This window comes from Mesorhizobium denitrificans (genome assembly GCF_003403035.1).
Taxonomy (GTDB): domain Bacteria; phylum Pseudomonadota; class Alphaproteobacteria; order Rhizobiales; family Rhizobiaceae; genus Mesorhizobium_G; species Mesorhizobium_G denitrificans.
The window spans coordinates 55,230-102,945 of sequence record NZ_QURN01000016.1; the positions used below are offsets into that span (position 1 = coordinate 55,230).

51 protein-coding genes (1 of these 51 running past the window's edge) are annotated in these 47,716 nt (G+C 58.7%); 32 read left to right on the forward strand and 19 right to left on the reverse strand.

The features are described from left to right. The 5 genes in view from purB to DY251_RS18125 are tightly spaced (at most 52 nt apart) and all read right to left on the reverse strand, a layout consistent with a single transcriptional unit that may run on beyond the window. On the reverse strand, positions 1 to 911 hold the 5' portion of the coding sequence (gene purB / locus DY251_RS18105; protein WP_116625315.1) for an adenylosuccinate lyase. 397 nt of this gene lie to the left of the window's left edge; the window shows 911 of its 1,308 coding nt (coding positions 1–911); it begins with the start codon at positions 909 to 911; its stop codon lies off the left edge, out of view. Between the two features lie 52 nt (positions 912 to 963). Next, positions 964 to 1,443, reverse strand: a complete 480-nt coding sequence (locus DY251_RS18110) for a hypothetical protein (RefSeq protein WP_245416026.1) — start codon at positions 1,441 to 1,443, stop codon at positions 964 to 966. Beyond that, entirely contained in the window at positions 1,444 to 2,157 is a 714-nt protein-coding gene (locus DY251_RS18115) for a DUF2259 domain-containing protein (protein ID WP_116625316.1), read from the reverse strand. After that, positions 2,154 to 3,155 carry a P1 family peptidase gene (locus DY251_RS18120; protein ID WP_116625317.1) on the reverse strand — a complete coding sequence of 334 codons (1,002 nt, stop codon included), beginning with the start codon at positions 3,153 to 3,155 and terminating at the stop codon, positions 2,154 to 2,156. The genes DY251_RS18115 and DY251_RS18120 overlap by 4 nt, the downstream gene beginning before the upstream one ends. Next, on the reverse strand, positions 3,152 to 4,174 hold the full coding sequence (locus tag DY251_RS18125) for a branched-chain amino acid ABC transporter substrate-binding protein (protein ID WP_170971407.1): 1,023 nt from the start codon (positions 4,172 to 4,174) through the stop codon (positions 3,152 to 3,154). The genes DY251_RS18120 and DY251_RS18125 overlap by 4 nt, the downstream gene beginning before the upstream one ends. Before the next feature lie 159 nt (positions 4,175 to 4,333). Here DY251_RS18125 and DY251_RS18130 point away from each other — a divergent pair, with 159 nt between their 5' ends. The 7 genes from DY251_RS18130 to DY251_RS18160 all read left to right on the forward strand — a co-directional run bounded on the left by DY251_RS18130 (position 4,334) and on the right by DY251_RS18160 (position 10,675). Further along, positions 4,334 to 4,828: a flavin reductase gene (locus DY251_RS18130; RefSeq protein ID WP_116625319.1), complete on the forward strand. Its 495-nt coding sequence runs from the start codon at positions 4,334 to 4,336 to the stop codon at positions 4,826 to 4,828. A 24-nt stretch (positions 4,829 to 4,852) separates the two neighbouring features. Then, the gene (locus DY251_RS18135; RefSeq protein WP_116625320.1) at positions 4,853 to 5,797 is read left to right on the forward strand and encodes an AAA family ATPase; all 945 of its coding nucleotides are present in this window, start codon (positions 4,853 to 4,855) and stop codon (positions 5,795 to 5,797) included. Beyond that, entirely contained in the window at positions 5,798 to 7,042 is a 1,245-nt protein-coding gene (locus DY251_RS18140) for a vWA domain-containing protein (protein WP_116625321.1), read from the forward strand. Between the two features lie 24 nt (positions 7,043 to 7,066). Beyond that, positions 7,067 to 7,405: an XdhC family protein gene (locus DY251_RS18145; protein WP_116625322.1), complete on the forward strand. Its 339-nt coding sequence runs from the start codon at positions 7,067 to 7,069 to the stop codon at positions 7,403 to 7,405. Between the two features lie 72 nt (positions 7,406 to 7,477). Further along, the gene (locus DY251_RS18150) at positions 7,478 to 8,185 is read left to right on the forward strand and encodes an XdhC family protein (RefSeq protein WP_116625323.1); all 708 of its coding nucleotides are present in this window, start codon (positions 7,478 to 7,480) and stop codon (positions 8,183 to 8,185) included. Then, a complete protein-coding gene (locus DY251_RS18155; protein ID WP_116625324.1) occupies positions 8,182 to 9,786 on the forward strand; it encodes an NTP transferase domain-containing protein in 1,605 nt (534 codons plus the stop codon). Before DY251_RS18150 ends, DY251_RS18155 begins: the two co-directional genes overlap by 4 nt. A 31-nt stretch (positions 9,787 to 9,817) precedes the next feature. Beyond that, complete coding sequence (locus DY251_RS18160) at positions 9,818 to 10,675, forward strand: alpha/beta hydrolase family protein (RefSeq protein WP_116625372.1); 858 nt, start codon at positions 9,818 to 9,820, stop codon at positions 10,673 to 10,675. Here the strand turns inward: DY251_RS18160 and DY251_RS18165 are convergent. The 3 genes from DY251_RS18165 to DY251_RS18175 all read right to left on the reverse strand — a co-directional run bounded on the left by DY251_RS18165 (position 10,672) and on the right by DY251_RS18175 (position 12,441). Then, positions 10,672 to 11,715 carry a DUF1176 domain-containing protein gene (locus DY251_RS18165; RefSeq protein WP_116625325.1) on the reverse strand — a complete coding sequence of 348 codons (1,044 nt, stop codon included), beginning with the start codon at positions 11,713 to 11,715 and terminating at the stop codon, positions 10,672 to 10,674. The two genes, DY251_RS18160 and DY251_RS18165, sit on opposite strands and share 4 nt — an antisense overlap. A 99-nt stretch (positions 11,716 to 11,814) precedes the next feature. Next, entirely contained in the window at positions 11,815 to 12,201 is a 387-nt protein-coding gene (locus DY251_RS18170) for a hypothetical protein (RefSeq protein WP_116625326.1), read from the reverse strand. A gap of 9 nt (positions 12,202 to 12,210) precedes the next feature. Further along, positions 12,211 to 12,441, reverse strand: a complete 231-nt coding sequence (locus tag DY251_RS18175) for a DUF1289 domain-containing protein (RefSeq protein ID WP_245416027.1) — start codon at positions 12,439 to 12,441, stop codon at positions 12,211 to 12,213. Positions 12,442 to 12,538: 97 nt separating this feature from the next. On the opposite strand from DY251_RS18175, the gene DY251_RS18180 reads away from it, so the two are divergent. Then, the gene (locus DY251_RS18180; RefSeq protein WP_116625327.1) at positions 12,539 to 13,504 is read left to right on the forward strand and encodes a nicotinate-nucleotide--dimethylbenzimidazole phosphoribosyltransferase; all 966 of its coding nucleotides are present in this window, start codon (positions 12,539 to 12,541) and stop codon (positions 13,502 to 13,504) included. Here the strand turns inward: DY251_RS18180 and DY251_RS18185 are convergent. After that, entirely contained in the window at positions 13,501 to 15,021 is a 1,521-nt protein-coding gene (locus DY251_RS18185; protein ID WP_116625328.1) for a sensor histidine kinase, read from the reverse strand. The two genes, DY251_RS18180 and DY251_RS18185, sit on opposite strands and share 4 nt — an antisense overlap. A 76-nt stretch (positions 15,022 to 15,097) precedes the next feature. On the opposite strand from DY251_RS18185, the gene DY251_RS18190 reads away from it, so the two are divergent. The 4 genes from DY251_RS18190 (at position 15,098) to DY251_RS18205 (ending at position 17,564) form a co-directional block, all read left to right on the forward strand. After that, on the forward strand, positions 15,098 to 15,730 hold the full coding sequence (locus DY251_RS18190) for a thermonuclease family protein (RefSeq protein WP_116625329.1): 633 nt from the start codon (positions 15,098 to 15,100) through the stop codon (positions 15,728 to 15,730). Between the two features lie 43 nt (positions 15,731 to 15,773). Then, positions 15,774 to 16,385 carry a glutathione S-transferase gene (locus tag DY251_RS18195; RefSeq protein WP_116625330.1) on the forward strand — a complete coding sequence of 204 codons (612 nt, stop codon included), beginning with the start codon at positions 15,774 to 15,776 and terminating at the stop codon, positions 16,383 to 16,385. Further along, positions 16,382 to 17,005: a uracil-DNA glycosylase family protein gene (locus DY251_RS18200; protein ID WP_116625331.1), complete on the forward strand. Its 624-nt coding sequence runs from the start codon at positions 16,382 to 16,384 to the stop codon at positions 17,003 to 17,005. The genes DY251_RS18195 and DY251_RS18200 overlap by 4 nt, the downstream gene beginning before the upstream one ends. A 67-nt stretch (positions 17,006 to 17,072) precedes the next feature. Then, complete coding sequence (locus DY251_RS18205) at positions 17,073 to 17,564, forward strand: Lrp/AsnC family transcriptional regulator (RefSeq protein ID WP_116625332.1); 492 nt, start codon at positions 17,073 to 17,075, stop codon at positions 17,562 to 17,564. A gap of 90 nt (positions 17,565 to 17,654) precedes the next feature. On the opposite strand, the gene DY251_RS18210 is transcribed toward DY251_RS18205, so the two are convergent. Together DY251_RS18210 and DY251_RS18215 are read right to left on the reverse strand one after the other, a co-directional pair. Further along, positions 17,655 to 18,539, reverse strand: a complete 885-nt coding sequence (locus DY251_RS18210; RefSeq protein WP_281004482.1) for an NAD(P)-dependent oxidoreductase — start codon at positions 18,537 to 18,539, stop codon at positions 17,655 to 17,657. Between the two features lie 98 nt (positions 18,540 to 18,637). Then, positions 18,638 to 18,892: a GlsB/YeaQ/YmgE family stress response membrane protein gene (locus DY251_RS18215; protein ID WP_116625334.1), complete on the reverse strand. Its 255-nt coding sequence runs from the start codon at positions 18,890 to 18,892 to the stop codon at positions 18,638 to 18,640. Positions 18,893 to 19,043: 151 nt separating this feature from the next. On the opposite strand from DY251_RS18215, the gene DY251_RS18220 reads away from it, so the two are divergent. The 4 genes from DY251_RS18220 (at position 19,044) to eno (ending at position 22,733) form a co-directional block, all read left to right on the forward strand. Next, positions 19,044 to 19,541 carry a YidB family protein gene (locus DY251_RS18220; RefSeq protein ID WP_116625335.1) on the forward strand — a complete coding sequence of 166 codons (498 nt, stop codon included), beginning with the start codon at positions 19,044 to 19,046 and terminating at the stop codon, positions 19,539 to 19,541. 69 nt (positions 19,542 to 19,610) lie between these two features. Then, positions 19,611 to 20,504 carry a VOC family protein gene (locus tag DY251_RS18225; RefSeq protein WP_137113841.1) on the forward strand — a complete coding sequence of 298 codons (894 nt, stop codon included), beginning with the start codon at positions 19,611 to 19,613 and terminating at the stop codon, positions 20,502 to 20,504. Then, a complete protein-coding gene (gene kdsA / locus DY251_RS18230; protein WP_116625337.1) occupies positions 20,501 to 21,334 on the forward strand; it encodes a 3-deoxy-8-phosphooctulonate synthase in 834 nt (277 codons plus the stop codon). Before DY251_RS18225 ends, kdsA begins: the two co-directional genes overlap by 4 nt. A gap of 124 nt (positions 21,335 to 21,458) precedes the next feature. Further along, positions 21,459 to 22,733, forward strand: coding sequence for a phosphopyruvate hydratase (eno, locus tag DY251_RS18235; RefSeq protein ID WP_116625374.1), 1,275 nt, complete (start codon positions 21,459 to 21,461; stop codon positions 22,731 to 22,733). A gap of 37 nt (positions 22,734 to 22,770) precedes the next feature. On the opposite strand, the gene DY251_RS18240 is transcribed toward eno, so the two are convergent. Beyond that, positions 22,771 to 23,706: a hypothetical protein gene (locus DY251_RS18240; RefSeq protein ID WP_137113842.1), complete on the reverse strand. Its 936-nt coding sequence runs from the start codon at positions 23,704 to 23,706 to the stop codon at positions 22,771 to 22,773. Between the two features lie 192 nt (positions 23,707 to 23,898). Between DY251_RS18240 and DY251_RS18245 the strand changes: the two genes are divergently transcribed. The 9 genes from DY251_RS18245 (at position 23,899) to DY251_RS18285 (ending at position 32,082) form a co-directional block, all read left to right on the forward strand. Further along, positions 23,899 to 24,210 carry an FtsB family cell division protein gene (locus DY251_RS18245; protein ID WP_116625375.1) on the forward strand — a complete coding sequence of 104 codons (312 nt, stop codon included), beginning with the start codon at positions 23,899 to 23,901 and terminating at the stop codon, positions 24,208 to 24,210. 175 nt (positions 24,211 to 24,385) lie between these two features. Continuing rightward, the gene (pdhA, locus tag DY251_RS18250) at positions 24,386 to 25,426 is read left to right on the forward strand and encodes a pyruvate dehydrogenase (acetyl-transferring) E1 component subunit alpha (protein ID WP_116625339.1); all 1,041 of its coding nucleotides are present in this window, start codon (positions 24,386 to 24,388) and stop codon (positions 25,424 to 25,426) included. 12 nt (positions 25,427 to 25,438) lie between these two features. Then, the gene (locus DY251_RS18255) at positions 25,439 to 26,821 is read left to right on the forward strand and encodes a pyruvate dehydrogenase complex E1 component subunit beta (protein WP_116625340.1); all 1,383 of its coding nucleotides are present in this window, start codon (positions 25,439 to 25,441) and stop codon (positions 26,819 to 26,821) included. Positions 26,822 to 26,839: 18 nt separating this feature from the next. Next, the gene (locus DY251_RS18260) at positions 26,840 to 28,189 is read left to right on the forward strand and encodes a pyruvate dehydrogenase complex dihydrolipoamide acetyltransferase (protein ID WP_116625341.1); all 1,350 of its coding nucleotides are present in this window, start codon (positions 26,840 to 26,842) and stop codon (positions 28,187 to 28,189) included. 13 nt (positions 28,190 to 28,202) lie between these two features. Beyond that, on the forward strand, positions 28,203 to 28,841 hold the full coding sequence (locus tag DY251_RS18265) for an SGNH/GDSL hydrolase family protein (RefSeq protein WP_116625342.1): 639 nt from the start codon (positions 28,203 to 28,205) through the stop codon (positions 28,839 to 28,841). A gap of 11 nt (positions 28,842 to 28,852) precedes the next feature. Then, on the forward strand, positions 28,853 to 30,298 hold the full coding sequence (gene lpdA, locus DY251_RS18270; protein ID WP_116625343.1) for a dihydrolipoyl dehydrogenase: 1,446 nt from the start codon (positions 28,853 to 28,855) through the stop codon (positions 30,296 to 30,298). A gap of 76 nt (positions 30,299 to 30,374) precedes the next feature. Then, positions 30,375 to 30,653, forward strand: coding sequence for a GlsB/YeaQ/YmgE family stress response membrane protein (locus DY251_RS18275; protein ID WP_116625344.1), 279 nt, complete (start codon positions 30,375 to 30,377; stop codon positions 30,651 to 30,653). A 2-nt stretch (positions 30,654 to 30,655) separates the two neighbouring features. Then, complete coding sequence (gene lipA / locus DY251_RS18280; protein ID WP_116625345.1) at positions 30,656 to 31,630, forward strand: lipoyl synthase; 975 nt, start codon at positions 30,656 to 30,658, stop codon at positions 31,628 to 31,630. Beyond that, positions 31,630 to 32,082, forward strand: a complete 453-nt coding sequence (locus DY251_RS18285; protein WP_116625346.1) for a type II toxin-antitoxin system RatA family toxin — start codon at positions 31,630 to 31,632, stop codon at positions 32,080 to 32,082. The genes lipA and DY251_RS18285 overlap by 1 nt, the downstream gene beginning before the upstream one ends. Before the next feature lie 8 nt (positions 32,083 to 32,090). Here the strand turns inward: DY251_RS18285 and DY251_RS18290 are convergent, their stop codons facing one another. Further along, entirely contained in the window at positions 32,091 to 32,594 is a 504-nt protein-coding gene (locus tag DY251_RS18290; protein ID WP_116625347.1) for a CinA family protein, read from the reverse strand. Next, on the reverse strand, positions 32,591 to 33,796 hold the full coding sequence (locus DY251_RS18295; RefSeq protein ID WP_116625376.1) for a bifunctional 2-C-methyl-D-erythritol 4-phosphate cytidylyltransferase/2-C-methyl-D-erythritol 2,4-cyclodiphosphate synthase: 1,206 nt from the start codon (positions 33,794 to 33,796) through the stop codon (positions 32,591 to 32,593). The genes DY251_RS18290 and DY251_RS18295 overlap by 4 nt, the downstream gene beginning before the upstream one ends. Before the next feature lie 93 nt (positions 33,797 to 33,889). Here DY251_RS18295 and dusB point away from each other — a divergent pair, with 93 nt between their 5' ends. From dusB to ntrC, 3 genes are read left to right on the forward strand one after another with little or no spacing between them, the layout of a single operon-like run. Beyond that, a complete protein-coding gene (dusB, locus tag DY251_RS18300; protein ID WP_116625348.1) occupies positions 33,890 to 34,942 on the forward strand; it encodes a tRNA dihydrouridine synthase DusB in 1,053 nt (350 codons plus the stop codon). Further along, on the forward strand, positions 34,939 to 36,069 hold the full coding sequence (locus DY251_RS18305) for a two-component system sensor histidine kinase NtrB (RefSeq protein WP_116625349.1): 1,131 nt from the start codon (positions 34,939 to 34,941) through the stop codon (positions 36,067 to 36,069). The genes dusB and DY251_RS18305 overlap by 4 nt, the downstream gene beginning before the upstream one ends. Then, the gene (gene ntrC, locus DY251_RS18310; protein ID WP_116625350.1) at positions 36,066 to 37,520 is read left to right on the forward strand and encodes a nitrogen regulation protein NR(I); all 1,455 of its coding nucleotides are present in this window, start codon (positions 36,066 to 36,068) and stop codon (positions 37,518 to 37,520) included. The genes DY251_RS18305 and ntrC overlap by 4 nt, the downstream gene beginning before the upstream one ends. A gap of 151 nt (positions 37,521 to 37,671) precedes the next feature. Here ntrC and DY251_RS18315 read toward each other — a convergent pair whose 3' ends face one another. From DY251_RS18315 to DY251_RS18335, 5 genes are all read right to left on the reverse strand, one after another. Beyond that, positions 37,672 to 39,522 (reverse strand): monovalent cation:proton antiporter-2 (CPA2) family protein, encoded by a 1,851-nt coding sequence (locus DY251_RS18315; RefSeq protein ID WP_116625351.1) that lies wholly within the window; start codon positions 39,520 to 39,522, stop codon positions 37,672 to 37,674. 86 nt (positions 39,523 to 39,608) lie between these two features. Beyond that, positions 39,609 to 40,166, reverse strand: a complete 558-nt coding sequence (locus tag DY251_RS18320) for a hypothetical protein (protein WP_116625352.1) — start codon at positions 40,164 to 40,166, stop codon at positions 39,609 to 39,611. Positions 40,167 to 40,259: 93 nt separating this feature from the next. Further along, the gene (locus DY251_RS18325) at positions 40,260 to 41,306 is read right to left on the reverse strand and encodes a YcjF family protein (protein ID WP_116625353.1); all 1,047 of its coding nucleotides are present in this window, start codon (positions 41,304 to 41,306) and stop codon (positions 40,260 to 40,262) included. After that, on the reverse strand, positions 41,303 to 42,766 hold the full coding sequence (locus tag DY251_RS18330) for a YcjX family GTP-binding protein (protein WP_116625354.1): 1,464 nt from the start codon (positions 42,764 to 42,766) through the stop codon (positions 41,303 to 41,305). The genes DY251_RS18325 and DY251_RS18330 overlap by 4 nt, the downstream gene beginning before the upstream one ends. Before the next feature lie 64 nt (positions 42,767 to 42,830). Continuing rightward, complete coding sequence (locus DY251_RS18335; RefSeq protein WP_116625377.1) at positions 42,831 to 43,331, reverse strand: SixA phosphatase family protein; 501 nt, start codon at positions 43,329 to 43,331, stop codon at positions 42,831 to 42,833. Positions 43,332 to 43,548: 217 nt separating this feature from the next. Between DY251_RS18335 and dksA the strand changes: the two genes are divergently transcribed. The 4 genes from dksA to DY251_RS18355 all read left to right on the forward strand — a co-directional run bounded on the left by dksA (position 43,549) and on the right by DY251_RS18355 (position 47,269). Further along, positions 43,549 to 43,965 carry an RNA polymerase-binding protein DksA gene (gene dksA / locus DY251_RS18340; RefSeq protein WP_116625355.1) on the forward strand — a complete coding sequence of 139 codons (417 nt, stop codon included), beginning with the start codon at positions 43,549 to 43,551 and terminating at the stop codon, positions 43,963 to 43,965. A gap of 122 nt (positions 43,966 to 44,087) precedes the next feature. Continuing rightward, positions 44,088 to 45,551 carry a DegQ family serine endoprotease gene (locus DY251_RS18345; RefSeq protein WP_116625356.1) on the forward strand — a complete coding sequence of 488 codons (1,464 nt, stop codon included), beginning with the start codon at positions 44,088 to 44,090 and terminating at the stop codon, positions 45,549 to 45,551. A 3-nt stretch (positions 45,552 to 45,554) separates the two neighbouring features. After that, a complete protein-coding gene (locus DY251_RS18350) occupies positions 45,555 to 46,868 on the forward strand; it encodes a replication-associated recombination protein A (protein WP_116625357.1) in 1,314 nt (437 codons plus the stop codon). A gap of 11 nt (positions 46,869 to 46,879) precedes the next feature. After that, positions 46,880 to 47,269 carry a GFA family protein gene (locus DY251_RS18355; protein ID WP_116625358.1) on the forward strand — a complete coding sequence of 130 codons (390 nt, stop codon included), beginning with the start codon at positions 46,880 to 46,882 and terminating at the stop codon, positions 47,267 to 47,269. Positions 47,270 to 47,716: the final 447 nt, after the last annotated feature.

Genomic DNA, 47,716 nt, shown 5'->3' on the forward strand with positions numbered 1-47,716 from the left:
CGCTCATGCCACAGCGCGACATTCTCCATCGCGGGCATGGCGAAGGCGCGAACCATGCGCGCAAGGCCGGTCAGATTTTCGGTCAGAACGGGGTTGCGCTTATGCGGCATCGCGGATGAACCCTTCTGGCCCGGCGAGAAATATTCCTCCGCTTCCAGCACTTCAGTGCGCTGCAAGTGGCGAACTTCAATCGCCAGCCGCTCAATCGAAGAAGCAATCACGCCAAGCGTCACAAAGAACATGGCGTGGCGATCGCGCGGAATAACCTGCGTCGAAACCGGCTCCGGCTTGAGGCCAAGCTTTTCCGCAACATATTCCTCAACATAAGGGTCGATATTTGCAAACGTGCCAATAGCGCCGGAAATCGCGCAGGTCGCGATTTCCTCGCGCGCCCGCACCAGCCGTTCCCGGCAGCGCTCGAATTCGGCGTAGGCGTAGGCCAGTTTCACACCGAAGGTCGTTGGCTCGGCATGAATGCCGTGGCTGCGGCCAATCGTGACCGTGTCCTTGTGCTCCATGGCGCGCTTTTTCAGCGCCGCCAGCAACGCGTCCAGATCAGCTAGCAGTATATCCGACGCGCGCGCGAGTTGAACGCTGAGACACGTGTCCAGCACGTCCGACGAGGTCATGCCCTGGTGAATGAAGCGCGCATCTGGTCCAACAAATTCCGCGAGATGCGTGAGGAACGCGATCACGTCGTGCTTCGTCTCGCGCTCGATTTCGTCAATGCGCTCGACATTGAACTTCGCCGCGCCGCCTTTTTCCCAAATGGTGCGCGCCGCCTCTTTCGGGATAACGCCCAGCTCCGCCAGCGCATCGCAAGCGTAAGCCTCGATCTCGAACCAGATGCGGAAACGCGTTTCCGGCGACCAGATGGCAACCATGTCAGGCCGGGAATAACGGGGGATCATACGAACCTCACTTTGTCGAACGCGCGCGGTCTAACAGAGCAAGGCCAGAGGCTCAATGCGGTAAGCGCACAAACCAGACCGCGACAGCGAACAATGCACAGAAGCCCAGCGGAAAAAACAGCCGCATACCGAGCGCGGCAAACTGATAAAGTGCCGCCGCTGCTGTCACCAACAATTCCTTGAACCAGATTTTGGTGAAAGCCGGCTCGTGCCATTCGGAATAATAGTCGCGATAATCCAGCACGTAGAGCAGGGCGGTCATCGCCACCGTTGCCAGCGCAAATCCGAGCAAAGCCGCCGCAAAGCGCGCCTCCAGCCTGCTCTGTCTTGCAAGGTACTGCGCCAGATAGAAACCTATCGGAAACGCCAGCAACCCGCCCACGCCGAACATCGCGATGATGCGGGTGTAATGGCCTTGCGTTTCCCAGCCGCGCAGCAATGGCGCCGTGTAGGCGCTGGCCGCCATCACGAGCGCCCACACAGGCGCACCTGCGAACGCAATCCGCAGGCGTTGGATCGCAGTGGCATTCACTTACAGCTTTCCAGTCACCGCGATCCAGCGATGGTCCGGTCCCTCGAAACCCACTCGCTCAACAGCGATCAGCACCGCAAACACCGCCGCGCCGTCTTTCGGGTAGTAGGTCTGCACCGCGCCCAGTCGATAGCCAATCGGGCATCCTCGGCTTTCGGGCAGTGATTTGTCGTTGACCAGCACTTTTGAGGCGCCGAGCTTGTTCGGATCCAGTTTGAGAAGCTGAAATCCCTTGAGTTTTTCCGCCCCGAGGCAGTTCTGCGCAGCGGGAAAATCAATCTCCTCAAGACGTATGGCAGCTTGATCGTCTATCGGCGGAAACACCGGACGGGGCAGGAACACGAATTGATGTGGATCGGCAGATAGCTCGGTTATGGCATTGGCCGCTGCCGTAAAGCCGCGGTCCAGCATTGCGTCATCGGCAATTTTTGCGCCCTGTTCGGCTGCCTGCGCGCGGGCTTTGTCTGTCGTCGCGCTTTCATCATCGAGCCGCACCCGCACCGGACTGCCGGGCAAAAACTTGTCGGTCGCCGTGTCGATGTAGAAGCGGTTGGCATACGGAAAACCGGAGCCGTCCTGCACACCATATTCCTCGAACGCGAAGACCTTGCCGTCATTGCTGAATCCCAAAATTTCCAGAGACGCGGCATCGCCCGCCATCGCGGACGAAACCCCCAATGTCCCAAAAAGCAGCGCAAGCAACATTTTCTTCATGGCAGCGCGCTCCAGCAGGGGAAAAGATCACCGGGCGACGGCTCGGCCGCATAAACGCCGCGCGCGATTGCACGCGTCATCACGGCTGCTGCGGTCGCGTAAAAGTCGATAACGCTTTCCGGCTGCAATTCCTTGCCGGATGCGCCCGTCGCAAGCCCGAACACCAGATCGCCGTCAAAAGGCGTGTGGCTCGGCCAAATCGCCCGCGCAAAGCCATCATGGGCCGAAATCGCCAGCCGTTTCGCGCTCGCCTTGGTCAGCACGGCATCGGTCGCGATCACCGCAATCGTCGTGTTCTTCAGCGGCTTTTCATCGCGAAATTTCAGGCGAATTGCGGTCGCGTCGTTCGGCATAGGGTGCGGCATACCCAGCCCACCAAACTCGTCGTCAATTTCGAAAGGTGCGGCCCAGAAATGCCGTGTCTTGCCGATATTCGCGCTGCCCACGGCATTGACCGCCGCCAGCGCGCCGATGGTTATGCCATTGTCCATCACGCAGGACGCTGACCCCAGCCCACCTTTCAGACCGACGGTCAGCGCGCCGGCTCCAGCACCGGATGTGCCTAGCAAAAATTTGCGGCCAGCGCTTTTAACCGCCTCATATCCCATTTCGCGATAGGGCGCGAACCGGCCCCAATTCTTGTCGCCACCGTTCAGCAGATCGAACAGAATTGCTGTCGGCACGATGGGGATACGCATATCGCCAACCGCGAAGCCCACGCCCGCCTCACGCAGCGCCGCCTGCGCCCCGCTTGCTGCATCCAGCCCAAAGGCCGAGCCACCCGAAAGAACGATTGCGTCGATATTCTCGACGGTATTATGCGGCTCCAGCAGATCCGTTTCACGCGTTCCCGGCGCTCCGCCGAGCACCTGCACCGAGGCCACCGTCGGCACGTCGCAAATCACAACGCTCACGCCTGATTTGAGCTTCGCGTCCTCGGAATTGCCGACACGAATGCCCTGCACATCGGTGATGAGGTTGAGCGGTCCTACTTTCATGGCTTCTGCTCCACCAGCACGAAGCGCGTTCCATCAAAGCGATAGAGCGCATAGAGCGAGCGCGTCAAATCGCCTTTCGCGTCAAACGCGACCTCGCCGAGAACAGTCTGAAACTTCGTTGAAGCCAGCGCATCCTTAACCTTGTCCGTTCCGGCTCTTATCGCATCAGCGGCCACCTGCATCGCCGCATAGGCTGGCAGCACGTAGCCCTCGGGCACGATCTGCCGCGCATTGAATTCAGCCACGACAGAATTGTCCGCTACCTCGCTCCAGTCGGGCAGGCCGATCATCAGCGTTCCGGCTTCAAGCGGCACATCGCCAGTATCCGTACGCAACACCTCGCCACCTGCAAACACCATATCTGCGCCGACAGACTTGGCATCGCGCGCCATAATCGCGACGTCGCGCAGATTGCCACCCACGAAAACGCGTGTCGCGCCTGCCTTGCGTAACCGTCCCACGAGCGCAATCTGGTTGTCCAGATCAGGGCGATAGGTATCCGTGAAAACCGGCTTCAAACCCTCAACCTGACTTGCCGCCCGAAAGACTTCCGCCAAGTCGCGCCCGTAAATCGTGCCGTCATCAACCACAGCGAAAGGTTCATCGCGCCACAAGCGCGGCAGCAAACGCGCCACCGCGTCGCCTTCCGCATCCGCGCGCGGCGCAAGCCGATAGATCGGCCAGCCGGTCTTGTCCCGCTTGTCGGTCAGGCTGTCCAGCCGCACGCCCACCGTAATCACCGGAATATCAGCATCTTTCAGCAAGGGCAGGGCGGCCTCCAGCGAATCCGCGCACAGAAAGCCAACGAGGATCGTCGCCTTGCGTGCTATCGCTTCGCGCGCCGCCGCCGTGCCGCCTTCCGCCGTACACTGGTCGTCCAGCACGAACCCGGCAACGCCCGCCTTGTCGGCAGCTTGCAACGCCCCGGCCTGCACCTGCGCGCCCAGTATCGCCGCGGCACCGGAGAGCGGAGCCACAACCCCGACAGAGGGCTGCTGCGCCGACACTGTATGGCACATCAACAATAAGGAAATGAGGGCGAGTGGCACACGCAACTGATACGATCCCGATTTGCCGACACTCGTAACTTCCGCCGCGCCTAACCGCAACAAGCGCCAAATAAAATCTCGTTGCATGGTTTGCTTGCTGGATAGGAATCAGCCCCATATATATCCATCATGCTGAAGCCAAATGAAATCGGGCCGCAGGCCTATCGGGATGCGATGGCGCGCTTTGCTGGCGCGGTTCATGTCATCACCACAGATGGCGTCGCGGGCAGGCGTGGCACTACGATCATCGCGACATGTTCCGTGTCGGACAGCCCGCCGATGGTGTTGGCCTGCCTCAACCGCGAGAACCCCAACAACGAGCTTTTCATAAAAAACGGCAATTTTGCCCTGAACACGCTCGCCGCGAAGCATGAGCCGATGGCAGTTGCCTTTTCCGGGGTCACTGGCGCATCGCAGGCCGAGCGTTTCGCGCTTGGCGCATGGGATACCATCGAAACCGGCGCGCCGACTCTCATCGATGCGGTTGCCGTGTTTGATTGCGAGATTGTCGACACCAAGGACATGGCCACCCATCGTGTGCTTTTTGGCAGGGTGACAGGTCTTCGCATCGGCGATAGCGTTCGTCCGCTCCTTTATTTCGAGCGCGGCTATCATGTGCTCTGAACGCTGCGAAGTCAGGCAAATCGAATGACGATCACCCCACGTTCAACCCCCGCCAGGCCAGCCCCAACGAGCATTGATGAAACGCTCGAAATGCTTACGAGCGCGGATTATGTCGCAGACCGCTCGCTGGCCACGGTGCTGTTTCTTTCGCTCAAGATGAAGCGCCCGCTCTTCCTCGAAGGCGAGGCCGGTGTTGGAAAAACGGAAATCGCCAAGGTTCTGGCGTCGGCGCTCGGTCGCAGGCTCATCCGGCTTCAATGCTATGAGGGGCTCGACGTTTCCTCAGCCGTTTATGAGTGGAACTATGCCGCGCAGATGATCGAAATCCGCATGGAAGAAGCAGCTGGAGCAGTTGACCGTAAGGATATGGAAAAGAATGTCTTTTCCGAAAAATATCTGATCCGCCGCCCGGTTCTGGATGCGCTCACCGGCACGGCTGGCGCTGCTCCCGTTTTCCTGATCGACGAGCTGGATCGTACCGACGAGGCGTTTGAGGCTTTCCTGCTGGAGATCCTCTCCGATTATCAGGTGACGGTGCCGGAGCTCGGAACTATCAAGGCGGAAGAGCCGCCCATCGTTATCATCACCACCAACCGCACGCGCGAAATCCACGACGCGCTCAAGCGCCGCTGCCTGTATCATTGGGTCGATTACCCTGATGCTCAGCATGAGTTGGAAATCGTTCGCCGCAAGGTGCCGAACGCCAATCGCAGGCTCTCTGCAGAGGTTGTTGCCTTCATCCAGAAGCTGCGCGAAATCGAGTTGTTCAAGGTTCCGGGCGTTGCCGAAACCATCGATTGGGCTGGCGCGCTCACGGAACTCGACAAAGTCGCGCTGGACCCCGAAACCGTCTCCGACACAATCGGCGTTCTGCTCAAATATCAGGATGATATTGCCCGCATCGAGCAGGGCGAAGGCCGCCGCATACTCAAGGAAGTGAAGGCGGAGCTTTCGGCAGCGGCGGAATAGATGGTTTCCGCGCTCCCCGAATCCACCAAGACCGATGGCCGCATAGCCGATAACATCGTCTATTTCGCGCGAACGCTGCGTAAGGCCGGAATGCGCGTTGGCCCTGCGTCGGTAAAGGACGCGATAGAGGCAGTGCTAACGGCAGGCATTGGCAGCCGCGATGACTTTTACTGGGTTCTGCATTCCGTGTTGGTCAAGCGGCATGAAGACCATCCGGTTTTTGACGAAGCCTTCCGGCTATATTGGAAGTCACGGGAATTGATCGAAAAGATGCTGGCGATGTTTTCTCCCGTCGCGCCAGACATGCGCGAACGGGAAAAGCCGCGTGCTGCCGAAAACCGTGTCAGTCAAGCGATGTTTGAGGGTCACGCGAAGCGCCAACCACCGCAGGAAGTCCCTGAAATCGAGGTCGATGCGCGGTTCACGACTTCCGGCAATGAGGTGCTGCGCACCAAGGATTTTGCGCAAATGACAGCCAGCGAAATTGGCGATGCAAAGCGCGCAATCGCAGCGCTGGAATTGCCTTTCGACACCGTTCGAACGCGCCGCTTTCGGGCTGACGCTTCGGGCCGCATGATTGATCGCCGCGCCATGATGCGCGCCGCCGCGCGCACCGGCGGCAAGCTGGTGCTTCCGAAATTCCGTTCGCCGCGCGAGGTGCACCCACCGCTGGTCGTGCTGGCGGATATTTCCGGCTCCATGAGCCAGTACACGCGCATTTTTCTCCACTTCCTGCACGCTCTAACTGAAAAACGCCGCCGCGTTCACACATTCGTCTTCGGCACGCGGCTAACGAACCTTACCCGTCAGATGCGTCACCGCGATCCCGACGCGGCGCTTGCCGAATGCGCGCAGGCTGTTCACGATTGGTCCGGCGGCACGCGCATTGGCGATACGCTGCACGAGTTCAATCGCCTCTGGTCGCGGCGTGTTTTGGGGCAGGGGGCAATCGTCCTGCTCATAACAGATGGCCTTGAGCGCGACGACGTGCGCGGCCTTTCGGAAGAAATGGAGCGCCTGCACAAATCCTGCCGCCGCCTGATCTGGCTCAATCCGCTCCTGCGTTTCGACGGATTTGAAGCCCGCGCGCGAGGCGTGCGGGCTATGCTTCCGCATGTTGATGAATTCCGTTCCGTGCATAATCTGCAGGCTCTGTCGGATTTGGTGGCGTCATTGGACAAAAGCACGAGCCGCACCGCAGATCCGCGCCGGTGGTTGGAGCTTGGCAAGTCGCGCGCGGCATGACCATATTTGTTTGAGGAGACAGCCATGACACAAGCCATCTATCTCGACGCAGAACGCGACCCTCTGCTCATTGCCGAGGGTTGGATGAAGGAAGGCCGATCCTGCGCCATCGCCACTGTGGTGGAAACATGGGGTTCCGCGCCGCGCCCTGTTGGCAGTCATCTGGTCATAGATGCAAACGGGAATTTTCAGGGTTCAGTGTCCGGCGGCTGCGTCGAAGGCGCGGTCGTGTCCGAGGCGGGCGAAGTTATCGCAGACGGCAATCCGCGGATGCTTGAATTTGGCGTTGCCGATGAGACAGCGTGGCGCGTCGGCCTTTCGTGCGGCGGTCGCATCCGTGTCTATGTCGAACGGCTCGGATAATTGAGAGGGATAATGAACATCAAAACACGCATGTTGAAACGACTTTCCTAATCCACTACCCAAGGTCATCCCATGGATCCCTACGTCCTCAAAACCCTGAACGCCGAGCGTCTTGCGCGCCGCGCCGCTGCTGTGGTCACAGACCTTGGTGATGGGCGCGATCGCATCGTGCGCGAGGGTGATCTGGTCGCTGGAGAACTTGGCGACGCAATCGCCAAATCCTTCCGCACGGGCCAATCCACCACCATTCAGGCAGAAGGTCGCAGCTTCTTCATCAACGTTCATCTGCCGCAGCCGAGGTTGATTGTCATCGGCGCGGTTCACATCAGCCAGGCTCTCGCACCGATGGCGAAAATCGCTGGCTTTCCCGTTGAGATCATCGATCCACGCACGGCCTTTGCTACACCTGAACGCTTTCCAGATCTTCCGCTTGCGGCGGAATGGCCGGAAGACGTTCTGCGCCGAAACCCTCTCGACAGTTACACAGCACTCGCGGCGCTCACGCATGATCCCAAGATCGACGATTTTCCGCTGAAAGCCGCGCTTGAAGCCGGCTGCTTTTATGTCGGCGCACTTGGCAGTCGAAAGACCCATGCAAAGCGCGTGGAGCGACTGACGGAACTCGGCGCGACAGAACAGCAAATCGCGCGCATTGACGCTCCAATCGGCATCGACATTGGCGCGTCCAGTCCCGCAGAAATCGCCGTCGCAGTGCTGGCGCAAATCATACAGTCCTACCGTTCGCGCGGCGTCGTAGCCAAGGCTGGAGTTGCGGCTTGAAATTCGGATCGATACTGGTTGAGCAGGCAGAGGGCACAATTCTCGCGCACTCCGTCGCCGTCGGCGACAAAATGATGCGCAAAGCGCGTACGCTTTCCGGTGAAGATATTGCGGAACTTATCGCTGCTGGCGTGAAGGAAGTCATTGTCGCGCGTCTCGACCCTGACGACATAAACGAGGACACCGCCGCGCTGATGCTTGTCGAGGCAATGCGCTTTTCCGGCATCGATGCAAAGCCGCCTGCCACTGGCCGCGTCAATCTCCACGCCCAACACGCGGGCGTTCTCGTGGTCGATGAAGCGGCAATTCAAGCGCTCAACGCGATTGATCCCGCAGTGACAATTGCGACCCTGGCGCAGCACGCGCCCGTCGAAACCGGCCGCATGGTCGCGACGGTGAAAATCATCCCCTATGCCGTGCCGCGAGACATCTTGGATCGCGCGCTCAGGGCCATCAGAACAACCGACATTTTCGCGGTGCATCCGTACAGGAGCATGACGGTCGGCCTTGTGCAGACCACGCTACCCGGCGTGAAGCCGAGCGTGCTCGACAAGACTGTGCGTGTCACTGAAACGCGCCTCGCTCGTTCGGGCAGTGTGCTAAGCAGCGAGCAGCGCGTCTCGCACGAAGCCGCCGCCGTGGCGGACGCATTGCGCAAGGCAAATCGCGCCAACGATATGATGCTGGTGTTTGGCGCATCGGCTGTCAGCGATTTCGATGATGTCATTCCCGCTGCGATCCGTGCGGCAGGTGGCACGGTCACGCGAACTGGAATGCCGGTTGATCCCGGCAATCTGCTTGTCCTTGGGCATCTCGACGGCAAGCCCGTCATTGGCGCGCCGGGTTGCGCGCGCAGCCCGAAAGAAAATGGCTTTGATTGGGTGCTGGACCGCACGCTGGCAGGCATTGAGCTCAACGACACCGATATCGCGCGCATGGGTGTCGGCGGGTTGCTGATGGAAATCGCCAGCCGTCCACAACCGCGAGAGGGCACTGCGCGATCTGAGAAGATATATATAATTATACTTGCTGCTGGCCGATCCAGCCGCATGGGCGGCCCGAACAAGTTGATGGCCGAGTTTGACGGAAAGCCGCTTGTGCGTCTCATCGCAGAGCGCGCCTGCGCATCACGCGCCAGCGGCGTATTACTCGTGACAGGCCATGATGCCGCGCGCGTTGAGGCGACCCTCTCAGATCTAAAATTGCAGCCGCTCAACAATCCCGATTATGCAATCGGCCTGTCGTCCTCGCTCAAGGTCGGCATGGCGGCGCTGCCGCCGGATGCGACCGGCGCGCTGATCGTGCTTGGCGACATGCCCGGCATAACAACCGCCGATCTAGACCGCATGATTGCTGCATTCCGCAGGGAACACGGCAACGCCATCATCCGCGCCACGCATAATGGCAAGCGCGGCAATCCGGTCATCCTGCCACGCGCCCTGTTCGGCTCGGTCGCCACGCTTGAGGGCGACACCGGCGCGCGACATCTGGTCGAGGCCGAAAGCGCCGCAGTCATTGATATCGAACTCGGCGAGGGCGCGTCTGTCGATGTTGATACGCCTGAAGCGATGGCGAAAGCGGGCGGCGTCTTGCGCGGTTGACATGACTGCGCCGCGCAGGCACCCATCGCGCATGATTACACGCATTGCCACCCTCGCTGCTGCGTTCGTCCTTTTCGCATTGCCTGCGGCGGCGCAATCACTCGCGCCATACAAGGACGATCTTTTCGCCTATCCTGCAACGCTCTCGGAGGCCGATGGCGGTGCGTACCGCGTCGTGGATTACCGCGAAATGCGCGACGTCAATGAGCGCGACGAAGTGCCGGAGCGCCGCGTTCGCAAGCAATACATCTCGCTCGGCGTGCGCAGTCAGCAGCAGGAAATGAAACTCGGCACGCAGCGCTTCGTCGCTGTCGGCACGCAGCAAGGCGCGTCGATGATCGTGCTCTATCTGCACGGGCAGGGCGGCAGCCGTTCGCAAGGCGTCAACGACTTTACGTTCGGTGGCAACTTCAACCGCGTGAAGAACCTCGTCGCCAAGGCAGGAGGGCTTTATCTGTCGCCGGATTTTACAGATTTCGGCGATGGCGGCGCGGCGCAAATCGGTGCACTGATCGAACATTTCTCCGCACAGTCACCCGGCGCGCCGGTAATTGTCGCCTGTGGTTCGATGGGCGGAATGCTCTGCTGGAAACTGGCGTCGGACCCGCTAGTCGCAGAGCGTCTCGGCGGCCTTCTGCTGCTCGGTTCGCTCTGGGATGAGAGCTTTCTCAAAAGCCCCGCCTATAAGCGCAAGGTTCCCGTTTTCTTCGGTCAAGGCAGCCATGACACCGTTTTTCCAGTCGAGAAGCAGGAAGCATTTTACCGAAAAGTGCGGGGTAAATCAGGTAATTATCCTGCACGCTTCGTGCGATTTGAGAGCGGCACGCACGGCACCCCGATCCGTATGACCGACTGGCGCGAAGTCTTGAACTGGATGCTCAAATCCTAGGGTGGGCTGTCGTAGTCAACGACCGTCTGCGGATTGATCTCGCCGTCATAGCTGGCATCGACATCATATTTCACCAGCACGAAACTGCCGTTCTTGAACGCCCATGTGCCGTTCGCGGAAGCATCTCCCACGCCTCGCCATTTCGCAAATGAGGTCAGCGTATTCGTCTTGGCATCGAACTCAGGATTGACCAGTTGGTCCGCCGCCTCGAAACCGTTCACTGTAATCGAATGCACCGGGCTTTCGGTATTGCCATCCTCTTCATAGGCAATATCCATCGTGGGCATCGCGAAGCTCAATTGCCGCAAGCCGTTTAGGTCGTCCCACTGATAGAATATCGTTGAGAGATTGTACGCTCCCATTGTGCAGGCAAACCCGATCAGCCGCGTAATGCGTTCCGGGTCGCTGTCGGTATCCGACTCTTCCTTGTACTTGATCGTGTAGTCCTGAACGCCGTCTTGCGGCAGTCCGGTCTGCGTATCGATCTGGTCGCAAGTCGGCGCGTTGGTGGTAATAAACGCGCTTTTTGCCTGTGCGAGAACCGCGTCATCACCCTGCGGCTCGGCGCCACCGCAATTCGCCGGCACCGCTTCCTGCAAGCCCTTGTCGGAGCGCTTCAGCGAACCCTTTTCGATATGCAGCGGCGTGAAGTTCGCGTCCTGGATCTGCGGATTGGCCAACCTTGCAGTATAGCAACCGGCAAACACTTTCGATGATCCATCTGCCGCAAACGCCTCGATTGCCACCGGCAGATTGTAGAAGATGCTGCCTGCCGCGCCTTCGCTCTCGGTCCTGCCGAAGGCCAGGTTAATGTTCGCCGTGTCCTTGTAGCCCTTGGCAAATTCTTCAAGGTTTTTGGCCGGCTTCTGGTCGCCGTAGTAGGACCATGCCCGCGCATATTCCTTGCGGTTCACGGCATTATAGAGCGAGCGCACGACCGCCGACGCGCTGGAGCGGTCGTCCACATATGGTGCCTCCTGCGCAAAGCTGACGGAAGGCAAGGCTACCAGCCCGCACATACCCAACAATAGCTTTTTCATGAGCGAACTCCGCGATAACCGTGCCCTGAGAAGACAGGACAAAAATGGCAGGGCGGTGACGTTTGTCACGGCGCACGCGCGCAACTCTTGTGGCTGCGGTCAGCCCAAATCGATCGGACGGACGATATGCAGCTTGCCGTGAATGCCATCCGCCAGCGAAGCGGAAATCCCTGACCCTGATGCGGGTGGTGGCAAGGGGTTGTTGCGTTGGAACAGCGGTTCACCCTGATAGAGCTTGTACCCAACCACCAGCGCCAGCACGATGCCCAGCCAGATAATGATCTGGGTCAGCACATTACCGCCGAAGCGCGCGCGAGCCACCACCCCCGCACCAACGACCAGCGCAATGCTGCCAAGATAGATCACACTGGCAAAATCACCATTGCTCAGGCCGAGTGTCTGGCCGGAACCGTCGTTGAACATCAGCAGCAGCGCTGCGATGCCTAGCGCTGCCAGCACGATCCACAACAGGCGATCAGACCGCATCACATCTCCTCATGAAGCTTCGCCGCGTTCGCGTGCCATGCGCGCTCGCCGCGTTTCGCGTCTGGGCTTTCGCTCCACGGTGGCAAGCCGTGCAGGCAGTTCCTCCATTACCGCGCGTCGCCGCTCGCTGGTCATCTCAATCCAGCCTGCGATTTCGTCGCGTGTGCGCCCGCAACCGAAACAGTATCCTGTTCGGTCGTCTATGGAGCAGACGAGAATGCAGGGCGATTCAATTGCCACGCGAAGTCTCCTTTGTTTCTTCAAATGGGCCAGCTTACGGTGGGATGCAAGCGTTTGGCTATTGTGCGGCGCGGGATGCGGCGCTAATTGCCGCTCCATGAGCATCACCCTCCCGTTTGACGATTTCCGCAACTTGATCGCGCAACTGCCCGTGCCGGACCGCACAGCGGCGGAGGCGGCGCGTGCTGCGTTTGAGAAGCGCAATGCGTCTGCGTCGGGCGGCCAGATCGGCGATTTCGCGGCATGGTATGCATCAATCGCTGGAGCCTCGCGCCAAATCATGCGCCCGCAAGTGGCGATTTTCGCGGGAACGCACGGCGTTTTGCGGCATGGCATATCGCATGATCCGATCACGTCCACGACGGCGCTCGTGGAAAGTTGCGGAAACGGAACCGCCGCGATTTGCCGGATTTGCCAGACCTATGATCTCGGCTTGAAGGTTTTCGACCTGGCGCTCGACTTGCCCACGGCAGACATCACGAAGGCACCGGCATTGGATGAGCGCGCATGTGCGGCAACAATGGCCTTCGGCATGGAAGCTTTGATGGACAAGCCGGATCTGCTTTGCCTTGGCAGCTTCGGTGCGGGCGCTTCCACGGTTGCCGCAACTCTTCTTGCGGCACTGCATAGCGGACCAGCGGAGCAATGGCTGGAAGGCAGCGACGCCGACCTTCTTGAGCAGAGAACAAGCGTTGTGAATGACGTTCTGGCGCTTCATGGCCCGCATTGCGCCGATCCGCTGGAAGCGCTTTGTCGTATCGGTGGCCGCGAATTCGCGGCACTGGCGGGCGCAATTCTGGCGGCAGGCATCGAGCGCGTACCGGTCGTTCTGCATGGTCCGGCAGCCATTTCAGCGGCGGCGGTCCTCGCTGCAGTCGAACCGCGTGCTATCGCTCATTGCGCCTTGGCGGAGCGTCCATCGAATGCGCGTACCGGTAAGCTGGCAAGTGCGCTTGGTCTGCAGTCGATCTTCGATAGCGGGCTCGATGGCAACAGCGAACAACCTCTCGCCGGAGCGCTTGCCTTGGTCACGGTGAAGGCGGCAGCGGCCAGCGCGACTTAAGGTCTGCGTTGTCCCGTTGCCTTGGTTGGTAAAGCGGGCAGGGCGTCCATCACGCGCGTTGCGGGGAATATGGCGATTGCTTCCGTGCCTTCACGCAACTTCGAATGCAATTGAAACTCGCCGCCATGAACCTTCAGCAAGCCCTGTACGATCGGCAAGCCGAGGCCAGTGCCTTGCTCAGCGTTCTTGATAGCAATTGTACCTTGTCCGAAGGCTGAAAGCACAATCGGTATTTCATCGGCGGGTATGCCGGGGCCGCTGTCCTTCACCGAAACATATTGCCCGCCGCCTGCTGTCCAGCCAACGCGAACGCGAACTTCGCTGCCCGCAGGTGCAAATTTCAGCGCATTCGCCATCAGGTTGAGCGTGATCTGGCGCACTGCGCGCTCGTCTGCCAAAAGCCGGGGAAGCTTCGATTCCAGTTGCCGGATGATTTTGATGTCGCGCTTGCGAGCGCGCAGTTCCATCATGTGGCAGCATTCTTCCACCACGAAATGCAGGTTTAGCGGCTCTTCGTTGAGTTGGTAGCGCCCAGCTTCAATGCGCGAAAGATCCAGAATTTCATTGATAAGGCCGAGCAAATGCTGGCCTGATTCATGAATGTCACGCGAATAGTCGAGGTATGAGGCGTTTGTCATCGGCCCCAGCACCTCGTTCGACATAACTTCCGAGAAGCCCAGAATTGCGTTCAGCGGGGTGCGAAGCTCATGGCTCATGGAGGCGAGAAAGCGCGACTTCGCCATGTTCGCTTCTTCTGCGCGGTAGCGCGCCTCGTCAGACATCGCCTTGGCCGTTTCAAGCTCGGCGATCAACTCGTCCTTTTCTGAGCGAAACGCCAGCATCTGCAACGCGGATTTATGCATCGTGGCGGCGATGTAGGTGAAGAAAACGAGCGCGCACGCCAGCAGCGCGAACAAGATCAGCACAAGTGGTTCGGTTGAGGCGGAATAGGTCGCGCCGAAAGCCAGCACAGGCAGCGTGAACGTCGCCAACACTGCGCCGCGCAGCGAAGACGCGACGATTGCCGTCGCTGCAATAATCACCAGCAAAACAGCGGCTTTCAGCAGCGCGAGAGGATCCCCACCGCAGGTGTTGCAGGTCATGGTAACGAAATAGACCCAACTCAACCCGCTCACGAAATGTGCGAGCAAGAAGTCATGCTGGCTGACAGTAACCTTGATGTCGGTAACAACTGTGCGGGAGCAGCGACGCGCGATTACGGCCAGTGGCAGGTAACAAATCGCAGTGAGCAGCGGCCAGATGAAGAGCGTTCGATCGGCACCGTTCACCACCGCAGCAACGGTCAAAACTATGCTCAGAAATGGAACTACTGGAAAGTAATTCACCATCGCGTTGGCGTGGAGTTTTACCAGTTCCCTGTCGAACAGCGGATTGCCCGACCCTTGAGAAAGCCGTTCGCGGGTCTTTTTCACCGCATGCGCAACATCTTTATTGCGGCTCACCTTGCGGCGATCCACAACAAATTTGTCGGCAATTTCTGGGCTTTCCAGAGTCATTTAGAATTGCGATGGATCGACGAAATAAGGCCTCTCGTTCACGCTAGTGTCCAAAGCTTAAGAGACTGTTTGCCATATGAGTGAAAAGCTCTACGAAAGGTCGAAACGCCGCTTTTATCGTGACGGGCAGAGGCCATTGTGGCGCAAATTGCTCGATTATCTCATTGCAGCACTGGTTCTTTTCGCGCTGATCTTGCTGGTGGCGCGACTGGATGAAGCCAGACAGGTCACGCGCAGCGGCGCTCCAATCGTAAACGATGGCGATTCGCTCACCATGGATGGCGTGCGGATCAGGTTGTGGGGCATAGACGCGCCGGAATTCAATCAGTCCTGCACCTTGCAGGGAAAAATCTATTCGTGCGGGCAGAATTCGCGAGATGCTCTTCGGACCCTGATCAAAGGAAAAAGCGTGGATTGCAGAGGCAGCGAGCGCGACAAATATGATCGGCTTCTCGCGGTCTGCACGGTCGGAATGATCGAGATAAATGCGGCAATGGTCGAGTCCGGATGGGCCTTGTCTTATGGCGGCTATGAGGCGCTGGAAGCCAAGGCGCGTAAGGAACGGAAAGGCATCTGGGCAGGCGAATTTGAGCGCCCGCGTGACTGGCGACAAAACCCGGATCACCCGGCGAAACCAACCGACGATTTCCTTGCGGGACTTGGCGATACATTAAGACGCTGGCTTTCAAGCCTGTTGAGCCGCGGTTAGTATACGCGGTTAGTATATCAGCGTCGAATATGGAGAGATTCCCATGAAATTGTTTGATGGCGGCAAGGCTCCAAATCCGCGGCGAGTACGCGTTTTTCTGGCCGAAAAGGGTATCGAAGTGCCGCTTGTCCCAGTGGATATGGGAAGTTTAGGACATCGCGCGCCGCAAGTCGCAGAGCGCAATCCATTGCGCCGCCTGCCGGTTCTCGAGCTTGATGACGGCACGATCATCACCGAAACCATAGCAATTTGCCGGTATTTCGAAGAACTGCATCCAAAACCAGCGCTTTTCGGGGAAGGTGCGGTCGGCAAGGCTCTTGTCGAGATGTGGCAGCGTCGCATGGAGCTGAATCTATTATTGCCGGTCGGTTTCGCGTTCCGGCACACCCACCCCGCAATGAAGGATTGGGAGGTTCCGCAAGTTGCCGAGTGGGGTGAAGCAAATAAGCCCAAGGCATTGGAATTTCTTGAATTGCTGGATACCGAACTGGCACAAAGACAATTTGCAGCCGGTGATAATTACTCTGTTGCAGATATAACCGGACTGATTGCGCTCGACTTCATGAAACCCGCGCGGATCACCATCCCAGACAATTTGGCAAACGTTCGCCGCTGGTATGACGAGCTAAAGGCGAGGCCAAGCGCTAGCGCATGAACCGCGAGATCCAACTTCAGGAGCTATCGGCGCGGGCGCGAAACTGTCGGATATGTATTGAACATCCAATAGGAAACCCGCTTCCGCATGAGCCTAGACCGGTATTCACTGTATCGACAAAAGCGAAAATTCTGATTGCCGGACAAGCGCCCGGAACGAAGGTTTACGAGAGCGGCGTACCCTTTCAAGATCGCTCAGGTGATACGCTACGCAAATGGCTTGGGGTCGATCGGCCAACATTCTACGACCCTACGAAATTCGCCATTCTTCCAATGGGCTTCTGCTTTCCCGGTCAGGACAAAAAGGGTTCAGACCTGCCTCCGCGACCGGAATGCGCACCAGCATGGCGGCAGCAATTTCTTGACCTCATGCCAGAACTGAAATTGCTGCTGGTAATCGGGCAGTACGCGCAAGCATGGCATCTGGGGCCAAACCGCCGCAAAACGCTGACAGAGACAGTTGCCGATTGGCGCAACATTTATGATCAAACGGAAAACCCAAAAATTCTTGCTATGCCTCACCCATCATGGCGCAGCGGGATTTGGATCAAGAAGAACCCGTGGTTCGAAACCGATTTGCTACCCATGCTCGCTAGGACGGTTAGAAATCTTATCGAGTAGAAAATTTTTCTTGAATTGAGGCATAAAATCAGATCATAACGCGAATATATTCTAAGTGGAGCGTTAAATGGACCGCCTCGACCGCAAAATCCTTCGCCTCTTGCAAGAGGACGCAACATTGGCGGTGGCCGATATTGCGAAGAAAGTCGGCCTTTCCACAACGCCCTGCTGGCGGCGCATCCAGAAGCTGGAAGAAGAAGGCGTTATCAAGCGCAGGGTAGCGGTTCTCGATCCGGAAAAGATCAATGTTCGGGTCACGGTTTTCGTAGCGATCAGAACCAATTCGCATAGTCTGGAATGGCTTCGCAGGTTCTCGGAAGTTATTCAGGAATTCCCAGAAGTTGTTGAATTTTATCGCATGTCCGGCGAAGTGGATTACCTGCTGCGGGTGGTCGTTCCAGATATTGCGGCTTATGACGCGTTTTATAAGCGCATGATCGCGAAAATCGAGATCCGAGATGTCTCATCATCGTTCGCGATGGAGCAGATAAAATACACTACGCAGATGCCGCTGGATTACATGGTTTTGGACAGAGAGAGCGCTTCCAACTCCGTTTAGCGCGTATAAACTACCCATTTTCTGACGCAAAATCGGTCAAATCGGGGAAAATACGCCCGTAAAAATCCGATTTTGCGCCGAAAACTGGCGCTATTTTTCCAAACGAGCAAGCAATGAGGACGTATCCCAGCGCTTGCCGCCCATGCCCTGCACGTCCTTGTAGAACTGATCGACCAGCGCCGTGACGGGCAGCTTTGCACCGTTGTTGTCAGCCTCGGCGAGGCAGATACCGAGGTCTTTGCGCATCCAGTCAACCGCGAAGCCGAAATCATATTTTCCGGCATTCATGGTCTTATGGCGATTTTCCATCTGCCACGAACCGGCGGCACCTTTGGAAATGACATCGATGACTTTTTCAATGTCCAGACCAGCCTTTTTGCCGAAATGGATACCCTCGGCCAAGCCTTGAACCAGTCCTGCAATGCAGATCTGGTTGATCATCTTGGTCAATTGGCCGGAACCGGCAGGCCCCATCAAGCCAACCATGCGCGCAAAGGCGGAAATCACGGGTTTGGCGCGCTCGAAATCTTTCTCATCGCCGCCGACCATGACAGTCAGAACACCGTTTTCGGCGCCGGCCTGACCACCGGAAACGGGCGCATCCAGAAAACCGAATCCACCGGCTTTCGCGGCCTCATCAAGTTCGCGGGCGACCGTGGCAGAAGCGGTGGTGTTGTCTACAAAGATGGCACCCTTCGACATGGCGGAAAAAGCACCGTTCTTACCGATAGTGACGGAGCGCAGATCATCGTCGTTTCCGACGCAGGAGAAAACGAAATCCTTGCCTTTCGCAGCTTCGGCAGGCGTTTTTGCAAAGGTGCCACCATGCTCCGCGACCCATTTCTCGGCCTTTTCGGTGGTACGGTTATAGACCGTTACGTCATGGCCACCTTTATTCTTGAGATGGGCCGCCATCGGATAGCCCATTACACCCAATCCCAGAAACGCGACCTTCGCCATATCCAACCTGCCAATTGTCTTATTGAGTCTGCAAAAAGGTCTACACCGGACAATGCGCCCGGTGCCAGACCTTCACGATTTCAGGAGTTAAAGAATGACTGGCCCAGAAGGGGTCAGAGTCGTTTGCCAGTGATCTGATGATAACCCCAGATGGCGATCATAGCGCCTATGACAGCAACGACGAGGCTCCAGAGATTAAACCCGGTGACGCCAACGCCTAGCACTGCGCTGAAGATAAAGCCGCCGACGATAGCGCCAACAATTCCGAGAACGATGTCCATCAGCAGACCTTGGCCGCCGGCGCCCATCAAACGGCTGCCGATGAAGCCTGCAATCAGGCCGAGCAAAATCCAAGCAATGATACCCATTTTCCGCACCCTTCATATTTCAGACATACCCTAGGTTTTGGATGCTTTCACAACGATCTGCGGAACGCAACTGCAGATGGAAGCGTTGTGAGCCGTGGTTTTCATTCTGCCGCCAGCGACCGCGAGGCGGCGTGTTTCAGGGAGAGCATAAATGGGACTGTTTGACGACGCCGTGCCGGGCGGAAACATTACGAAGCCCCTGCTGATCGCGCTTGGCGCATTGCTGGCTGGCAAGATGCTTTCCGGTGGCCAAAAGGAAGATGAGCCGGAAGCGGAGCCGAAGGAATTGCCGCGCCAAACCTCGCCGCAAAACAACACCACCGCACAGACGGAGCCGGGCCAAGGCGGTTTGCTGGAAGGCGGTCTCGGCGGACTGCTGGAGCGTCTCGCCAAGAACGGGCAGGGCGATGTGGCCGATAGCTGGGTTAAGACCGACAGGCAAAATGCACCAATCGCGCCGCAGGACCTCGGCAAGGCAATTGGCGGCAGAATGCTTTCCGAACTTTCCAGACGGACAGGCATTCCGGAAGATCAGCTGCTGGACCAGCTTTCCAAGGCGCTGCCGGGCATTGTGGACAAGCTGACGCCGAACGGAAGCGTTCCAAGCTCCGATCAGGTGGCGGGACAGTTTCGCAACAATCCCTGGTGATGGAATTTTGCGGATAAGCGGTTGAATGACGCGCGGCTCGCAGTAGAAGCTGCTTGCGAGAGGTGCAAAATGTCTACCGCCTATTCACTCGATCATCTCGTTCTGCCGGTTGCGAATCTGGACGAGGCGCAACGCAGATACCGAGCGCTTGGCTTCACGGTGGCGCCGGTTGGAGTTCATCCGTTCGGCACGGCAAATTGCTGCGTTTATCTCGAAGACGGAACGTTTCTTGAGCCGCTGGCTGTCGCGGACGCGGACGCGGCGGCGCAAGCTGTAGATGAGGGCAACGGCTTCGTTACGGGCGACCGAATCTTCCGGGATCGGGCAGGTGACGAGGGTTTCTCCGCAATCGTGCTCGGCACTGCGGATGCGAAAGCCGACGACAAACGGTTCGTAGATGCGGGTATTTCCAGCGGCAAAATTCTCGATTTTTCGCGCGATGTGATCGACAAAACCGGCAAGACCGGCACAGCCGCATTTCGACTGGCGTTTGCGCGCGATCTCCAATCGCCCGCGCCGTATTTCTTCACCTGCCAGCGCGTCAAAACGCCGAAGGTGGACCGCGCAGCGCTCCAGCACCATCGTAATCGGGTCAGCGGATTGCGGCGGATCGTATTGGCCTCGCCCGAGCCTCGCACGCATTCAGCGTTTCTGGAGACGTTTTTCGATGCCCCTATCGGTGGCACGAATGATGGCGGCGGCCTTCTGTTGAAACTGCTGAATGTGGCGGTCGAGATCGTGACGCCCCAAAGTTTTGCGCGAGATTGGGGGCTTGATGAACACAGCCACGACAGCGCCGAGGGGCTTCATCCAGTAGCGGTGTTATTTTCTGCGCCGGACATTGAAGCGTTGACCAGTCTTTTCAAGGCCGATGGGATAACCTATGTGGCGCATGACAACGCACTTGTCGTGCCGCCCACAACAGGGCAGGGCGCGCATTTCATTTTCGAGGCCAGCGCATGACCAAGCCAAACCATTCGGTGACAATCGGCAATGTGACCTTTGCCAATGAAGCGCCGCTCGCGCTTATCGCCGGGCCGTGCCAACTCGAATCGCGGCAGCACGCATTCGATATGGCTGGCGCGCTGAAAGAACTCACCGAAAAGCTCGGCATCGGGCTGGTGTATAAATCCAGCTATGACAAGGCGAACCGCACCTCGCTCGGCGCAACGCGCGGCGCGGGACTGGATGCCTCGCTGCCGATTTTCGCTGATCTGCGCAAGGAGTTTGGCCTGCCGATCATCACAGACGTGCACACCGAGGAGCACTGCGCCGTCGTGGCCGAAGTGGTGGACGTACTGCAAATACCGGCATTTCTTTCGCGCCAGACAGACATGCTCGTGGCAGCGGCAAAAACCGGCAAGGTCGTGAACGTGAAGAAGGGCCAGTTCCTCGCGCCCTGGGACATGAAGAATGTCGTGTCGAAGATTACGGGTTCAGGCAATCCGAACGTGCTGGTGACGGAACGCGGCGCGTCGTTTGGCTACAACACACTGGTGTCGGATATGCGCGCACTGCCCATAATGGCTGAGATTGGCGCGCCGGTGATATTCGACGCAACGCATTCGGTGCAGCAGCCGGGCGGTCAGGGCGGCTCCTCCGGCGGCGAGCGGCGGTTTGTGAAAACGCTGGCTTCGGCGGCGGTCGCGGCTGGCGTTGCAGGTGTATTTATCGAGACGCATGACGATCCCGATAACTCGGCGTCTTCGGATGGACCGAATATGGTGCCGCTGAAAGACATGCCCGAACTGCTGGAAAAGCTGATCGCATTCGACCGCATCGCAAAGGGCTGATGCGGGCGTTTGATACTGACAGTTGTCGAGCATCTTCCCCAAACAGAACCGCCAAGCCCGTTGCCTTTTCCCGCGCTTCCGCTAAGAGAGGCGGACTTTCTAGCCATACATGCAGGAGCGCACCATGACCGCAATCATTGACATTGTCGGCCGCGAAATTCTGGACAGCCGCGGCAACCCGACCGTCGAAGTCGATGTCGTGCTCGAAGACGGATCCATGGGCCGCGCAGCAGTGCCGTCAGGCGCATCGACCGGAGCGCATGAGGCCGTAGAGCTTCGCGACGGCGGAAAGCGCTACCTCGGCAAGGGCGTGGAGAAGGCCGTTGAAGCGGTCAATGGCGAGATTTTTGAAGCGATCGGCGGCATGGAGGCTGAAAACCAGCTTCACATCGACCAGACAATGATCGAGCTGGACGGCACGCCGAACAAGAGCCGCCTTGGCGCCAATGCGATTCTCGGCGTTTCTCTGGCTGTAGCGAAGGCTGCGGCAGAAGCTTCGGGCCTGCCGCTCTATCGCTATGTGGGCGGGCCGAACGCGCGCGTGCTGCCGGTGCCGATGATGAACATCATCAATGGCGGCGTGCATGCCGACAACCCGATCGACTTCCAGGAATTCATGATTATGCCGGTTGGCGCGACGAGCATTCGCGAAGCCGTGCGTTGGGGCTCGGAGATTTTCCACACACTCAAGAAGGGTTTGAAGGACGCCGGACACAACACCAATGTTGGCGACGAAGGCGGCTTTGCGCCGAACCTGAAGAGCGCACAGGCCGCGCTGGACTTCATTATGGGGTCCATCGAAAGGGCTGGTTACAAGCCAGGCGAGGAAGTCGCTATCGGTCTGGATTGCGCTTCGACCGAATTCTTCAAGGACGGCGCATACGTCTATGAGGGTGAGAAGAAAACGCGCGATCCCAAGACGCAGGCAAAATATCTCGCAAAGCTGGCCGCAGACTATCCGATCATCTCCATCGAGGACGGCATGGCCGAAGACGATTGGGACGGCTGGAAGATCGTGACCGACATGATCGGCAAGAACGTGCAGCTCGTTGGCGACGATCTGTTCGTGACAAATTCGGCGCGCCTGCGCGACGGCATCAAGATGGGTGTCGCGAACTCGATCCTGGTGAAGGTGAACCAGATTGGATCGCTGTCGGAAACGCTGGATGCAGTCGAAACCGCGCACAAGGCGAGCTATACGGCAGTGATGTCGCACCGCTCGGGCGAAACCGAAGATTCCACGATCGCAGACCTCGCCGTTGCGACCAATTGCGGACAGATCAAGACAGGCTCGCTGGCGCGCTCGGACCGGCTTGCAAAGTACAATCAGCTGATCCGCATCGAGGAAGAGCTTGGCAAGGCAGCGGTTTACGCTGGCCGTTCGATCCTGCGGGGTTGATTTATTGACATGGTGCCGGCGGAAAACGCCGCTGGCACTATGTGTTGTTGCCGAGCCAGTTCGCGTGGCTGATGGACGCGAGGCGATAGCCGCCATTGCGGCAAATCTGATCATATGCGCGGAAACGCGCAATCGGCAGGCACGCAAAGCGGCGCTTGGCCAGCGGCGCATCCGACCTGTAGGCAACTACCGCATGTTCATTATGGCCGATTGCCTGCACAAACAGGCTGGCATCGGTGTAGCGGTCGACCATTGTAGCCATGGAGGCGGGCATACCAGCATTCAGTCCGCCGGGAGCTTCGATCATCTGATCGCCTTCGCCCGGTTCCCAAACCGCAGCATAATGGGCACCTGATGGCCCGTAACGGTCCACAGCCGCGATACGCAATCCGCGCTCACGCTGGCGGCGATCCAGCGACATCAGCTCGGACCAGCCCATATTCCACGCAACAGGTTGGGCGCGGGTCATGCCCGGCTCCCACACAGCGTTGAAATTGCGGTGACGGCGATTGAGCGAGGCGAGGCGATAGCCCTGCCGAAGCATATCCTCATGGCGGCGCTTGAACGCGCCTGCATCGGCCGTGATCTGCCAGACATTGCCGGGAGCTTCGTTTTGCACAAAGGCCACGGACCACGGCTCAAAGAACCGGCCGGAGCCAAAAATATCAACGGGATGGAAGCCATCTTGCGCGTGCTGTGCAATTACGTGCTGCAATTGCTCGAAAGTATGCACATTGGTTTCGAAGCGACCGGCGCGGGTATCCTCGACCCACATGCCGAACAAACCAACGCCAGCTTCCTCACCACGCGCGCGGCTGCGATACGGCATTGCATCTTCAGGCAACGCCGAATCATTGTCATATTCATTGGCAATACCAACACGTCCGTATGCGGCCTCGCGATCTTGCGGACCCGTTTGCGAACCTTGCTTTATAGCCAAATTTCCTTTGAAGCCCGGACTCTTTTGGTCCATGACAGCCCCGTCAACTCCCAACCACACCCGGTTATGATTCTGCATCAAATTCATAGTTAATGAAAGGTGTCCGCAGCCCTAATTGCACAATATTTTTGCGCCGCAGCACAAACGCTCTGATCAAAAAATCGGGAGGAGCGTAACCGTCCATTAAGCATGGCGGAGCCAGATATAGGCATGAAGAATGCGCAGATGTGGACGAGACAGCACAAGCAACGAAACACGGGGCGGTTGATCGTGCCCGCCATCACGATTGTGTTTCTGAGCTATTTCGGATTTCATGCCTATCACGGCGAATATGGCATCTATTCCAAGTACCAGCTTGAAGGGCATATCGTGGAACTCGGCGAAAAGCTGAAAACCACAACGGCGCAGCGCGTGGCACTGGAACGCAGGGTTCAGATGTTGCGCGAAGGGACGATCGAAAAGGACATGCTGGACGAGTTTGCGCGCAGGGAACTCGATTACAGTCGCCCCAACGAACTGATCGTAACGCTGCAATGATTAACTGAAATCTAGTTAATCGGCTAGTTTATCAGCGATAATAACAGTTTAGGCGCAAGGCAGCCATGCATTTTTCCGCATGGACGACGCCACGTTTTCCAGATAGCGTTTGCGGCAACAGGGGAGGGATTTACATCTCCCCAAAGTCCGTCAGAGACGAATTAGGGAGAGACGTATGGCATCAGCCGCCAAGCGCGCGCCGGCTAAGAAAGCTGACGCAAAGCCAGGGACAAATCCCACCACACCCAAGCCGGTCGAATTCAACAAGCAACAGGAGCTTGACGCGTATCGCGCGATGCTTCTGATCCGGCGTTTCGAGGAAAAGGCCGGGCAACTTTACGGCATGGGGTTCATTGGCGGTTTCTGCCACCTCTATATCGGTCAGGAAGCGGTTGTTACCGGCCTGAAAATGTCGCTGATCGAAGGCGATCAGATGATCACCGGCTATCGCGATCACGGTCACATGCTGGCGATGGACATGTCGGCGCGCGGCGTGATGGCGGAGCTGACCGGACGCAAGGGCGGCTTGTCGAAAGGCAAGGGCGGCTCCATGCACATGTTCTCCAAAGAGAAGCACTTCTACGGCGGCCACGGCATCGTCGGCGCGCAGGTTTCGCTGGGAACCGGTCTGGCTTTCGCAAACAAGTATCGCAAGAACAACAATGTGGCGCTGGCGTTCTTTGGTGACGGCGCAGCGAATCAGGGCCAGGTTTACGAGAGCTTCAACATGGCCGCTCTCTGGAAACTGCCGGTTATCTATGTGATCGAGAACAACCGGTACGCAATGGGCACGGCGGTGTCGCGCTCGTCTGCGGAGACGGATTTCTCGCATCGCGGTATTTCGTTCAAGATTCCGGGCATTCAGGTGGACGGCATGGACGTGCGCGCCGTGAAGGCCGCGGCGGATCTGGCGACGGAATGGTGCCGCTCGGGCAAAGGGCCAATCATTCTCGAAATGCTGACCTATCGCTATCGCGGCCACTCAATGTCTGACCCCGCCAAATATCGCACCAAGGAAGAGGTGCAGAAGATGCGCTCGGAGCATGACCCGATCGAGCAGGTGAAAGCGCGCCTGTTTGAGAAGAAGTGGGCCAGCGAGGAAGAGCTCAAAGAGATAGACAAGGAAGTGCGCGACATCGTGGCCGATGCAGTAGACTTCGCCCAAACCGATCCCGAGCCGGATGCATCCGAGCTTTGGACCGATATTACACTTTAAGGAAGGGCGACCATGTCTATCGAAATTCTGATGCCAGCACTGTCGCCGACCATGGAAGAGGGCAACCTTTCCAAATGGCTGAAAAATGAAGGCGACACGATCAAGTCCGGCGATGTGATTGCCGAAATTGAAACCGACAAGGCCACGATGGAAGTCGAGGCAGTGGATGAGGGCGTGCTCGCGAAAATCCTCATCGCAGCGGGTACGGAAGGTGTGAAGGTAAACACACCGATTGCCATCCTCGCAGTCGAAGGCGAGGACGTGGATCAGGCTGCAAAGGGTGTCGGCGAAGCTGACGAAACCCCAAAGGCAATAGCCGTTGCGGCGGAGCCGGCACCGGACAAGCAGGCTGCGGTTCCAGCGGCACCCAAGACGGAAGCCGCGGCCGACCCGGACATTCCGGCGGGAACGGAGATGGTTTCCACGACCGTTCGCGAAGCATTGCGCGACGCAATGGCCGAGGAAATGCGCCGTGACCAGGACGTTTTCGTCATGGGCGAAGAGGTCGCGGAATATCAGGGCGCGTACAAGATCACGCAGGGCCTGCTGCAGGAGTTCGGCACCGAGCGCGTTATCGACACGCCGATTACGGAGCATGGGTTTGCGGGCGTTGGCGTGGGTGCGGCGATGGCAGGCTTGAAGCCGATCGTCGAGTTCATGACCTTCAACTTCGCTATGCAGGCAATCGACCAGATCATAAACTCGGCGGCCAAGACGCTTTACATGTCGGGCGGGCAGATGGGCGCGCCGATTGTGTTCCGTGGGCCGAACGGCGCGGCGGCACGCGTGGCTGCACAACACTCGCAATGCTATGCCGCCTGGTACAGCCATATTCCCGGCCTCAAGGTCGTGATGCCTTATTCGGCCGCAGATGCGAAGGGCCTGCTGAAAGCCGCTATTCGTGACCCGAATCCGGTGATCTTCCTTGAGAATGAAATTCTCTACGGTCACAGCTTCGATGTGCCGAAGATGGACGACTTCGTTCTGCCAATCGGCAAGGCGCGCATTCACAAGCCGGGCAAGGACGTGACGCTCGTCTCGTTCGGCATCGGCATGACGTATTGCACCAAGGCCGAGGCGGAATTGCGGGGAATGGGCATTGATGCGGAGGTGATCGACCTGCGCACGATCCGTCCGCTCGACCTCGACACGATCATTGCTTCGGTGAAGAAAACGAACCGCCTGGTGGTTGTGGAAGAAGGCTACCCGCAATCATCGGTCGGCGATTTCATCGCCAATCAAGTTTCGCAACGCGCATTCGACCATCTGGACGCTCCCGTGCTTACCATTGCGGGCAAGGATGTGCCGATGCCTTATGCGGCCAATCTGGAAAAGCTGGCTTTGCCGAACGTCGCCGAGATTATCGAGGCGACCAAGGCCGTGACATATCGCTGAGACGGGCGGGAGGAACACATGCCGATCAACATCACCATGCCCGCTCTCTCGCCAACGATGGAAGAGGGCAATCTGGCCAAATGGCTCGTCAAGGAAGGCGACAAGGTCGCGCCGGGCGACGTGATCGCAGAAATAGAAACCGACAAGGCCACGATGGAAGTCGAGGCGGTTGACGAAGGTACGGTCGCCAAGCTGGTAGTGCCCGCCGGCACCGAAGGCGTGAAGGTGAATGCGTTGATCGCGATCTTGGCGGGCGAGGGCGAGGATGTTGCAGCCGCAGCATCGGGCGGCGGCGCTGCGCCAAAAGCGGAAGCGCCAAAGGCTGAAGCCGCAAAGCCGGAAGCAAAGGCAGAACCGGCCCCCGCAGCGAGCCCCAAGCCTGCGGCGGCATCAGCCCCGAAAGCTGAAAGTGGTGGACAGGGCGACGGGCGGACTTTTGCCTCACCGCTGGCGCGCCGCGTCGCGAAGGAGGCAGGCGTTGATGTTGCCGGGATCAAGGGCTCCGGTCCGCATGGCCGGGTCGTTCGGGCTGACGTAGAGGCCGCGATTTCCGGAGGTGGTGCGAAAGCTGCTCCCGCAGCGCAGGCCGCGCCCGCCGCAGCACCGGCGCCAAAGGGAGCTTCCGACGAGCAAACGCTCAAGCTGTTTGCGGAAGGCAGCTACGAACTGGTGCCGCACGACAATATGCGCAAGACGATTGCTCGGCGTCTCGTGGAAGCCAAGACAACGGTCCCGCATTTCTATCTGACGGTAGATGTGGAACTCGACGCGCTGCTGGCGCTGCGCACGCAACTGAATGCGGCAGCGCCTTTGAAGAAAACGGACAAGGGCGAAGCTCCAGCTTACAAGCTTTCGGTCAACGACATGGTGATCAAGGGTCTGGCGTTGGCGCTGCAGGCAGTGCCGGACGCGAATGTTTCGTGGACGGATTCCGCGATGGTTCGCCATAAGCATTCCGACGTGGGCGTGGCGGTTTCTATACCCGGCGGTTTGATTACGCCGATTATCCGGCAGGCCGAAACCAAGTCGCTGTCAGCTATTTCCAACGAAATGAAGGATCTCGCGGGCCGCGCAAAATCGCGCAAGCTCAAGCCGGAAGAATATCAGGGCGGCACGACCGCGGTTTCCAATCTCGGCATGTTCGGGGTCAAGGATTTCGCTGCGGTTATCAATCCACCGCACGCGACAATCCTCGCTGTGGGCGCTGGCGAACAGCGCGCCGTGGTGAAGAATGGCGAAATCAAAGTTGCGAACGTCATGTCTGTGACACTCTCGACGGATCACCGTGCGGTGGACGGCGCGTTGGGTGCGGAACTGCTGCAGGCGTTCAAGCGGCTGATCGAAAACCCGATGAGCATGTTGGTCTAGGCAGCCGCTGCCGATGAAAACGATACTCTGCTACGGCGACTCGCTAACCTGGGGCTTCAATGCCGAGACATTGACGCGCCATGAATATGCGGATCGCTGGCCAAGCGTTTTGCAATCGGAGTTGGGCGATGGCGCGTGCGTCGTCGCTGAGGGTTTGAACGGCCGCACGACCGCCTATGACGACAATCTGGCAGGCGAAGATCGCAATGGCGCGCGTGTGCTGCCAACAATTCTTGGCACGCATTCGCCGCTTGATCTCGTGATTGTCATGCTCGGTTCGAACGACATGAAGCCATGGATACATGGCAACCCGCTGGGCGCAGCGTATGGAATGAAGCGGCTGGTGCAAATCGTGCGGGGGCATCCTTATCCGCTCGGCGCTGCGACGCCGAAGGTTCTGCTCGTTTCGCCCCCACCGGTTTCGCGCACTAACAACAGCGAATATGCGGCGATGTTTGCTGGCGGTGACGAGGCCTCACGGCAATTGCCCGACGCTTATCGCATGGTCACGCGGGAACTGGATTGTGCGTTTTTCGATGCCGCTGGCGTGTCGCAAACCGCAGCGTTCGACGGCGTGCATCTCGACGCTGAAAATACGAGAGCTATCGGTTCAGCGCTCGCACCCGTTGTGAAGAAACTATTGGATTTGTAGGGAGACTGGCTGTGGCTGACTCTTACGACGTCATCATCATCGGTTCGGGACCGGGCGGCTATGTCACGGCCGTGCGCGCGGCGCAGCTTGGCCTAAAAACGGCGATTGTGGAGCGCGAACATCTTGGCGGCATCTGCCTGAACTGGGGATGTATTCCAACCAAGGCGCTGCTGCGCTCCGCAGAGATAATGCATTATGCGGAGCACGCGAAGAATTACGGCCTGAAAATCGACGGCACGGTGAGCGCCGATACCAAAGCGGTTGTTGACCGTTCGCGCGGGGTTTCTGCGCGGCTTAATGGCGGTGTCGGCTTCCTGATGAAGAAGAACAAGGTCGATGTGATCTGGGGCGAGGCAAAGCTGACCAAGCCCGGCGAGATCGTAGTTGGCAAGCCGACCAAGCCAGCCATGCAGCCGCAACACCCGGTGCCGAAGGGCGTGAAGGGCGAGGGCACGTATACGGCCAAGCACATCATTGTTGCGACCGGTGCGCGGCCCCGCGCGCTGCCCGGCATCGAGCCGGATGGCAAGCTGATCTGGACCTATTTCGAGGCGATGATTCCGCAGGAAATGCCGAAGTCACTGCTGGTTATGGGGTCGGGCGCGATTGGCATCGAGTTTGCCTCTTTCTATCGCACGATGGGTGTGGACGTCACAGTGGTTGAAATCATGCCGCAGATCATGCCTGTCGAAGATAATGAGATTTCGACGATTGCCAAGAAGCAGCTCGAAAAGCAGGGCATGAAAATCCTGCTCGAAACCAAGGTGACGAAGGTCGAAAAGGGTGCGAACTCGATAACAGCCACGCTTGAAGGCAAGGACGGCAAGACGCAAACCATCACCGCCGACCGAATGATTTCGGCTGTCGGCGTGCAGTGCAATTTCGAGAACCTCGGTCTTGAAGCACTCGGCGTGAAAATTGATCGCGGCGCGATTGTTACAGATGGATATGGCCGCACAAATGTGCCGGGTGTGTACGCAATCGGCGACGTTGCTGGGCCGCCGATGCTAGCGCACAAGGCGGAACATGAAGGCGTGATCTGCGTGGAAAAGATTGCCGGAGTGCCCGGCGTTCACGCGCTGGACAAGCTCAAGATTCCGGGCTGCACCTATTGCCAGCCGCAGGTCGCGTCAGTTGGCCTGACCGAAGCGAAAGCCAAGGAGCAGGGCAGGGATATTCGCGTCGGGCGCTTTTCCTTTGCTGCGAACGGCAAGGCGATTGCGCTCGGCGAGGATCAGGGTCTTATCAAGACGATCTTCGACAAAAAGACCGGCGAATTGCTCGGCGCGCATATGGTTGGCGCGGAAGTGACCGAGTTGATTCAGGGCTTCGTGGTGGCGATGAACCTCGAAACCACTGAGGAAGACCTGATGCATACGGTGTTCCCGCACCCGACGCTTTCCGAAATGATGAAAGAAAGCGTGCTGGATGCATATGGGCGTGCGCTGAACGCATAAGGCGCGTGCATCCGTCGCTGTTTTCAATGGCGGCGTTCACCCTTATATAAGGGCCTGCCGAAAACGGGAGAGGTTGATGGATAACACCTACGGAATCATGACCATGCCGGGCGTCGGCTTTTTCGGCATGCTCGTTATCGGCTTTCTGGCGGGCTGGATCGCTGAGCGCTCCATGAACCGCGACCACGGCCTGCTGACCAACATTCTGGTGGGCATAGCGGGTTCATTCGTTGGCGGAACGCTCGCCGGACTGATGAACGTCATGTATTACGGCTTCGTAGGCAATCTGATCGTCGCGACCATCGGCGCGATCATCGTCCTCTTCATTTTCGGGCGCTCGCAGGCGTCAAGGTAATTATGGTCACAGTTCTCGACACCGTTCTAAACGAGCCGCGGCTGCGGCACCCGGAAAAAGCGCACCGCCCCGATCAGGAGGTGTTGCGTAAACCGGAGTGGATCCGCGTGAAAGCGCCGGTTTCGCGCGGCTATCAGGAAACGCGCGAGATCGTCAAAACGAACAAGCTCGTGACGGTGTGCGAAGAAGCGGGTTGCCCGAACATTGGCGAGTGCTGGGAGAAGAAGCACGCGACCTTTATGATTATGGGTGAGATTTGCACGCGCGCCTGCGCGTTCTGCAATGTCGCGACAGGTATTCCGACCGCGCTCGACGCGGAGGAGCCGGAGAACGTCGCCAAGGCCGTGAGGCAGATGGGCCTGACGCATGTCGTCATCACATCCGTGGATCGCGATGATCTTGCCGACGGTGGCGCGCAGCATTTTGCGGATGTGATCCATGCGATCCGCCGCGTTACGCCGGAAACGACGATCGAGATTTTGACGCCGGACTTTTTGCGCAAAGAGGGCGCGCTGGAGATTGTAGTCGCTGCGCGGCCAGATGTGTTCAATCACAATCTGGAAACCGTGCCGTCCAACTATCTAACTGTGCGTCCCGGTGCGCGCTATTTCCATTCCATCCGGCTGTTGCAGCGCGTGAAGGAACTCGATCCGTCGATTTTCACCAAGTCGGGCATCATGGTTGGGCTCGGTGAGGAGCGCAACGAAGTGCTGCAGTTGATGGACGATCTGCGTAGCGCGGAGGTCGATTTCATGACCATCGGCCAATATTTGCAACCGACCAAGAAGCACCATCCGGTGAAGAGTTTCGTGACGCCGGAAGAGTTCAAGTCTTATGCGACCGTGGGCAAGGCCAAGGGATTCCTGCTGGTGGCATCCAGCCCGCTGACGCGCTCATCTCACCACGCCGGTGATGATTTCGCCAAGCTGCGCGCTGCGCGTGAGGAACAGTTGAAGCGGATTTCCGCCTCCGCCTGATGCCGAGTTTCGAGACTACCCGCATCGTCGGACATTCGCCGGAAGAGATGTTTGCGCTCGTGGCGGACGTCGAGCAATATCCGCAGTTTTTGCCGCTTTGCGAAGCGCTGACGATACGCTCGCGCAAGGAGCGCGACTGCAAGGCGCTGCTCATCGCGGATATGACAGTGGGCTATAAGGCGATCCGCGAGACGTTTACGAGCCAGGTGCTGCTCAAGCCGGACGAGAACGTGATCGACGTGAAATATCTCGACGGACCGTTCAAGCATTTGACGAATACCTGGACATTCGTGCCGCGTGAAAAAGGCTGCGAGGTCCGGTTTTTCATCGACTACGAATTCAAAAGTCGCATTCTCAGCGCCGTCATGGGAGCAATGTTCGACCGCGCATTTCGGATGTTTTCAGAAGCGTTCGAAAAACGGGCTGACGAGATTTATGGGACGGGTGTGTGAACCACCCCTCATTTCAACGCGTCGATGCCCATTTTCAGCGCGGTGAGGACGGTTTGGCGACGGATGTAGTCGCGGCCGCGATCGTCAAAGATATGCTTCTGCGCAATCGTCTCTCGGCCTGTCATCGCCAGACCAAACCAAACCAGGCCGACAGGCTTGTCTGCCGAACCACCATCGGGTCCGGCGATGCCGGTGACGGCGAGCGTGATGCCCGCACGCGAATTCACCAGCGCCCCCGACGCCATTTCCAGAGCTGTCTCGCGCGAAACCGCGCCATGTGCGTCGAGCGTTTCGCGGCGAACGCCGAGCATGTCCATCTTGGCTTCGTTGGAATAGGTGATGAAGCCGCGATCAACCATCGAGGATGAGCCGGGAATATCCGTCATCGCCGCGATAATCAGCCCGCCGGTGCAGCTTTCGGCCGTGGCTGCCAGAATTTTGTGCCGGTGGCAGGCTTGCAGGAAAAGATTCGCAATCACGCGGCCGTCTTCAGCGATTTCTGTTTCGCTCATGCCGGTGTTTCTCCCGGATAAATGACGCTCGCGGTCGCGATGGCCGCAATGCCTTCTTCGCGCCCGATGAAGCCGAGCTTTTCATTCGTTGTCGCCTTGATCGAGATGCGATCGTGCGAAATGCCAAGCATTTTCGACAGCGCTTCGGTCATGGCGGCGCGGTGCGGGCCGACGCGCGGAGCCTCGCTGATCAAGGTGATGTCCACATTTGCAATGCGGCCACCTCGGGCGCGAACGATTGAAGCCGCATGCTCAACGAAGATGTGCGATGCAGCGCCTTTCCATTGCGGATCGGAGGGCGGGAAGTGCGTGCCGATGTCGCCCGCGCCGCATGTGGCCAGCAGCGCATCTGTGAGCGCGTGCAGCCCGACATCGGCGTCGGAATGGCCATTCAGCTTTTTGGCGTGCGGAATTTTGACGCCGCAGAGCGTGACGTGATCGCCGGGCTCGAAGGAGTGCACGTCATAGCCGTTGCCCGTGCGTACATCAGGAAATGCAGTAAAGGCCGCGCGCTGCTGCGCCATTTCAATATCTTTCGCCCATGTGAGTTTGACGTTTTCCGCAAGACCCGCAACCAGTTTTACGGGCAGGCCGGCCCATTCGGCAATGGCGGAATCGTCGGTAAATTCACGGTCTTCCGACTGATGCGCACGCTCATGTGCGGCCAGAATTGCGCGAAAGGGGAAGCCTTGCGGCGTCTGCGCGGTGTGCAACCCGGCGCGATCTACCGTTTCCACGACATGGCCGGTAGCACTGCCGCGCTTGACCGTTTCGACGATGGGCATGACTGGCAGACTGCCGGAATCGGTCGCAATGCCTTCGATGACGCGCGTGATTAAATCGGCGTCGAGGAACGGGCGAACAGCATCGTGGATGAGAACAGCGTCGGGCGACGAATTCTGAAGGGCGCGAAGCGCAAGCAATACGGATTCCTGCCGCGTTTTTCCGCCAACGACCGTGGCAACATTGGGCGGCAGATCACCTATGGCGGCGGCGAACAAGTCGCTGTCATCCTTGTGGATCGCGATTACGATGCGCTCAATGGCAGGGTGCTCCAGAAATTTGCGCAAAGTGCGCGCAATGATGGCTTTGCCGCCGAGCATGCGGTATTGCTTCGGCCCTTCGGCGCGGCCTGCGCGCTCACCCCTGCCTGCGGCGACAATAATGGCGGCGACCCGCGCAATCTGCGATGTTTTTTCCATGCCAAAGCCATAGTTTCGCCAGCCGAACATTGCCAGTGCTTCAACGCAAATTGCGACCGCCGCAAACATTTGAGTTGCGCCGCAAAAGCGAATATGTCTAAGAAACGTGCAATAGGACGGAATGCCGTGTTTTTGTGCAACGACAGTGCGGAAAAGCTTGCAACGCCACTTGGCATAGGTGGCGTGACTTTGCGCAACCGTGTTTTTCTCGCGCCGATGTCTGGCGTGACCGATCTGCCGTTTCGTCGGCGTGCCTATGCGCATGGCGCCGGGCTGGTCGTTTCCGAAATGGTTGCAAGCGGTGAACTCGCCAAAGGGCGCAGCGACACAAACGCCCGCATACAGCGCGACGGCGATATGCCCCACATGGTGCAATTGGCAGGCCGCGAGACAGGCGCGATGGCAGAGGCCGCGCGCATTGCTGAGGGTGAAGGCGCGGACATTATCGACATCAATATGGGCTGCCCGGCAAAGAAGGTAACGGGCGGCTATTGCGGCTCGGCGCTGATGCGCAATCTGGATCACGCGGTTTCACTGATCGATGCGGTGGTTAGCGCGGTGAAGGTGCCGGTGACGGTGAAAATGCGGCTGGGCTGGGATGATGACAGCCGCAACGCGCCGCAGCTTGCCGCACGGGCGGAAAACGCCGGCGTGCGGATGGTGACGGTGCACGGGCGGACGCGCTGCCAGTTCTATGAAGGCAGGGCGGACTGGGCGGCAATCGCCGCTGTGAAGCAGGCTGTCAGCGTACCGGTGGTTGCCAATGGCGATTGCGCAAGCCTCGCTGACGCGACGCAGATGATACAGGCGAGCGGCGCGGATGCGGTGATGATTGGCCGCGCGAGCTACGGCGCGCCGTGGACGGCTGGAAGCATTGCCGGACAAGCGGCAGGCGAGGCGGCATATAGGCAAAAAAATATATATGAATATGTTATCGAGCATTATGCGGACATGCTCGCGTTCTATGGCACGGAGAGTGGGCTGCGCCAGGCACGCAAGCATTTGCGCTGGTATCTCGACCGGCACGCGCCGGATGCGGATCAAGCCATGCGACAGACGATTTTGCAGTCCTTTGAGCCAAATGAGGTGAGGCAAGCGCTCGAGCGGGCCTTTGCCGCGCGGCAGGAAATTCGGGAAGCAGCATGAGCCCAAACGATGCCGATGGTTTTGCTCCCGAGGATGCGGCGCAAATCGTGCTGAACACAATCCGCCGTCCGGTCATCATGATCGGTACGGATGGCTTCATCACCTATGCCAATGCGGATGCTGAGGACTTTTTCCGGCTGAGCGCGACTATGCTGGCTCGGCAAAAGCTGGAGCGCTTCGTGCCCTATGACAGCCCGCTGATGGCTCTGGTTCAGCAGGTTCGGGAGCGTCATGCCCCTGTCAATGAGTACCGTGTAGACATTTCATCACCTCGGCTGGGAGGAGACAAATTGGTCGATCTCTATGCCGCGCCGGTTATCGAACTTCCGGGATCGGTCGTGATTATGTTTCAGGAACGGTCGATGGCCGACAAGATCGACCGGCAGATGACGCATCGCGGGGCGGCGCGCTCCGTTTCTGGTCTTGCGGCGATGCTCGCGCATGAAATCAAGAATCCGCTTTCGGGCATTCGTGGGGCGGCGCAATTGCTGGAGCTTTCGGCTTCCGATGAGGATCGCCCGCTGACGCGGCTGATAACCGAAGAGACGGACAGGATCGTCGCGCTCGTTGACCGCATGGAGGTGTTTTCCGACGAACGGCCGATCGACCGCGTGCCGGTAAATATTCACGTCGTCCTGGATCGCGTGAAGGCAATCGCGGCAAACGGATTTGCCCGGAAAATCCGCATCGTTGAGATATATGACCCATCGCTGCCGCTGGTCTATGCCAATCGGGACCAGCTGATACAGGTGTTTTTAAACCTCGTGAAAAACGCTGCGGAAGCAATTGGCAACATGCCGGGCGGCGAGATTACACTCAAGACAGCGTTCCGGCCCGGAATGCGCGTTTCCATGCCGGGAAGTCAGGAGCGTGTGTCGCTGCCACTGGAATTCAAGGTGCAGGATAACGGATCCGGCGTTTCGGAGGATTTGCTGCCGATCCTGTTCGACCCTTTCATTACGACAAAGCCGAATGGCTCCGGACTTGGATTGGCGCTGGTTGCCAAGATCGTTGGCGAACATGGTGGGATCGTGGAGTGCGAATCCACTGCGCGCGGCACCTCGTTCCGCATTCTCATGCCAGCCTGGCGGGGCGAACATGATGGCCCCGATGGAGACGACCAATGAATCCGCATGGTCAGATTCTCGTTGCGGACGATGATGCTGCAATTCGCACGGTTCTGAGCCAGGCGCTTTCGCGGGCCGGACATGAAGTGCGCGTGACCTCCAACGCCGGAACGCTGTGGCGCTGGGTGGCGGCGGGCGATGGCGATCTGGTGATAACCGATGTTGTGATGCCCGACGAAAACGCTTTCGACATGCTGCCACGCATTCGCAAGGCGCGACCTGAATTGCCGGTGATCGTGATGAGCGCGCAGAACACGTTCATGACCGCGATAAAGGCGTCGGAAAGCGGCGCGTACGAATATCTGCCCAAGCCGTTCGATCTCTCGGAGCTGATAAACGTCGTTTCGCGCGCATTGTCAGAGCCGCGCCGTGCAAAGGCTTCGCAACGCGCCGACGATCAGGCCGAATCCATGCCGCTGGTTGGGCGCTCCGCCGCCATGCAGGACATTTACCGGATGCTGGCGCGTATGATGCAGACCGATTTGACCGTGATGATTACGGGCGAATCCGGCACCGGCAAGGAACTGGTTGCGCGCGCGTTGCATGAGTATGGCCGGCGCAAGAACGGCCCGTTCGTAGCGATCAACATGGCTGCGATTCCGCGCGACCTGATCGAGTCGGAGCTTTTCGGGCATGAGCGCGGTGCCTTTACCGGCGCGCAACACCGGTCTAGCGGTCGCTTCGAGCAGGCCGAAGGCGGTACGCTGTTTCTGGACGAAATCGGCGACATGCCGATGGAGGCGCAGACGCGGCTGCTGCGCGTGCTGCAACAGGGCGAGTACACAACAGTTGGCGGGCGCACTCCGATCAAGACGGATGTGCGAATTGTCGCCGCGACCAACAAGGATCTGCGGGTGCTGATCAATCAGGGCCTGTTCCGCGAAGATTTGTTCTACCGGCTGAATGTGGTGCCGTTGCGCTTGCCTGCGCTGCGCGAGCGTTCGGAGGATGTGCCGGATCTTGTGCGGCACTTTTTCTCGCGCGCCGAAGCGGAAGGACTACAGGCCAAGCGCATTACTGCCGACGGCATGGAAGCGCTGAAGCGATATGCCTGGCCGGGCAATGTGCGCGAGCTGGAAAACCTCGTGCGACGGCTGGCGGCGCTCTATCCGCAAGACGAAATTTCACGCGAAAACATTGAGGCGGAGCTCAGCGCCGGTGTGGAGCCGGCGCCAAATGTGCCGTCGAACATACCCGAAGAATTCACGATCGGGCAAGCGGTGGAGCAGAATTTACAACGCTATTTCAAGATGTTCGGAGACGAACTTCCACCATCGGGATTGTATGATCGCGTCATTACCGAGGTGGAATATCCGTTGGTTCTGGCGGCACTGGCGGCCACACGCGGAAACCAAATCCGAGCAGCCGATTTGCTCGGGGTCAACCGCAACACACTGCGCAAGAAAATCCGCGATCTGGGCATTACGCACTACCGCGAAACGAAGCGGTAAGGCCGGGTGAGCGGTGCGAGCGCGGTAGAGTCTGCGCAGCCCCTCACCCTTACCCTCTCCCCGTAAACAGGAAGAGGGGAACAAAAGCGCCGAGCTTAGTCGTCAATTTTTCACCGGCGCTTGCGTCTGGTGAAGTTGGTCGCAGAACGGTCTATTCCGCTGGGCGGTTTGCGGCGAGAGCTGCGGCGGCTTCGGGGTTGCGGGCCTCGCCTGGACGTCGCGGCTCGGCAAGCGGGGTAGGCGTCGGCTGGGGCATGTTGCCTTTCATGTAGCCACGACCAGCCTGCAGGCCACCGGTTATCTGGGCTTCAAAGCGCGCGGAATCGCGCTTGCGCACATCTGCGATGATCTCCGCCGCTTCCTCCGGTTCGACACCCAGAATTTCGAGCGTTTCCTGACCAAATTCGAGGGCTGATTCCAGCGTTTCGCGAATTTGATAATCCACCCCGACTTCCACCAATTTTAGCGCGACGCCACGGTCGTAGGCTCTTGCCAGTACCTGCACCATCGGGAATTCTTCTTTCAGACGCTCAGCGATCTGCACAGCGACCTCACCCTTGTCCACGCAGATCAGAACGGCACGCGCGCGACCCGCGCCAGCTGCATGAAGAATGTCCAGCCGCGCGCCATCGCCATAATAAATCTTAAAGCCGAAAGTAGCGGCAGCCTGAATCATCTCCACATCATTGTCGATGATCGAGACATCGACGCCACGCAGCAACAAAGGCTGTGACGCAATCTGGCCGAAACGGCCAAAACCGATGATCAGAACGCTTCCGTTCAGATTGTCGGCAAGCTCCACGCCATCCAGCGGAAGCTCCGCGGTGGGGAGCAGGCGGCGCAGCGCGATCATGGCTAGCGGTGTGAGCACCATCGAGATGATGACGATTGCGGTAAGTGTAGCGTTGGCCTCGCTATCGATAATGCCAACGGCGCTGGCCGCAGCGTAAAGCACGAAGGCGAATTCGCCACCCTGCGCCATGACCACCGCGCGCTCCAGCGCCTCGGTATGCCCCGATTTCAAAAGCCTCGCGACGAAATAAACGCCAAAGCCCTTCAACGCCATGTAGGCAACGACATAGATCGCAATCAGCATCCAGTTGCCCACGACCACCGCGAGGTCGAGGGACATGCCGACCGCCATGAAGAACAGGCCGAGCAGGATGCCGCGAAATGGTTCAATATCGGCTTCGAGTTGATGCCGGAAGGTCGACTCAGAAAGCAGCACGCCTGCGAGAAACGCACCCATCGCCATAGACAAGCCGCCAAGCTGCATGATGAGCGCCGCGCCGAGTACCACGAGCAGCGCGGCGGCGGTCATAATCTCGCGCGCATGAGCATCAGCCAGAACGCGAAAGAACGGGTTAAGCAAATAGCGGCCAGCCACGATGATGCCGACGATGCAGCTGATGCCGATGGCGACTTCCACGAGCCTGCCGGAAATATCCGGTGCGGCTTCCGTAGTCGGAATCGGCGCGAGGAAGGTGACGAGCGCCAACAGCGGCACGATGGCAAGATCTTCAAGCAGCAAAATCGAGACGATACGCTGGCCCTTCGGTGTGGAAATATCGCCGCTCTCTTCAAGCACCTGCATGACGATAGCGGTTGAGGTGAGCACAAAACCTGCCGCAGCGACGAATGCTTGTGGAACCGGAAAACCACCGGCGATGCCCGCAAGAGTGAGGAGGAAGGCGCAAACGCCAACTTGCAGGACGCCAAGCCCAAAAATTTCGCGCCGCAGGCCCCAGAGGCGCGACGGACGCATTTCCAGACCGATTATGAACAGGAACATGACCACGCCAAGTTCCGCGACGTGCAGGATCGATTCCGGTTCAGAGAAGATTTTGAGGCCAAACGGGCCTATGATGAGGCCGGCCGTCAGATAGCCGAGGATCGAACCCAGCCCGATACGTTTAAACAGCGGAACGGCTATAACGCCTGCGCCCAGCAAGGCCACAACCTGCACAAGATTTACACCGCCCGCTGCTGCCTCTGCCGCCATAAGACCATCCCGTCAGACGCGGCAAAAAAGCATGCCGCGCAGCAACGTTACTTCGCGAGCGGCAAGCGGGACAAGCCCACGGCGCGTTATTCTGATGCGATTGCGCCGACCGCGATATTGTCTGTGCGCTTGAGGTTCATGCCGAGAACGGGAACCATTTTGCCATCAACGCGAACGGTGACGGTGACGACCATGCCATCATCCCCGCTCAAGCGCGCGATCATCGCGCCGTTGAGCTGGCTGCGGTTCAGCGAAAGTACGATCTTGTCGGAGTTGACGACATTGCCGCCGATGACGTCGATGCCTTTGCCTTTGGAGCCGTCCAGAAAGGTGCCGGCATAGCTGCGGCCACGACGCTCCACGGCGGCGGAGATTTTTTGGGAAAAGACGCCGACGCGACAGGTGCCATCAAGCGACATGCCGGACTTTGTGTTTGGAGACACGCCAGCGAGCGTGCAGACGAATTTCGTGCCTTTGTATTTTCCAGCGATAACTTCTCCCGGGCCGGTCCACTGGCCCTCGATCCGATCGAAGAATTGCTGGTCGCGAGGGCCCGCGGGTGCTGCGGTGGCGGTTGCAACGAGCGATGCTGTTAGGGCGCCAACAAGTGCGGCAGAGCGAAAAACTGCTTGCGAATAGGACATGTGACCCCGAACGAAGGCGTGACTGGAACTGCCGTTAACCATGAAGAAGAATGGTTAATGGAGTGTCACTCCGCGCGGATCAGGTCGATCAAATTACGCGTCTGGCGCTTCGCGTTTGGACTGCGCGAAAGAGGCGAGGGCGGAGAGAAACTCACCGATCCCGGGCCGTTTGCGCGCCACAAAAGGCAGGGGGCGGACGGTATCGATGGCTGCAAGACCGATTCGCGCGGTCATCATGCCGTTGACGACACCCTCGCCGAGCTTTGCGGAAAGGCGCGCGGCAAGGCCGTGACCGACGATCTGCTGCACAAAGCTGTCGCCAACTGCAATCGAACCGGTGACGGCGAGATGCGAAAGCACGCCGCGCGCGAGCCGGAAGAAGCCGAGTGTGCCGGGACGGCCACCGTAAAGCTCCGCGATTCGGCGAATGAGTCGGCCCGATTCGAATATGACGTAGCCGACGTCCACCAATGCGCGCGGACTGACGGCAGTGACCATCGATACGCGTTTGGCGGCATTCAGCACCATCGTGGTGGCGCGTTCATCCAGGCCGGTGAGGATTTCCGTCTCCGCGAGGCGGATCAGATCCGCGCCGTCAACAATGTCATTGCGAAGGTCTTCCAGCGCCTTGCGGCCAGCGGCGGTTTCGGGGCGGTCAGCCATGATAGAACTGAGCTTGTCCACGACATGCCGCGCGGCAGTGGGATCATCGCTCGCAATTGCGGCCTCAGCCTGCACGCGCAGGCTTTCCACGGAAGCGAGGCGTGTGAGCGCCCACATCTCGCGCGCAAAGACCGTTACAGCAGCGAGCAAAGCGAGAGCGGCGGCGACAGCAGCAACCCAGCCCAGCCATTCGTTGCGCGCAAACAGTTCGCGAATTAGGCGGTCTGCCCAGAGGCCAATTGCGAGGCTGATGAGCACCCCGAGCGAGCCGAAAAACAATGTGCCGAGCCATGAGCGGCGCTTTGCGGGGACGGGTAGCGGTGGATCAGCCACAACCAATGCGCGGTCGTCGAACACGTCGATTTCGGCAGGCACGACGACAGCAGTTTCGCGCTGGATTGCGCGCGGCTTCCGCGTGGGGGCCGGCGTCGGCTCCTCCGGCGTGTCGATACGAAAAGCAGCGGGTTTGCGCGTCATGCGAGCCTGTCCCCGATGAGATACTGGATTGCGCGGTCAAGGCGGATATGCGGCAGCGACAACTTTACGCCGTCTTCCGTGACCTCGAGCTTTGGAGGACGGAATCGAACGAAGCGTATCAACGGCTCGATGTTTTCGCCTTCCGACGGGCGGAACAGGCTGTCGATATCGCTGGGCAAATCCCCCGGAAACACGGCGGTTTCTGTCTTGCCGTCGAACGTCTCGTCGCCGATTGTTTCGCCCTTGATCGGCGTACCGATGATGACCGGGAGCGTTTCGCGGCCTTGTTTTACCGTACCCTCGCGGGTGGCGCGCACGGCTGCCATTGCCAGCACTTCAATTGACGCACCGGAAATATCCGCGCGTTTGATGGCTTGATCGGCAACACGGCGAACGACTTGCTGGAGTCGATTGTGGCTCTCGTGGTGCAGATGGTCAGCCTTCGTCGCGGCAATCAGGATGCGGTCAATGCGGCGCGCAAACAGATCCGTTAAAATGCTGCCGCGACCGGGTCGGAAACAGGCCAGAATTTCGGCCAGGGCACGCTCAAGATCGATCAGGGCGCTGGGGCCAGCATTCATGGCCTGCAAGGCGTCGATCAGCACGATCTGGCGATCAAGCCGTGCAATGTGCTGACGGAAAAACGGCTTCACTACATAGGTTTTATAAGCTTCGTAGCGCCGCTCCATCATGGCGTGAAGCGAACCGCTTTTCGCGCGGGAATCCGTGCTGACCGGCAGCGGTGCAAAGGTGAGGGCAGGGGAACCATCGAGATCACCCGGCATGAGGAAACGACCCGGCGGAAGGGTGGAAAGGGCACGGTCATCCGCCTTGCACGCCTTCAGATAAGCGGCGAAGCCTTCCGCAAGTTGGCGCGCCTGCATCTCGTCGGCAGCAGCGTTTGGATCGACCTTCGCGGAAAGGTCGCGCCACGCCGCAGAAAGATCGGCGCGCTCCGGCGATTGAGCCATCTCGAACGCCTCGGCGGAAAATTCCTGATAGGTTTTGCCCGAAAGCGGCAGATCCAGCAGCCACTCGCCGGGATAATCGATTATGTCGACCGACAGTTTACCAGCGGAAAACAGGCGGTTCCAGCCGGAAGCAGATTCATATTCGATGGTGAGGCGCATTTCGGAAATCGCGCGTGTCGATTCCGGCCAGATGCGCTCGCGAACCAGCGCGTCGATATGGTCCTCATACTGAAAACGGGGCACGGCATCGTCCGGCTGCTCCTCCAGGCGGGCGCGCGAAATGCGGCCGGTTTTCTGAGCTTCAAACAGGGGCAGGCGGCCGCCATGCACGATGTTGTGGACAAGCGAGGAGATAAAAACGGTTTTGCCGGCGCGCGAGAGACCTGTGACGCCCAGCCGCAGCGACGGAGAAAAAAGGCCGGATGCGCGCTCGCCAAGCGTATCAAGCGCAATGAGTGCTTCGTCAGTGAGGCTTGTGAGAGAGGCCAACTACGCTTCCTCGATGATGCTGCGAGGACCATATAGGAACGAAGGGCGCGCTCAACCAGTCGCTTCAATCGCCGGGAGTAATGTAGGCTTCCAGCCGCCCCTTGCCCAAGGCAGCATCTGCTAAACGCCCCTTAAAGCTGATGATAGCCAGCGCGGCTGTGGAAAAACCGAAGTTCAGCGCGGCAGCGGCCTGCTCGTCGCCATCACCGGAAATCGCAAGCGCAAGGTCTTCCATCATTGGATTGTGACCGATGACAAGCAGGCTCGACGCGTTCACCTGTTCGCGAATCAGATCGAGATAGCCCGCAGCGTCGGTCATGTAGAGCGTATCGGAGAAAATCACCTTGCCCGTGTCAGTCTTTGCAGCGATGCCCGCAAGGGTTTGCCGCGCGCGCAAAGCCCCGGAACACAAGGTCAGGTCAGGTATATAGCCGTTGAGGGCCATAAGCTGGCCCATTTCTTCGGAATCGCGCTGGCCGATCTCGTCCAGTGGGCGATCAAAATCGCGCACGCCAGGCAAAGCCCAGCCCGCTTTTGCGTGCCGCAGAAGGTAGAGGGTACTCACAGAGGTCAGGACCGAGCCCCGCATCACATTGATTTGACCATGCTTTAGCGTCGGCGCTCGCTACGCGCAACCTGCGACGACATGCATTCGACTTTCGGCGATGTTGAAGTCAACTCTGCGTTAAACGTCTGCCTTAGCCAGTAACGTTTGCGCTTGTGCAGGGCCCATCACCTGCCTATATAGGCCCCGAAATTGCGGGTGTGTGGGATTGAGTCGAATGAACGATCTCGTTGATGTGAACTACGTTCCGTCTGAAGATGAGCCCTTTATGAACGAACGACAGAAGTCGTACTTCAGGGCGAAGTTGATAGCCTGGAAAAATGACATACTGCGCGAAGCGCGCGAAACGCTTGAAATTCTTCAGCAGGAAAACGCAAACCATCCCGACCTTGCGGACCGGGCCTCGTCTGAAACAGACCGGGCAATCGAGCTGCGGGCGCGGGATCGCCAGCGCAAATTGATCTCAAAGATCGATTCGGCGCTGCAGCGTATCGATGACGGCACCTACGGTTATTGCGAGGAAACGGGCGAGCCGATTTCGCTCAAGCGTCTCGATGCAAGGCCGATTGCGACGCTGTCCATCGAAGCGCAGGAACGCCACGAAAAGCGCGAAAAAGTCTATCGCGACGACTGACGCTCGCGAAGAATTGCGCGAATTGCTCGCGCCTGCGGCACAGGGCCCGCAGGTCAGGTTTTGTTCGGCCTTTCAATTTCACATTTCCTGATAAGAATGGCCCCTTCTTTGGAGGATTCGCCATGCGTGGCATACGCCTGATTTCGTTGAGCCTCGTGGTGCTGCTGACCGCGGCTATTGGCAGTGTGCAGGCGCAATCCAAAAACGGGCAGGGCGTTCTGGACAAGCTTTTCGGCAGCGAAACAGCGGGACCGAAGGCAGACAAGCGCACACCTTTTGGCCGGGGCGAGATGGAGCTCTCTTTCGCGCCGTTGGTCAAGCAGACCGCGCCAGCGGTGGTCAACGTATATGCATCGAAACAGGTTGAGCCGCAGCAATCGCCATTCATGGGCGATCCGTTTTTCGAGCGCTTTTTCGGGCGGCAGGAAGCTCCGCCTCGCGCCCGTTCCTCGCTGGGCTCCGGCGTTCTGGTCGATCCTCGCGGCTATGTGATTACGAATTATCACGTTATTCGTGACGCGGACGAGATCAAGGTTGCGACACCTGACGGCCGCGAATTTGAAAGCAAGGTGTTGCTCAAGGTCGAAGAAGTCGATCTGGCTGTTCTGAAAATCGACGCGCCGACGCCATTTCCATCGCTTAACCTCGGCGATTCGGATGCGCTGGAGGTGGGCGACCTCGTTCTGGCGATAGGCAACCCGTTTGGCGTGGGGCAAACAACAACAAGCGGGATTATTTCGGCGCTGGCGCGCTCGCATATCGGCGTGTCTGATTTCGGGTTCTTTATCCAGACCGATGCGGCGATCAATCCGGGGAATTCCGGCGGCGCGCTTATCAACATGTCCGGCCAGCTCGTAGGTATAAATACAGCGATTTTCAGCCGCAGCGGCGGCTCCATCGGCATCGGATTCGCGATTCCATCGAACATGGTGCGCGCGGTGATGCAGGCAGCGATGAGCGGCGCGCAGACCTTCGCGCGGCCCTATATCGGCGCAACCTTCGAGCCGGTGACGGCGCAGATCGCGGAAGCGCTTGGCATGGAAACGCCATCCGGCGCGCTTGTTTCCAAGGTGGAGCAGGGCGGCCCTGCGGACAAGGCCGGACTGAAACCCGGTGATGTTGTTCTGGCGCTAAACGACGCGCTGATTGAACATGTGGACGCGCTTGGATATCGCCTCGCAACGCAGATGATCGGCGCTTCGGTTAAGCTCACGCTGCTGCGGCAGGGAGCCAAGCAGGAAGTTTCCGCGACACTGGAAAAGGAGCCGGAAGACGCTGGCGACAAAACGGTCGCGATTGCCGGTGACAGTCCATTTGCAGGCGTAAGCGTCGCCACGTTGACACCACGGTTGGCGTCAAAGATCCGCATCCCGACCGAAGTGAAAGGGGTTGTGGTGGTTGACCTCGACCGCAACTCACCGGCGGCAAGTGTGGGCATCCGACCGGGCGATATTGTTCGCGAGGTGAATGGCACGGCAATTGAAGCGCCAACTGACCTGACGCAAGCGACCTCGGAGAAAACGCGCTGGTGGCGCTTCACCATTGAGCGCGGCGGGCGCATATTGCGCCAGACCCTTCGATATTGATCTATGCCCGATCTGTTCAACACCGACCGCGAACAGGCTGAGCCGCCGGGCAGGCCGCTCGCGGATCGTCTTCGGCCGCAATCGCTGGGTGAGGTGGTGGGACAGGAGCATTTGACCGGGGAAGAGGGCGTTCTGACGCGCATGATCCGGTCCGGTTCGCTCGGATCAATGATTTTCTGGGGGCCGCCCGGAACCGGCAAAACCACGGTTGCGCGACTGCTGGCTGGTGAGACGGGTCTGGCATTCGAACAGATTTCCGCGATTTTTTCCGGCGTGGCTGACCTCAAGAAAGTGTTCGAGGCGGCGCGACTGCGGCGCGCAAATGCTCGCCAGACGCTGCTGTTCGTGGATGAGATTCATCGCTTCAACCGGGCGCAGCAGGATTCCTTTTTGCCCGTTATGGAAGACGGCACCGTTATTCTGGTGGGCGCGACAACAGAAAATCCATCCTTTGAACTCAACGCCGCTCTGTTGTCGCGGGCGCGCGTGCTTACGTTTCACACGCTGGATGAGGACAGCATCGGGAAATTGCTGGAGCGCGCCGAAGCAACGGAAGGCAAGAGGCTGCCGCTGGACGATGAGGCAAGGGCGGTGCTTGTGCGTATGGCAGATGGCGACGGACGCGCATCGCTGACGCTGGCGGAAGAGGTGTGGCGTGCGGCAAAGCCAAAAGAAGTGTTCGATGCCAATGTGTTACAGGAAATAGTTCAACGACGCGCGCCTATTTATGACAAGGGCCAGGACGGGCATTACAACCTGATTTCCGCGCTGCATAAATCTGTGCGCGGCTCGGACCCCGACGCTGCGTTGTACTATCTGGCGCGGATGTTCGATGCGGGAGAAGACCCGCTTTATCTTGGCCGCAGGCTTGTGCGAATGGCGATTGAAGATATTGGCCTTGCCGATCCGCAGGCGCTGATTGTCGCGAATGCAGCCAAGGACGCCTATGATTATCTCGGCTCGCCCGAAGGAGAGTTGGCCTTCGCCAATGCCTGCGTTTATCTGGCGACTGCGCCAAAATCCAACGCAGTCTATACAGCATTTAAGAGCGCTATGCGGGCGGCCAAAGAGCATGGTTCGCTGCTGCCGCCAAAGCATATTTTGAACGCGCCGACCAAACTGATGCAGCAGGAAGCCTATGGAAAGGGCTACCTCTACGACCACGACCAGCCGGATGCATTTTCCGGACAGGACTATTTCCCGGAGCGCATGGGACGTCAGAAATTCTACGATCCGCCAGATCGTGGTTTCGAGCGCGAAATTAAAAAGCGTCTCGAATATTGGGCCAAGCTGCGCGCCGAGCGAAGTGGAAAATAAGGAGGCGCAGCATGGCTCGTTTCGCGGGCGGCTGCCTTTGTGGCGATGTCAGATTCGTAGCGACCGGAAAGCCTTATCGCGTCGGTGTTTGCCACTGCCTTGATTGCCGCAAACATCATGGCGCGCTCTTTCACGCATCAGCGATATTTCCCGAAACGGCAGTGACCATAGAAGGCGAAACGCGCGACTATAAAGGACGGCATTTCTGTCCGCGTTGCGGCTCGTCCGTATTTTCGCGCAGCGATGGCGAGATTGAGATCAATCTAGGTTCGCTGGATGACACCAATCAATTCACGCCAACCTACGAACTATGGATCATTCGGCGAGAAGCATGGTTGCCGGAATTTCCCATCAAGCGTCGTTATCAGCAGGATCGCGAAACGGCAGGGCGCCAAGAATAAAGCGGAGATCGGGACGGCAATCTTGCTGAGCAAGCGTGCGGTGATCGGGAATAGTCGTGTCTCAATACATATATGCCAGTCGCATAAGATAGATTATGGAACGGCGCGGTCATTTGGGAAGTGTTGCTTTTGGCGGCGAAATGACTTTTTAGACGCAGTTTGAATGCTGTGAAAAAGGTCGTTTGTCCGTTGTTTTTCCTCGTGCTCGATCAGAGTGTGCGAGTTCATCGTACACGTGAGCGCAGAGATGCCGGTCAACCTTCATCAGTCGTTTCTACCTCCATCGCTGCGTGGCGTCGTGGCTGTCGGCTCGTACGGCGCTCCTCGCTTCTGGGCGACGATCTGGAGCGACGTTGTTGATTTCCACCCAGAAGTGAGCCGGGTAGGCGTCTAATTTCCACTGAGAATTGAGCCATGTGAACCTTTCCCCAAAGCGGTGAGCGGCGG

Coding starts and splice junctions, on each gene's coding strand:
- DY251_RS18115 (WP_116625316.1), bottom strand. CDS start 2,157: ATGAAGAAAATGTTGCTTGCGCTGCTTTTTGGGACATTGGGGGTTTCG.
- DY251_RS18120 (WP_116625317.1), bottom strand. CDS start 3,155: ATGAAAGTAGGACCGCTCAACCTCATCACCGATGTGCAGGGCATTCGT.
- DY251_RS18125 (WP_170971407.1), bottom strand. CDS start 4,174: ATGTGCCATACAGTGTCGGCGCAGCAGCCCTCTGTCGGGGTTGTGGCT.
- DY251_RS18130 (WP_116625319.1), top strand. CDS start 4,334: ATGCTGAAGCCAAATGAAATCGGGCCGCAGGCCTATCGGGATGCGATG.
- DY251_RS18135 (WP_116625320.1), top strand. CDS start 4,853: ATGACGATCACCCCACGTTCAACCCCCGCCAGGCCAGCCCCAACGAGC.
- DY251_RS18140 (WP_116625321.1), top strand. CDS start 5,798: ATGGTTTCCGCGCTCCCCGAATCCACCAAGACCGATGGCCGCATAGCC.
- DY251_RS18145 (WP_116625322.1), top strand. CDS start 7,067: ATGACACAAGCCATCTATCTCGACGCAGAACGCGACCCTCTGCTCATT.
- DY251_RS18150 (WP_116625323.1), top strand. CDS start 7,478: ATGGATCCCTACGTCCTCAAAACCCTGAACGCCGAGCGTCTTGCGCGC.
- DY251_RS18160 (WP_116625372.1), top strand. CDS start 9,818: ATGATTACACGCATTGCCACCCTCGCTGCTGCGTTCGTCCTTTTCGCA.
- DY251_RS18165 (WP_116625325.1), bottom strand. CDS start 11,715: ATGAAAAAGCTATTGTTGGGTATGTGCGGGCTGGTAGCCTTGCCTTCC.
- DY251_RS18170 (WP_116625326.1), bottom strand. CDS start 12,201: ATGCGGTCTGATCGCCTGTTGTGGATCGTGCTGGCAGCGCTAGGCATC.
- DY251_RS18180 (WP_116625327.1), top strand. CDS start 12,539: ATGAGCATCACCCTCCCGTTTGACGATTTCCGCAACTTGATCGCGCAA.
- DY251_RS18185 (WP_116625328.1), bottom strand. CDS start 15,021: ATGACTCTGGAAAGCCCAGAAATTGCCGACAAATTTGTTGTGGATCGC.
- DY251_RS18190 (WP_116625329.1), top strand. CDS start 15,098: ATGAGTGAAAAGCTCTACGAAAGGTCGAAACGCCGCTTTTATCGTGAC.
- DY251_RS18195 (WP_116625330.1), top strand. CDS start 15,774: ATGAAATTGTTTGATGGCGGCAAGGCTCCAAATCCGCGGCGAGTACGC.
- DY251_RS18200 (WP_116625331.1), top strand. CDS start 16,382: ATGAACCGCGAGATCCAACTTCAGGAGCTATCGGCGCGGGCGCGAAAC.
- DY251_RS18205 (WP_116625332.1), top strand. CDS start 17,073: ATGGACCGCCTCGACCGCAAAATCCTTCGCCTCTTGCAAGAGGACGCA.
- DY251_RS18215 (WP_116625334.1), bottom strand. CDS start 18,892: ATGGGTATCATTGCTTGGATTTTGCTCGGCCTGATTGCAGGCTTCATC.
- DY251_RS18220 (WP_116625335.1), top strand. CDS start 19,044: ATGGGACTGTTTGACGACGCCGTGCCGGGCGGAAACATTACGAAGCCC.
- DY251_RS18225 (WP_137113841.1), top strand. CDS start 19,611: ATGTCTACCGCCTATTCACTCGATCATCTCGTTCTGCCGGTTGCGAAT.
- kdsA (WP_116625337.1), top strand. CDS start 20,501: ATGACCAAGCCAAACCATTCGGTGACAATCGGCAATGTGACCTTTGCC.
- eno (WP_116625374.1), top strand. CDS start 21,459: ATGACCGCAATCATTGACATTGTCGGCCGCGAAATTCTGGACAGCCGC.
- DY251_RS18240 (WP_137113842.1), bottom strand. CDS start 23,706: ATGGACCAAAAGAGTCCGGGCTTCAAAGGAAATTTGGCTATAAAGCAA.
- DY251_RS18245 (WP_116625375.1), top strand. CDS start 23,899: ATGTGGACGAGACAGCACAAGCAACGAAACACGGGGCGGTTGATCGTG.
- pdhA (WP_116625339.1), top strand. CDS start 24,386: ATGGCATCAGCCGCCAAGCGCGCGCCGGCTAAGAAAGCTGACGCAAAG.
- DY251_RS18255 (WP_116625340.1), top strand. CDS start 25,439: ATGTCTATCGAAATTCTGATGCCAGCACTGTCGCCGACCATGGAAGAG.
- DY251_RS18260 (WP_116625341.1), top strand. CDS start 26,840: ATGCCGATCAACATCACCATGCCCGCTCTCTCGCCAACGATGGAAGAG.
- DY251_RS18265 (WP_116625342.1), top strand. CDS start 28,203: ATGAAAACGATACTCTGCTACGGCGACTCGCTAACCTGGGGCTTCAAT.
- DY251_RS18275 (WP_116625344.1), top strand. CDS start 30,375: ATGGATAACACCTACGGAATCATGACCATGCCGGGCGTCGGCTTTTTC.
- lipA (WP_116625345.1), top strand. CDS start 30,656: ATGGTCACAGTTCTCGACACCGTTCTAAACGAGCCGCGGCTGCGGCAC.
- DY251_RS18285 (WP_116625346.1), top strand. CDS start 31,630: ATGCCGAGTTTCGAGACTACCCGCATCGTCGGACATTCGCCGGAAGAG.
- DY251_RS18290 (WP_116625347.1), bottom strand. CDS start 32,594: ATGAGCGAAACAGAAATCGCTGAAGACGGCCGCGTGATTGCGAATCTT.
- DY251_RS18295 (WP_116625376.1), bottom strand. CDS start 33,796: ATGGAAAAAACATCGCAGATTGCGCGGGTCGCCGCCATTATTGTCGCC.
- dusB (WP_116625348.1), top strand. CDS start 33,890: ATGTCTAAGAAACGTGCAATAGGACGGAATGCCGTGTTTTTGTGCAAC.
- DY251_RS18305 (WP_116625349.1), top strand. CDS start 34,939: ATGAGCCCAAACGATGCCGATGGTTTTGCTCCCGAGGATGCGGCGCAA.
- ntrC (WP_116625350.1), top strand. CDS start 36,066: ATGAATCCGCATGGTCAGATTCTCGTTGCGGACGATGATGCTGCAATT.
- DY251_RS18315 (WP_116625351.1), bottom strand. CDS start 39,522: ATGGCGGCAGAGGCAGCAGCGGGCGGTGTAAATCTTGTGCAGGTTGTG.
- DY251_RS18320 (WP_116625352.1), bottom strand. CDS start 40,166: ATGTCCTATTCGCAAGCAGTTTTTCGCTCTGCCGCACTTGTTGGCGCC.
- DY251_RS18325 (WP_116625353.1), bottom strand. CDS start 41,306: ATGACGCGCAAACCCGCTGCTTTTCGTATCGACACGCCGGAGGAGCCG.
- dksA (WP_116625355.1), top strand. CDS start 43,549: ATGAACGATCTCGTTGATGTGAACTACGTTCCGTCTGAAGATGAGCCC.
- DY251_RS18345 (WP_116625356.1), top strand. CDS start 44,088: ATGCGTGGCATACGCCTGATTTCGTTGAGCCTCGTGGTGCTGCTGACC.
- DY251_RS18350 (WP_116625357.1), top strand. CDS start 45,555: ATGCCCGATCTGTTCAACACCGACCGCGAACAGGCTGAGCCGCCGGGC.
- DY251_RS18355 (WP_116625358.1), top strand. CDS start 46,880: ATGGCTCGTTTCGCGGGCGGCTGCCTTTGTGGCGATGTCAGATTCGTA.